Raw genomic sequence first — 55,389 nt, forward strand, 5'->3', positions numbered from 1 at the left:
GTGCCGGTCACCGCCGCGGCCACGAGGACCAGACCGGCCGCGGCGAGCGCCCACCGGCGGGCAGGCCGCGGACGCGCGACGGTGGGCGGGGTGGCGACTTCAGTGCTCATGGTTTCCTCCAGCAGACGGGCCGTACGGTCCGGGGACAGCGGCGCGAGCCGTGCCGCCGGGTCCGCGTCCCGCAGCCGGGCGCGCAGGTCGTCGTCGGTCACGGCCGTCTCCCCTCTTCCGGTACGTCATGTCCGGCACCCTCGCCGAGCTTTCGCAGCTCCGCCCGCAGCCTGCCGCGCGTGCGGTGCAGCCGGATGCTGACGGCGTTCGGGGTGAGGCCGAGGACGGCGGCGATCTGCGCGGGGCCCAGATCCTCCCAGGCCCACAGCCGGACGATCTCGGCGTCCAGCGGGGCCAGCCGGCCGAGCGCGGTGTGCAGATGCTCGTCCGGGAGCTCGACGGGCTCGGCCACGACGGCCGCGGGCGGATCGAGAGCGACGATCCGGGCCGCCAGGCGGCCCTGGCGGCGGCGGGCCCGTTCGGCGTTGGCGAGGCAGTGCCGGGCGACACCGTACGCCCACGGCAGGTGGTCGTCCGGCACCTCGTCGAGCCGACGCCAGCAGACCAGCAGCGTCTCCGAGAGCACGTCCTGGGCGGTGTCCGGATCCGTACGGCGGGCCAGGAACCGGCGCAGCGGCTCCATCAGCAGGACCGCGAGCTCCTCGAAGCGGGCCCGCGCCTGCGTGTTCACCACGTTCACCCTGGCACATGTCCGGCACGCGGCCCGTTCTTTCACCGGCGCGCCGCGGACAGCACAGCGTCCCGGCGCGCGATGCTCACGCCGGGACGCTGTGCGTCGGGTGCCCTAGATCCGGAAGCCGCCCACCAGGGCCTGCAGCTTGCGGCTCACCTCGTCGAGCTCGTCGGCGGCGCGGCGGGACTCCTCGACCGAGGCGGTGGTGGTGCGGGCCACGTCGGCCACGTTGTTGATGTTGGCGGCGATCTGGCCCGAGGCGGACGCGGCGTCGTTGACACTGCGATTCATCTCGTTGGTCGTCGCGGTCTGCTCCTCGACGGCCGAGGCGATCGTGGTCTGGTAGTCGCTGATCTGGGTGATCACAGCGGTGACCTCGGCGATCGCGGCGACCGCGCTGGTGGTGTCGGCCTGGATGGCCTCGACCCGGCGGGAGATGTCCTCGGTGGCCCGGGCGGTCTCCTGGGACAGCTCCTTGACCTCGCCGGCCACCACCGCGAAGCCCTTGCCGGCCTCGCCGGCCCGGGCGGCCTCGATGGTCGCGTTGAGGGCCAGCAGGTTGGTCTGCTGGGCGATGGTGGTGATGGCCTTGACCACGTCGCCGATCATGCGGCTGGAGTCGCCGAGCCGGGACACGGTGTCGGTGGTGACCCGGACGGTGTCGACCGCCCGGGCCGCGACGGTGGCGGCCTCGTTGGCGTTGTGCGAGATCTCGCGGATCGAGGAGCCCATCTCCTCCGAGCCGGCCGCGACGGTCTGCACGTTGCGGGAGACCTCCTGGGCCGCGTCGGCCACGACGTTGGCCTGCGCCGAGGACTCCTCCGCGCCCTTGGCGATCTGGCCGGACAACGCGCCGATGCGGTGGCTGGTCTGCGCCAGGCCCTGGGCGCTGCGGCCGAACTCGGTGATGACGGTGCTGATCGCGTCCAGCGCCGTGTTCACCGAGCGGCCCATCTGGCCGACCTCGTCGGCCGAGCGCACGTCCACCCGCCGGGTCAGGTCGCCGTCGGCCACCGCGACGAGCACGTCCGCGGCCTGGGCCAGGGGACGGGTGATGCCGCGGGTGATCCGCCAGGCGACCAGCGCCGCGATCAGCGCGGCCAGCAGCAGGCCGATCACCATGATGGTCATGAAACCGTCGGCGATCTGCCGGGCCTGGGCCGTCTCGGCCTTGTTCATCGCCTCCTCGAGGTCGATGAACACATTGATGGCCGCGAGCCACTCGATGAAGGCCGGCCTGGCCTGCGTGGTGAGCACGACGTAGGCCTGCTCGTTGTTTCCGGCCCGGCGCAGGTCGACGACCTGGCTGATCAGCGGCAGCGTCCTGGCCTGGATGCGGTTGATCTCGGCGAGCGCCTGCTTCTCCTCGGCGCTGACGCGGGCCCCGTCGGCGAACATGGCGGCCATCTTGACCGCGGACTCGTCGTACTTGGTGGTCAGCTTGGCGATGATGTCGACCTCGGTCTGCACCTCGGCCCCGGTACGGGCGAGCACCACGTCCCGGACGGCGATCGCGCGGTCGTGCACGCTGCCCCGGAAGTTGATGGCATACCGCTGCTTCACCCCGTTGAGATCGTTGACGACGGTCAGCCGATCGTTGATCTTGTTGACCTCGTTGACGCCGATGACCGTCAGCACCACCATGCCGATGATCACCACGAGGAAGCCGGCGCCGAGCCGGAGCCCGACCCTGAGGTTCGACATCTTCAACCGAATCACCTGTCCGCCGTGGAAGCCCCCGGATGGGCTCGGCTGACTGTTCGACTGACGTGTGCCGAATGTGAGGATTTTCCAGGCCCCTGACGGCATCGCGGAAGATTGACACCGATCGTTGCACCAGTGAGGATGGGAGCGCTCCCAAAACTCGCTGTCCTCCGATCGGAGAGCCATGCCGTCCGCGATCTTCCACCGGGTCGCGCGGGGCGCGCTGCTGCTCGGCGCCGGTGCGCTGTGCGGTCTCGCCGCGCCCACCGCCTCCACCGCAGCGCCCGCCGCCGCGCCCGCTCCCGTCGCCGTGACCGTGAACGCCCAGGCGGGCCTGGCCACCGTTCCGGACACAGCCCTGGGCGTCAACGACGCCATCTGGGACACCAACCTGGGCACCGCCGGGACCACCGGCCTGCTCAAGTCCGCCGGCGTGCAGATGCTGCGCTACCCCGGCGGCTCGTACGCCGACATCTACCACTGGCGCGACCACACCGCGCCCGGCGGCTACGTCGCCCCGGACACCGACTTCGACACGTTCATGGCCTCGGCCGGGCGGATCGGTGCCGAGCCGATGATCATCGCGAACTACGGCACCGGGACGGCACAGGAGGCCGCGGACTGGGTGCGCTACGCCAAGGACAAGGGCTACCGGGCCAGATACTGGACGATCGGGAACGAGAACTACGGCAACGGCCACTACGGCGAGCCGTGGGAGGCCGACAACCACGCCGACAAGAGCCCGGCCGCGTACGCGGCGGGGGTGGTCGCGTTCGCCGAGGCGATGCGGGCCGTCGACCCGGACGTCAAGATCGGCGCGGTGCTCACGACGCCGGGCAACTGGCCCGACGGTCTGGTCGGCGCGGGCGACGCCGGCACCTGGAACCAGGAGGTGCTCACCCGCGCCGGTGCGCACATCGACTTCGTGGACGTGCACTGGTATCCCGGCGGGGGCACGGCGGCCGAGGCGCTCACCAGGACGAGCCACGTCGACGACGCCATGTACCTGCTGCGCCGGCAGATCGACCAGTACGCCGGCAGCAACGCCGGCCGGATCCGGGTCAGCCTGACCGAGATGAACGTCGGCGTGGGACAGAACACCCAGCCCGGCGCCCTGTTCCTCGCCGACGCGTACAGCGACCTGCTGGAGAACGGCGTCTTCACGGTGCAGTGGTGGAACGTCCACAACGGCATCGGCAATGTGACGACCGTCGCCGGGCAGCGCGACTACGGCGACTTCGGCCTGCTCTCCTCCGGCAACTGCGCGTCCGACGGGTCGGTGTGCGAGCCGGCGCTGAACACGCCGTTCGCGCCGTACCACGCGCTGAAACTGATGAGTTCCTTCGTGCACCCGGGCGACCAGCTCGTCCGGGCCGGCTCCGACGATCCGCTCGTCGCCGCGCACGCCGCCCGCCGGCCCAACGGCGACCTGCAGGTGCTGCTGGTCAACCGGGACCCCGACCACGAGCGGACGGCCACCCTGGACTACCGGGGCTACAGCCCGGGTACCGGCACCGCGCCGACCGTCATCTCGCTCGGCAACGGCGCCGGGGCGCTCGAGACCGCCGAGCGGGGAAGTGCGACTGAGCAGACGCTGCCGCCGTACTCGCTCACGCTGGTGACCCTGCACCCGGCCCGGACCGCCGCCGGGGCCCCCGGAGCACCCGGCGCGCCCGTCGCCGGGGCCGTCACCGACCGCACCGCGACGATCTCCTGGCCCGCGGCGCAGCCGGGCCGCGACCCGATCGCCAAGTACGAGGTGTACCGGGCCAACGGCGCCGTCAGCGAGCAGCTCGGCGAGACCTCGGGCACGTCCTTCACCGCCCGCAACCTCACGCCCGGCACCCGCTACACCGTCAACGTGCTGGCCCGGGACACCGCGGGCCGCGTGTCGTGGTCGTCCCTGCCGCTGACCGTCACCACCACCGCACCGGCGAGCAGCAGCTGCACGGTCAAGTTCAGCGACACCAACGACTGGGGCAACGGCTTCGTCGGCGCTGTCGAGGTCACCAACAACGGGCCCGCCCCGGTCACCGGCTGGACGCTGACCTTCACCTGGCCCACCGGCTGGCAGAGTGTGCAGAGCGGCTGGAGCGCCACCTGGACCCAGACCGGCCGCGACGTCCGGGTCACCAGCGACGCGGGCGCCACGCTAGCCGCCGGCGCCACGGCCACCGCCGGGTTCGTCGGTGCCTACAGCGGACCGAACGTGCTGCCGGGGGTGTTCGCCCTCAACGGCACGGTGTGCAGCACCGGCTGAGCCACTCCCGGCGGTCAGCGCCGCCGGGCGGTCGACTTCTCGCGGTACATCGCCGCGTCGGCCTCCCGGAGCAGGTGGTCGGGGTCGGCCGAGCCGTCGGTGGACAGCGCGACGCCGATGCTCAGGCCGACCTCGACCGGGCACCCGTCGATGAGGAACGGCTCGGTGATCGCGGCCGTGATCGCGTCGCGGACCCGCTCGTGGCCGTCGCGGGTGGCGAAGCCGTCGAGCAGCACGACGAACTCGTCACCGCCGAGCCGGGCGACGGTGTCGGACTGGCGCACCAGCCCGGTCAGGCGGCGGGCGACCTCCACCAGCAGGACGTCGCCCGCCGCGTGACCGAGGGAGTCGTTGACGGCCTTGAACCCGTCCAGGTCGAGCAGCAGGACTGCGAAGCGGTGGCCGGGCTGCCGGGCGGCGCGCAGGCCGGCCTGCTGGAGGCGGTCGGCCAGCAGCACCCGGTTGGGCAGGCCGGTGAGGTGGTCGTGCAGGGCGGCGTTGCGCAGCCGCTCCTCCTGGTCCCGCAGGGATGCCACCATCGCGTCCCGGTCGAGGGCGGCGGCCAGCAGGGCACCGGCCTGGTTCATCATCTCGCGGCCCGGCGGCGTGCTGGCCTGGATCCGGCCGACCGCCGCCAGCGCGCCCCAGTCCCGCGACGCGCTGCGCACCGGCACGACGAACACGATGTCGCCGGCCGGGCCGTCCGCCAGCGTGAACAACCCGGGCGGCGGGAACGCGCTCACCGGCCCGGATCGTGGACCGCCACCTGCCCGGAACTCCCCCACGATCTCCAGGAGCGGGTCGTCACCGCGCGGCTCGCCGTCGCCGCGCCACAGACCGAGGCATCCGCCGACCGCCGGGGTGCTCTCCATCCAGGCCAGGCCGCGCGGGTCCTTCTCGTGCGCGCCCAGCAGCTCGATGCCGAGCTCGTACTGCACGTTCAGCGTGGCCTGCAGGTAGCGGACGTCGGCGAAGAGCTCCCGGGTCCGCGACTCCGACACCGGCAGCCCGCGGCTCGGACAGCCGCACGAGTCCCGCTGCACGAAGGTGGTGGGCACGAGCCGTACGGCGGCCGGCAGCCGCGGATCCGCCGCCAGCTCGCGGGCCAGGGCGTGCACGGCCGCGCCCAGCGCGTCCAGCGGCTGGCGCACTGTGGACAGGCTAGGCCGCAGGTAGGTCGCGTCGGCGATGTCGTCGAAGCCCACGACGGCCAGGTCGCCGGGGACCGCGTAGCCGGCCTGGGCCAGCCGGCGGATGAGGCCGATGGCGTTGCGGTCGGTACCCGTCACGACGGCTGTCGCCGGCATGCCGGCCCGGATCAGGGCGTCGGCGACGAACTCGCCGCCGGTCTCGTGATTGTCGTTGAGCGCGAACACCAGCTCAGGCCGCGGCGTGAGCTGGTGGGCCAGCAGTTCCTCGCGGTAGCCCTCGTACCGTTCCCGGACGTCGAAGTGGGTCAGGTTGCCGGCGAAGGCGATGCGTTCGTGGCCGTGCCCGGCCAGGTGCGCGACGGCCTCGCGGACCCCGCTGCGGCTGTCGGCCAGCACGGACGAGCAGTCGCTGTCCGACACCTCGTGCCCGACCAGGACCACCGGCTTGCCGGCCGCCCGCGCGGCCCGGGCGTAGGCCGCGTCCACCGCGCCGGGCAGCACGATGAGGCCGGCCAGGTGCTGCCACGCCACCGGCCGGCGGAAGTCCGGCAGGCCGCTGCGGTCGGCGCTGTAGGAACCCGGATCCAGCGTCTGGACAGCCATGACCCGGTCGCCGGCGGCCACGGCGGCGCTGTTGACGCCGGCGATGATCGCGCCGTAGTAATCGCCGCCCACGAACGGCGAGAGGATGCCGAAGGTACGGTTCGTCACGACAACGGCACGCCCTGTACTGCTCGCATGTCGCCATCGTCTCCCGAGTACGCCCGCCGGGAGGCGACATCCGGTGATTCTTCCCCCGGGCACACCGGGCTGATGGAATAGAAGGGCGTCTCTAGACGAGGACAGCAGCGCGACGTATCGTGCAGAGCGCGATGGGAGCGCTCCCACGTTCCCGCATCCCCGATCAGCAGGAGGTTCCCCGATGCGCCAGGCCGTGCAGGCGATCTTTCTAAGCGGCGTGCTGCTCTCCGCGGCTGCCTGCGGCACCGCCACCAATCCCGCGCCCGGCGAGGCCGGCGTGGGCATCGGTACGGCCTCGGCGCCGCCCGCGGCCCAGCGCAGTGCGGAAGCCTCGACGAGGTCCGGGTGCGAAGCTCTCGGCCGGGTCTACAGCCGGCACATGGCGCCGTTCGCCCAGGCCCTCACCGAGCTGGCCGACGCCCGCAAGACCGCCGGCGACGACAAGAAGAACGAGCAGGAAGTCAAGCAGGCGCTGACCGCGTTCGCGACAGCCATCAGCAGCGCCACCGCGGAGAGCACCGATCCGGAGCTGCGCACCGCCGGTAAGCAGACCGCGGACAAGCTGAAGGCCAAGGCCGCCGACGCCAAGAGCTTCAGCGCGGTCAAGACCACCCAGGACGTCAACACGACGCTCGGCTCCACGCTCAAGGACTGGCTCTCCCCGCTCGACCAGCAGTGCTCCTGACCGCGGCCGGGCGCCGTGACGGCGCCCGGCCCGGCCCTGGTCATCAGGTCGCGGAGCAGGTCACAGCCGGTACGCCGTTGGTGCCGGCCCACGAGCCGAGGAAGCCGAAGGTCGTGGAGGCACCGGCGGCCAGGCTCCCGTTGTAGGACGCGTTGCGAGCGGTCACGGTGGAGCCGCTGCTGGTCACGGTCGCGCTCCACGCCTGGGTGACCGTCTGGCCGTCAGGGAACGCGAGGGTGACGGTCCAGCCCCGCACCGCGGCGGTCCCGGCGGTCACCTTGACCTCACCCTGGAAGCCGCCGGTCCACTGCCCGGTCACGGCGTACGCCGCCGCGCAACCGGCCGGGGCCGGCGGGGCACTCGTCGGCGGGTTGCTGCTCGGCGGGGTGCTGGCCGGCGGCGTACTGGCCGGCGGGGTCGTCGTTCCGCCGCCGAAGATCGCGGCCTCCTTGGCGGTGGCCTTGATGCCGTTGGGCCCGTTGAAGACGCGCTCGCCGAAGGTGGTCAGCTGGTCCGGGTCGAACCCGACGGTCATGTCGAGGACCGGGTCGTTGTTGCCGGCCCACGACCAGCCCAGGTAGCCGAGGTTCCGCTTGACCGCCTCGGCCATCAGGGTCTGGTCGTCCACCTCGCCCGGGGCGAACTGCCAGCCGAACTCGCCGATGACCAGCGGCCAGCCCTTGGCCTGGAAGGTGTCCAGGTAGGAGGTGATGGACGCGGCTGTGTTGAAGACGGCGTACATGTGGATGGAGAGCACGGTGTTGTGCTGGGTGTCGGCGTCCAGCACGGTCTGCGCGTTGTCCCGCATGGTGTAGGTCCAGTCCTGACCCCAGTTCGGCGCGTCGACCATCAGCAGGTGCTGGAAGCCGTTGCTGCGCATCTTCCGGACGGCCGCGCCCGTCGCGCTGGTCCACTGGCCGGGGTCGGTGTTGCCGATCGGCTCGTTGCCGATGTTGATGGCGATGTAGTCCTCCTGGCCGGCCAGCACGCTCTTGAGGCCGATCCAGTAGTCGGCCGCCTGATCCAGCGTGTACGCGGCAGCGTCCTCGCCGTAGCCGGTGGTGTCGTGGTCCTCCAGGACGCAGATGAGCCGGTTCTGCTTGCAGAGCGAGATCACCTTGGCCACGTCAGCGGCGCTGTTGGCCGTCCAGCGGCCGCCGCTGAGCACGACCCGTACGGTGTTGGCGCCCTTGGCCTTGATGTCGGCGAACGAGCCGGTCTCGTCGGTGAACCAGGTGTGCTCGTGGTTGACGCCGCGCATGACGAACGGCTGCCCGCCCGCCTCGACGATGGTGCGGCCGCTGATGTGCAGGCCGGTGGCCGCGTACGCGGGGTCGACGGAGAACAGGACGGAGGCGGCGGCGGCGAGCACCGCGGCGCCGAGGGTGGCGAGTCGTCTTCTCATGACCTACCTCAGATCGGGGGCCCTCGTCGGCACAACGCGTCCACCCAGGACGCCACGGCACGGCGGGCACGGGGAAAGGTGCCGGCCGTCCGGGCCAAACGCTGTGACGAGGTGTCAACACGCTACGACGCGCTCTCCCCCGACCACAATGGGAGCGCTCCCATATATTGAGTTTTATCCATATGACGAGCACAACCGAGCCGCGGCCACCACCGTCGTAGCCGCGGCTCGGGCCGGTCAGCTCCCGGCCGCGGCCCGGCGGCGCGTCGAGGGCAGAGCGAGCGAGGCGACGACCGCCAGCACCGCCACGCCCGCGCAGACCCAGAAGCCGTAGGTGAACGCGTCGTCCGTGGGCAGGCCCTGCGGCGTGCTGTGCGACGAGATGACGGCCGCGACGACCGCCGTGCCGATGCTGCTGCCGATGGTCCGGGCGATCGTGTTGACGCCGGTGGCCTCACCGGTCTGGGCGGCCGGCACACTCTCGATGATGGCGTTGGACATCGCCGCGAACGCGAAACCGATGCCCGCGCCGGTGAGCACCCCGGAGGCCAGCACCTGCCAGATCGCGCCGTGGCCGAGGGCGGGCAGCGTGAACGCGGTGACCACCAGGACGGCGCCGAGGAACATCGGCACCTTGGGGCCGTAGCGGCGGTCCAGCAGGCCGGCCAGCGGACCGAAGACGACCATCATCAGCACGGTCGGCAGCAGGAACAGCCCGGCCTGCGAGACCGACTTGCCGAAGCCGTAGCCGGTCGCCGCGGGCAGCTGGAGCAGCGTTGGGACCAGCAGGAACGTGCCGAACATGGCGAAGCCGAGGATGAGCGCGACCAGGTCGGTGGCCCACACGCCGCGTACCCGCATCAGGCGCATGTCGATGAGCGGCTCCCGGACCCGCAGCTCGACCAGGACGAAGGCGACCAGGGCGACCACGCCGAGGACCAGCAGGCCGACGGTCCTGGCCTCGCCCCAGCCCCAGGCCTGGCCCTTGCTGATCGCCAGCAGCAGCGACACCAGCGCCACCGACAGGATGCCGGCGCCGAGCACGTCGAGACGCCCGGGGGTGCGCACCGGCGACTCCTTGATGCCGAAGATCGACCCGAGCAGCGCGATGACGACCAGGACCAGCGGCAGCCAGAACAGCCAGTGCCAGGACAGGTGCTCGACGATCGGGCCCGCGGCCACGATGCCGACCCCGGCGCCGACCCCGAAGATCGCCGACAGCAGACCGACCGTGACGCCGACCCTCTCCCGCGGCAACTCGTCGCGGACGATGCCGATCGACAGCGGCAGGATCGCACCCGCCGCGCCCTGCAGGGCGCGGGCGACGATCAGCACGATCAGGTTGGGCGCGAGCGCGGCCAGCAAGGTGCCGCCGGCCAGGATGGCGAGCACGGCGATCAGGACGCGGCGCTTGCCGACCATGTCGCCGAGGCGGCCGAGGATCGGCGTCAGCACCGACGCGGAGAGCAGGTACGCCGTGATCACCCAGCTGGCGTCCCCGGTGGCGACATCCAGCTCGCGCCCGATCGTCGACAACGCCGGCGCCACCAGCGACTGGAGCACCGCGAAGGCCAGGCCGCCGAGCGACAGGTAGAGCACCAGCAGGGTGTTGCCGGCACTGCGGCCTGCACCCGCGGTGGAACCCGCGCGGCGCGGCTGCTCGATGGTCTGCGTCATGAGAACCCCGGAACCTAGATGTAAACAGTTGCTGACTTAACCCAGTATCGACGGCGGGACGGCAAAGTCAACGGATGTTTACGTCACACCCCGGCGGCCGTTACGCTGGTGACGCCACGGAAGGAAGCCATGACGACACGTACGCCCGTACCCCGCCGCCGCGACGCCGCGGGCACCCGGCAGCTCCTGCTCGACGCCGCCCGGCGCCGCTTCGCGGCCGATGGCTATGCCGCCACCACCGTGCGCGAGATCGCCGACGAGGCCGGGGTCAACGTCGCCCTGATCAACCGCTACTTCTCGTCCAAGGAGGGCCTGTTCGAGGCCTGCCTGACCGGCGCCGTCGATGAGCTCGGCCGTACGGTCGCGGCGGACGTGACCCTCGACGAGGTGCCGCACGCCATCGCCCGCCAGCTCGCCGGCCCGCACGTCGGCAAGCACCCCAGCCTGCTGGTGCTGCTTTTGCGCTCCTCCGGCGACGAACGCGCCGACGACATCCGGCGGGGCATCCTGCGCTCCTTCGCCGAGAGCCTCGCCACGGCCGCCGGGCGGCCACCGGGCGACGACAAGCTGCTGCTGCGCGCGCAGATCGCCCTGGCGGCCGCGCTGGGCATCGCCCTGCTGCGGTCCACGGCGACGATGGAACCGCTGGCCTCGGCGGGTGAGCAGGAGCTCCTCGAGCCCCTGCAGGATCTGATCTCCGGGCTGCTGACGCAGCGCTGACCGCGGGCCGGTCAGCGCTGGACGCGGGCGCCTCCGCCGGCCGCCAGGGCCAGCACCTCCGCCTTGCCGGCCATCGACGTGTCCCCCGGCGTCGTCATCGCCAGGGCGCCGTGCGCGGCACCGTACTCGACCGCTTCCGCCAGCGACGCGCCCTCCAGGATGCCGTAGATCAGGCCGGCCGCGAAGGAGTCGCCGCCGCCGACGCGGTCCAGGACCTCGAGGTCCGGGCGGTGCGTCGACTCGATCACGCCGGTCGGCCCGGACCAGGCCAGCGCACCCCAGTCGTTACGGGTGGCCGTGCGGACGCCGCGCAGGGTCGTCGCGATGACGCGCAGGCGGGGGTACTCGGCCGCCACCTTGCTGATCATCTGGGCGAACGACGCCGTACGCAGGTCTCGCAGATTATCGTCGACGCCTTCGACCGCGAAGCCGAGGCAGGCGGTGAAGTCCTCCTCGTTGCCGATCATCACGTCGACGTGCGGGGCGATGCCGGCGTTGACCTCGCGGGCCCGGGCGGTGCCGCCGACCGCTCTCCACAGGCTCGGGCGGTAGTTGAGATCGTAGGAGACCACGGTGCCGTGGCGGCGGGCTGCGTGCACCGCGGCCAGGGTGGTCTCGGCGGCGGTGTCGGACAGGGCGGCGAAGATGCCGCCGGTGTGCAGCCAGCGGACGCCGGCCTCGCCGAACAGGTGATCCCAGTCGACGTCCTGCGCCCGCAGCTGCGACGCGGCAGTGTGCCCCCGGTCCGAGACCCCGACAGCTCCGCGTACGCCGAAACCCCGCTCGGTGAAGTTGAGCCCGTTGCGCACCGCCCGGCCCACCCCGTCGTACGGGATCCATCGCACGAAGCTGGTGTCGACCCCGCCGGTGAGCATGCAGTCCTCGACGAGCCGGCCCACCTCGTTGTCGGCCAGCGCGGTGACGATCGCGGTGCGCAGCCCGAAGACGCGCCGCAGCCCCCGGGCGACGTTGTACTCACCGCCGCCTTCCGAGGCGCGGAAGGAGCGGGCCGTGCGCACGCGTCCCTCCCCCGGGTCGAGGCGCAGCATCACCTCGCCGAGGCTGACGGCGTCGAAGCGGCAGGAGTCGGCGGGCCTGAGCGGCAGAACCGGCATGGTGGACCTCTCTCAACGTCCGCGGGTGGCGGCGACGGCCTGACTGGTCAGCTCACGGACCCGGGCGAAGTCACCGGCGCGGATCGCGGCGCGCGGCACCATCCAGGAGCCGCCGACGGCCAGCACGGCGGGCAGCGCGAGGTAGTCGGCGACGTTGCCGGCGTCGATGCCGCCGGTGGGCACGAACCGCATGTCCGCGAAGGGCGCGGCCAGTGCGGCCACGGCAGCCGGGCCGCCCGAGGTGGCGGCCGGGAAGAACTTGACGACCTCCAGGCCGAGCTCGATGGCCGCCTGGACCTCGGTCGCGGTCACCGCACCGGGCAGCACCGGTACGCCGATCGCCTGGCAGCGCTCGACCACGGCCCGGGACAGCCCGGGCGAGACGACGTACCGGGCGCCGGCCTCGACGGCCAGGTCCACCTGCTGCGGGGTCAGCACCGTGCCGGCGCCGACGAGCAGCCCGCCGTGCCCGGCCAGCTCCTGGATGCCCTTGAGGGCCTCGGGAGTGCGCAGCGTGACCTCGGCGACGGGCAGCCCGCCGTCGACCAGCGCCTGGCCCAGCGGCCGGGCGGCGGCCGGGTCGTCGAGCACCACCACCGGTACGAGCGCGTGGTCGGCCAGCTGTTGCCAGGTCTCGTGCACGGTCATCACTCCTGGTCGGACACGGGTGTGGGAGTCAGCAGTTCGGTCAGGACCTGCGCGGGGCCACCGGCGACGAGCGCCCGCAGCGGTACGGCGGTCTCGGCGGCCAGCCGCGTCACCTGCGCCTGGTCGAGTGTTGCGCGCCAGCCGAGCGCCGGGAGGAGCTCGGCCAGCCAGGGCTCCGGATCGCCGGCCGGGAAGCTGTCCCGGATCCGGGACAGCACCGCCTGGTCGTCGTCGCGGACCGGCAGGTCGCCCAGCACCCCGGCGTAGCCGGCCAGCAGGCAGGCCAGCGCGAAGACGCTGAGCGGGGCCTCGCGCCCGGCGCGCCAGGCGTCGAGGACCACGGGCAGATTCCGGGTCCGCCACTTGGCGACCGCGTTGAGCGCGATGTCGGCCAGCTCGTGCCGCAGCACGGGATTGCGGAACCGGTCGAGGATCGCGGCGGCGAACCGGGTCAGCTCGGCCCGGTCGCCGGGCAGGGTCGGCAGCACCTCGCACTCGACCAGCTGCCGGACGTACGCGCCGGCGAGCGGGTGCGCGGTGGCCTCCAGGACCGTGCGGCAACCCAGCAGCGGGCCCACCGCCGCCATCGCGGTGTGCGCGCCGTTGAGCACGCGGACCTTCTTCTCCCGGTACGGCCGGATGTCGGTGAGGAACTCGACGGGCTGGCCGGCCCGGTCCAGCGGGAACTCCTCGCGGATGGCGGGGTCGCCGGCGATCGCCCAGTGCCCGTAGGACTCGCCGCGGACGATGAGCCGGTCGTCGTACCCCAGGCTCTGCCGGAGCTCGGCCGCCTCGGCCGCGGGCAGTCCCGGCACGATCCGGTCGACGATGGTGTCGTAGAACCGGCAGTGCTCGGCGACCCACCGGGCGAAGCCGGGATCGGTGCTCGCCCGGGCGGCGTGCCGGAGCACCATCGCCCGCAGGGTGCTGCCGTTGTCCTCGTTGAGCTCGCAGGGCAGGAACGAGAGCCCCCGGGCGGGGTCGCCGCCGAAGTGACGCCACCGCTCGTGCAGCAGCGCGGTCATCTTCGCCGGGAACGACGCCGGTGGCGACGCGGTGAGATCGTCGCCGTCGATGAACGCGATGCCCGCCTCGGTGGTGTTGGAGACGACGAACCGCAGCTCCTCGCCGCGGGCCAGCACGCGGCAGCGGTCCCAGTCGGTGTAGGCGTGGACGACCTCGCGGACCGCGGTGACCAGCGTGGTCTCCGTGCTTCCGGAGCCCTCGAGGACGACGTGGAACAGGCCGTCCTGCTCGGCCAGGCGCGGGGTCACCTGCTCGGGCCGGGGCGTCACCTTCAGCACCGCGATCCCGTGGTGGAGCACGCCGGCCTCGTTCGCCCGGTGCACCATCAGGTCGACGAACGCGCGGATGAAGTTGCCGGCCCCGATCTGCAGGATCCGCACGGGCAGCTCCGCGCGGGCCACGCCGGCGCTGCTCAGGGGGCGCAGGTCTGGCCTCGCCTGGGTCACGTGGCTCCTCTCCGGGGACCGGCACCGACGTCGCCGCCCGTGGACGACACATCGACTGCGTGCGATGATACAGAGTGAAAACGTTCCCGCAACTTTCCATTCGCGGCGAGGATGCACCTCATGGCTGACCCGGAACCCGCCCCCCTCACCGAGCACGCCCTGCTGCTGGGCCCCGACGACGACGTGGCGGTGGCGTTGCGCGACCTCCCGCCCGGCCTGGTGCTGCGCCACGGTGAGCGGCGGCTGACTGTCGCGGCGGCGGTGCCGCAGGGGCACAAGGTCGCGCTGCGGGAGCTGCCGCCGGGCACCCGGGTGCACAAGTACGGCCAGACCATCGGCCGCACCACCGGCGAGGTCCGCGCCGGCGACCACGTGCACGCCCACAATCTGGCGATGGACTCGGTGGACCACACCTACGAGTTCGGCACCGGCCGTGTGGCGATCCCGCCGGCCACCGAGCGGCTCACCTTCGAAGGGTTCGTCCGGGCGGACGGCTCGGTCGGCACCCGCAACTACGTCGGCATCGTGACCTCGGTCAACTGTGCCGCCTCGACGGCCCGGATGATCGCCGACCAGTTCCGCGGCCTCGCGATGGACGCGTTCCCCGGGGTCGACGGCGTGGTCGCGCTCACCCACGATTCAGGCTGCGGCCTGGTGCCCGCCAGCGACGGCGGCCGGCTGCTCCAGCGCACCCTGCGCGGGTACGCCGGGCACCCGAACATCGGCGCGATCCTGGTGCTGGGCCTGGGCTGCGAGATGATCGGCGTCGACAGCGTCACCGACGGCGCGCTCCCCGCCGACACCCTGATCGAGCAGCTGGTCATCCAGGACCAGGGCGGTATCCGGGCCACGGTCCGGGCCGGGGTCACCGCGGTACGGGGCCTGCTGGAGCAGGTGGCGCAACGGCGGCGGCAGACCGTGCCGGCGTCGAAGCTGGTGCTCGGGCTCAACTGCGGCGGCTCGGACGGGTATTCGGGGATCACCGCGAACCCGGCGCTGGGCCGTACCTCCGATCTGCTGGTCGCTCAGGGAGCGACCACCGTCCTGGCCGAGACCCCCGAGGTCTTCGGCGCCGAGCACCTGCTGACCCGGCGGGCGGTCAGCCGGGAGGTCGGGCAGCGGCTGCTCGACCGGATCGCCTGGTGGCACGGGTACGTGCAGGCCGGCGGGGGCACGCTGGACAACAACCCGTCACCGGGCAACAAGGCCGGCGGCCTCACCACGATCCTGGAGAAGTCGCTGGGCGCGGTGGCCAAGGGCGGCACCGCCGAGCTCGTGGCGGTCTACGAGTACGCCGAGCGGGTGACCGCCTCCGGCTTCACCTTCATGGACACCCCGGGCTACGACCCGGTCTCGGTCACCGGCCTGGTCGCCGGGGGCGCGAACGTCGTCTGCTTCACCACCGGGCGGGGCTCGGTGCTCGGCACCAAGCCGGTGCCGTGCATCAAGATCGCGACGAACACGACGATGTTCGAGCGGATGCGCGACGACATGGACCTCGACGCGGGCGGCATCGCCGACGGCACCGCGACCATCGAGGGCCTCGGCGACGAGATCCTGCGGACCGTTCTCGCGGTGGCGTCCGGCCGGCCCACGGTCAGCGAGGAGCTGGACCTGGGCCGCGACGAGTTCGTGCCGTGGCAGCTCGGCGCCGTGACCTGACCTGACCGGGCCGTCAGGCCGGGACCACCCCGGAGGAGTCACGCACGGCCAGGCTGGTGGCCAGGGTGATCTCCGGCTCGCGGGCGGAGCCGGCCGGCCGGCCCGACCCGTCGGCGCCGCCGATGCGGCGCAGCAGCAGCTCCAGGGCGGCCACCCCGGCCCGGCCCTTGGGCACGGTCACCGTGGTCAGCGGCGGGTGGCTCATCATGGCCATGCTGATGTCGTCGTAGCCGACCACGCTCATCCGTTGCGGCACCGCGACCCCGCGGGCGGCGAGGCGGTGCAACAGGCCCATGGCGACCAGGTCGTTGTAGGCCAGCACCGCGGTGGCCGGACCGGCCAGCACGAGGTCACCGGCGAGCACCCCGCCCTGGAACGTGGGCGCCACCGAACCGACCCGCAGGATCTCGGTGTCGTCACCGGCGGTGATCCCGGCCAGCGCCGACAGCCGCTGCTGCCCGGCCCACGAGTCCTCCGGGCCGGCGACGAAGGCGATGCACCGGTGCCCGAGGGCCCGCAGATGCCCGATGGCCTGCCGGGTGCCATCGGCGATGTCGGCCACCACGGACAGCATGCCGGGCACCCGGCGGTGCACCAGCACCGTCGACGCCGGGTCGGCCACCTCCAGCAGCTCGGCGTCGCCGGCCCGCGGGGAGCAGAGCAGGACCCCGTCGGTGTTGCGGCCCAGCGTGGCGATCGCCTCCAGCTCGGCCGCGACGTCCTCGTCGGTGTCGCTGATGAACACGCCGCAGTTGACCGACCGGGCCCGGGCCGTCACGCCCTTGGCCACGTCGGCGAAGAACGGGTTGCGCAGGTCGGGCACGATCAGGCCGAGGTTGCCGGTGCGGCCGGTGATGAGCCCCTGGGCCGCGCGGTTGGGCCGGTAGCCGAGGCGTTCGGCCGCCGCCAGCACCGCCTCGCGGGTCGCGGGGCTGACCCGGCCGCCGGTGAGCGCCCGCGACACCGTGGAGACCGAGACCCCGGCCGCGCGCGCGACGTCATGCACGGTGGTGCGCACGCGTGCCTCTCCCTCGCTGCCGGCCATTGCTGGCGCCAGCATAGCGAGAGGCCGGCGCGCGGCAGCCGTTACGGCGGCGGCAGGTACATGGCCTGCACGGCCACCGGCGCACTGGACGCGGACTCGGAGCCGGCGGCGTCCACCGCCACGACCGTGTAGGTGTGCCGGGTGCCCGCGCCGACCGTCAGGGCCAGCTGAGTGCCGGTGGCCGTACCGGCGAGGGTCGCGCCCTCGTAGATCCGGTAGCCGGTGGCCGGCTCCCCGCCGGGGGACGCGGTCCAGCTGAGCGTGATCGCGGTGTTGTCCACCCCCAGAGGTGCGTTGCCCGTGACAGCCAGCTCGGCGGGCGGGGCGGGCCGGCCGGCCGGGCCGGGCGGCGTGGTCACCGCGACGGCGGTGCTGCGCGGGGTCTCGCCGCAGGAGTCCGGCAGCGTGGCGGTCACCCGGAAGCTGTGCCGGGAGCCGGACGCCAGCCCGGTGACCATGGCCTCCGGACCGGCGGGCGTGGTGGCCGGGCGATCGCCGTCGTAGACCGTGTAGGAGATGGCCGCGGATCGGAGGACCCAGCTCAGCCGGACCGAGGACGGGGACACCGCGGTGGCGGTGAGGCCGCTCGGCCGGGGCGGGTTGCTCTGGCACGGCTCGGTGTTCGCGGGCATCGGACGGGTGTGGGCCGACTCGTCGCCGGCGGCGTTCAGGGCCGCGACGGTGAAGGTGTGCCACGAGGCGTGGTAGAGGCGGCCGACCGTCACGGCGGTGCTGCTGGTGCGGGCGACGAGGGTGTCGCCGTCGTACACCGCGTACCGGGCCGGAGCGGGACCCTCGGGCGCTGTCCAGGAGAGCCGGATGGTGGTGTCGGTGCGGCCGGTCACGGTCAGCGCGGAGGGCGCGGCCGGGCGTTCGGTGCTGCCGGCGGCGGTCGTCAGGGAGCCCCAGGCCACCGGCACGGTCTGCTGCAGACAACCGTTGTAGCGGTAGAGGCCGACGCTGTAGGTCGTGGCCGGGGCCAGCCCGCCGATCCGGGCGCTGGTCCGCGTCGTCCAGCCCACGCTGACGCCGCCGACCCGCAGCTCCAGGTCCTGCCACAGGGGATGCCGCGGCCACGACAGCGAGGCGGCCGAGGCGGTGATCGCGCCGGCCGTGACCGTCAGCGGCGCCGGGCTCAGGCACTCCGGGTTCAGGCCGGACGCCCAGGCGTGCCCGCTGACCGGGGCGGTCGGGGCCGACTCGTCGCCCTGGTCGTCGACGGCGGTGACCGTGTACGTGTGGTGGGAGTTGAAGGCCACCGCCAGGGCCGCGGAGGTGGTGGTGGCGCGGGCGACCACCTGGCTGCCCTCGTACACCTGGAACCAGCGGGCCCGGGGACCCGTGCGCGGCTGCTCCCAGGACAGGCTCATCGAGGTCGTGCCGGCCCCCAGCGCCAGCCGCTGCGGGGTGGCGGGTGCGGCGCTGTCGGCCCGGGCGGGTGCCCCCGGCGTCAAAACGGCGATCACGAGCGGGAGCACGAGCCAGCGGCGCATGGGAACCTCTCCGGCGCGGGACAGACCATCCGTGGCCGTCGATGCGTTCAGCAAAGGGCCTGCCCCGCGCGGTGTCAAGGACCGCTCACCCCTCAGGACTTCGGGGCGATCACCATGACTCCGAGGCACATCTCGTCGCTGGTGCCCTCGCCCCAGACCACGTACCGCGGGGGGAGGGACTTGAGCTGCGGCAACTGCTTGCGCAGGGTCGCGTCGTGGTTGCAGGTGACGCGCAGCGTGTCCCCGCGGTCGACGGCGATGGGCTCCGGCAGCGGGACCAGGGCCTGATTGTCGAAGTCGTACGAAGCGCTTGGCGACATCCGCGACAGCGGTGTCGCGATCGCACAGCGGGCCGATGGCACCCGGCTCGCAGGGCAACTCGATCGGCGCCGCCACCAGGGTGGTTTCCAGGCCCCGCAACGGCGTCCGGCCGTCCGCGATCCGCATCCGGATGCCGGACCGGTCGGACGCCCTGCTCTGATCCGTGACGCCGAGCAGGTTGTAGTGCACCTGCATGACCAGCTTGCTGCCCGGCGGCATCTCGAAGCCGAAACCGGCCGGCATGAGCGTCTCACCGGCGCCCGGAGCCCAGTGCGCGACCCAGGCCGTGTCCCCCGGCACACCGGCGTCACCGAAGCAGGTCCAGCCCTCGCCCGGCGCCTTCGCGTCGACGTCGGCGGCGGCCTCGGCCTGCTCGGCGCTGAGCCGGTAGAAGATCGCGTGGTGCACGATGCCGGCGTTCTGCGGCAGGAAGCGGCTGCCGGTCAGGTACGCGGGCTCGGTCAGCTTCGGATCGACGACGAAGCACCGGTATTCGTCGGTGCCGCCGTTCGGGGCCGCGGGGGTGTAGGGCCGCGGCAGGGCCAGGTCGACGAACCGCTCCCCCTGACGCAGCGCGGCTGGGGCGCCGGGGACGACGCGCAACAGGGGCCGGAGTCCCATCCGGGATGACCCGGGAACAGTCCCACTTTCGATCATGGTCGCATTACATATAACGTCGTCGATATGAAACGACTGGCCGTGCTGCTCGTCCTGACCACGGGGGCCGTCCTCGCGCCCGCGTCCGCCGCTTCGGCGGACGGCGCCGCGGTGGCCTCGCCCGTCGCGAGCTTCACTCGCCTGGGTCAGTGGCCGGCGGGCTATGTCGGCAGCATCACGATTCGCAACGACAGCGCCGCCGTCGTCGACGGCTGGCGGGTCGAGTTCGACCTCCCCGGCACCAGGGTGGCCAGTTCCTACAGCGGAGTGTTCACCCGCAGCGGTGAGCACTACACCGTCACCAACGAGACCTGGAACGCGAAGCTGCCGCCGGGATCGTCCACGACGTTCGGCTGGGTGGCGAGCGGCCAGGGCGACCCGGCGAACTGCACCCTCAACGGCGCCGGCTGTGCGGGGACAGCGGCGGACCACACGGCACCGAGCCGTCCCGGCCCCCTCGCCTTCGACATCAGCTCCGGCCTCACGATCACCTGGGCCGCGTCCACCGACGATCAGGGACCGGTCAAGTACGAGGTGTACGAGAGCGGCGAGCCACGGGCGACGGTCACCGATACCCGCTACGTCTACTCGACCGGCGGCACGTTGCCCCCTCGGGTGTACGTCTTCTCCGTACGCGCTGTGGACGCGGCCGGCAACGTGTCGCCGTGGGCGTTCAAGTCCCTCGGGCAGATCTGGCGCGGCGACGAGATCCCCGCCCCGCCCAGCGCCCCGCGGGTGGACACTCCGGCGGCCGGGCTGGTGCGCCTGTCGTGGACGGCTCCGCCGGCGCAGTCACCGTTCGTCACAGCGCCGGTCGCGGGATACGAGGTCCTGCTGGACGGGGTGCCGGTGGGACAGGTCGGCAGCACGTCGATCGTCATCGCGGCGCCGCCGCCGGGCCCGCACACTCTCGGCGTGCGCACACTGAACGCCGTCGACAACTACTCGCCCGTGGTGGAAGTCAGCTACCCGTAGGGCTACGCGGCACCGGCCAGATCCTCGGGGGCGCGCATCCGCCAGGCGTCGGTCACCAGCTCACCGAGGCGGTCGACGGTGACCTCCGGGAGGCGGAGCATCACCAGCGGAAGGCCGTCGTAGCCGGGCGTGGTGAAGAAGAGCTCCGGCTCGCCGAGCAACAGGGCCTGCTTCTCGGCCTCGTCACCCACGTAGAGAACCGCGACGTCGGTGCGGATCGTGCGCGGCCTGCCCGGCAGGCGCTCGGGGTAGGACCAGACGAAGCCTTTGCCCGCCACCCGGAAGTCGAAGCCGTCGCTGTCGATCTCCTCGGTCCGCGGGAGAGCCAGCGCCAGGCGACGGACGTCCTCAGCATCAGCCATGTGCCGAGGATACGCGCCGGCGGCGGGCCCTCCTCCGGCCCACGATGGACCGGAAGTTTCGGCGATCACGCGAGAAAAGCGACCGGCCGTCGTCCTCCTGCCGCCCAGTTCGATTGACATTCATCAATGCCACCTCCAACACTGGTGCAGTCCACCATGGGAGCGCTTCCACGCTTGCGCGACCGGAACTTCCGGTACTCGGCGCCCCCGCATCCCCCCTCGGAAGGAGGGCCCCGTGACCACCAGCCCGGGCCGCTCTGACATCCGCTCGACACTGGTCGCGTTGCTGACCGCGGCCGTGACCATCGCCGGAGTGGCGACCCTGGTCACCACGATCCCCTCCGCGGAGGCCGCCGTCCTGGCCGCCGCGGTGGAGGACGAAGGTGCCGGCTGCGCCGTACCCGCCCTGCCGGACGCCGGCTCGCTGCCGGCCGTCGCCAAGCTCCCCGACCCCTTCACCCGGCTCAACGGCACCCGCATCACCAGCACGTCCGACTGGCGGTGCCGGCGGGCGGAGATCAAGAAACTGGCCGAGAAATTCGTGTACGGCGAGAAGCCCGCGAAACCGGCCACCGTCACGGGAACGGTGTCGAGCACGTCCATCACCGTGAACGTGAGCCACAACGGCAAGAGCTCCAGCTTCTCGGCCAAGGTCGAGCTGCCCAGCGGCTCCGGCCCCTTCCCCGCCGTTGTCGTGCTGGGCGGCTTCGGTGCCGACACGGCCGGCATCAAGGCGGCCGGTGCGGCTGTCATCAACTACGACCCGTACGCGGTCGGCAAGGAAGGCACCCCGCGTACCAACAAGCAAGGCGCGTTCTACAGCATCTACGGCTCGTCCAGCAGCACGGGCCTGCTGGTCGCCTGGGCCTGGGGCGTCAGCCGGATCATCGACGTCATCGAGCAGTCGAACGGCAGCATCCTGCGGGCCGACGCCACCGGTGTCACCGGCTGCTCCCGCTTCGGCAAGGGCGCCATCGTCACGGGGGCGTTCGACCAGCGCATCGCGCTGACCATGCCGATCGAGTCGGGCAGCGCGGGCGTACCGATCTTCCGGGGCATCCCGGGCGAGGGCGCACAGAGCCTGAGCAGCGCGTACGGCGAACAGCCCTGGCTGGGCGACGCGTTCGGCTCCTTCACCGGCAGCCCGACCAGGCTCCCGGTGGACACCCACGAACTCGTGGCGATGGTGGCCCCGCGCGGCTTGTTCATCATGGACAACCCGCACATCGCCAACCTGGGCCCGAAGTCGGCCAGCGTGGCGGCCCTGGGCGGCGCGGAGGTCTACAAGGCGCTGGGTGCGGGCGCGAACCTCACGTACTGGTCGGACGTCCAGGACGGCACGCATTGCGCGAACCGGCCGGAGTGGCGTACGCCTCTGCAGCAGCACATCCAGAAGTTCCTCCTGGGGACCGGCTCGGCCCCCGGCGCGATCCGCATCTCCAGCCGCGCGGCCGGCAATCTGGCCGAGTGGCGTGACTGGACGACACCGGCCCTCACCTCGACGCCGCCGTCGTCGGGCTCCCCGTCGCCCAGTGCCCCGTCACCCAGTGCCCCGTCTTCGGGCTCGCCCTCCCCGAGCGCGCCGTCCTCGGGCCCGCCGTCACCCAGCGACCCGGTGCCCGGTGCCGGCTGCACCGCGACGGTGTCGGTCAACGCCTGGACCGGCGGTTTCGTGGCCACGGTCAAGGTGACGGCGGGTTCAGCGGGAACCAACGGCTGGACCGTCGCGATGACAGTGCCGGCCGGTGCCACGGTCACCAGCAGCTGGAACGCGAACCGGACCGGGACCAGCGGCGCGGTCCAGTTCTCCAACGTGGCCTACAACGGCAGGATCGGCGCCGGTCAGGCCACGGAATTCGGCTTCCAGGCCGGCGGTACGGCGGGCGCGATGACGCCCACCTGCAGCGCGAGCTGATTCCTGAGCCCGAGGGGTGCGGCGGCGTACCGGCCGCACCCCTCGTGCGACCGCCGGCGAAGTGGTGTTGGCTGGAGATGTCCGCGACACAGGAAGGACCCATCGGATGCCCGTGCAGACCTGGTTGATCACCGGTTGTTCGACCGGCCTCGGCCGCGCCCTCGCCGAGGCGGTCCTCGCCCGCGGTGACAACGCCGTCGTGACCGCCCGCGACGCCGCCACGGTGCAGGACCTGGAGAAGGCCCATCCGGGCACCGCCCGCGCCCTCGCCCTCGACGTGACCGATCCCGCCCAGGTCTCGGCCGCCGTGCAGCAGGCCGAGGCCCACTTCGGCCGGGTCGACGTCCTGGTCAACAACGCCGGCTACGGCTACCGGGCCGCGGTCGAGGAAGGTGACGACGCCGACGTACGCCGGCTCTTCGACACCAACTTCTTCGGCGCCGTGGCGATGATCAAGGCGGTGCTGCCGGGCATGCGGGCCCGCCGGGCCGGCGCGGTCGTCAACGTCTCCTCGATCGGCGCGCGGATCACTCCGGCCGGTTCGGGCTACTACTCCGCCACCAAGGCCGCCCTGGAAGGCATGTCGGGCTCGCTGCGCAAGGAGTTGCGGCCATTGGGGATCTCGGTGGTCGCGGTGGAGCCGGGCGCGTTCCGGACCGACTTCGCGGGCCGCTCCCTGACGCAGTCGGCCGAGCCGATCGACGACTACGCCGACACGGCGGGCCGGCGCCGCAAGGAGAACGACACCGCCCATGGCACCCAGCCGGGTGACCCGGCGAAGGCCGCACAAGCGATCATCAGCGCGGTGGACTCCCCGGAACCACCGGCGCTGTTACTGCTCGGCGAGGACGCCCTCAACGCGTTCACCGGTGTCCTGGACGCGGAGCGCGCCGAGCTGGAGCAGTGGCGGGACCTGACCGTGAGCACAGGCTTCGACGGGTAGGTGTGGGTCGGGAGAGCGGACGACGGGATTCGAACCCGCGACCCTCACCTTGGCAAGGTGATGCGCTACCAGCTGCGCTACGTCCGCTTGTCACTCCGGCACGTTGCCCCGGCGACGCAGGGAACACTAGCAAATCCCCCACCGGCCGAGCACCCGGGTAGGGTCACCCGCCAGTACGAGATCACCTTCACGTCCTCAGCTCGGCCACCACCTACCCGTAGCCGGACACGCCCGTGACCCCCGGCGGTGATCGCGGAGACGGAGACCGGCGACGCGTCCGAGCCGCTCGACACGACGCCCTGCCGGCGGCCCTCGGCCAGCTCCACAAGGGCACCTCGGCAATTGCTATCGTGCGCCGGCATGTGGGCAGCGGAGATCGTGAGCGGGCGGCCGGCCTGGCGGCACACCGCGTCGGGGGTCGTTTTCCGGGAGGTGCCGGGCGGGACGTTCCTGATCGCGCGCCATCCGCTCACGGTCGAGCAGGTACGCCACTGGCTGCCCGCCTACGAGGACGACTACGCCGACACCGACACCACCGTCGCCCGGATCGAGGACGGCCTCGACGAGCTGCTCGCGGCCCTGCCGTTCCGGTTGCCCAGTGAGGCCGAGTGGGAGTATTCGGCCCACGCCGGCACCAGCACGCTGACGTTCCGCGGCGATGCCCGGCCGGGCGAGGAGCAGCTCCTCGACGACTTCGGCGACGAGCAGCGGACCGCCGCCGCGGAGAATCCGTTCGGTCTGGCCGGGATCGGCTCGGCGACCGAGCTCTGCGCCGATGCCTGGTTCCCGGACTCCGCGCACGCTCCGGCGGACGCCCGGCCGCGCACCGGCGACGGGCCGCGGACCGTGCGCGGTGGCGCCGCGGACGTGCACCCGTGGCAGGGCTGCGACGAGTGGCTGCTGCTGCTGAGCTCCAGCCGTTACGCGCAAGGGGACTTCTTGGCGATCAGGCCCGTGGCCGGCGTGCCGCCGCGCTGACGCGTACCGGTCAGGGGCGGTGCAGGCCGAGCCGGCGCAGCACGCCGGCCACCCGGGCGCTCTCCCCGGCCATGAAGGCGCCGAAGGCGTCGCCGGTCAGATGGGCCGGCGTCCAGCCGAAGCGGCTGCGGGCCGCGGCCCACGACGCCGAGGAGTCGAGCCGCGCGACGGTCGCCCGCAGCGAAGCCGCGTCGGCCGTGGCCAGGCCCGGCGGTGCGACGATGCCACGCCAGTTGTTGAAGACGACGTCGAGGCCGGCGGCCCGGACCGTCGGCGCCGGCACCTGGTCGACGGTCTGCTCGCTGGTCACCGCGAGGGCCCGCAGCTGTCCCGAGGTGATCTGGTCGGCGTACTCGCTCAGGCCGGACAGAGCGAACGCCACCTCGCGGCCGAGGACGGCGGCGAGCAGGTCGCCGCCGCCGTCGTTGCGCCGGTAGGCGACCCGGGCCGGCGCCAGGCCGGCCGCCTCGGCCAGCAGCATGGTGGCCAGGTGGTCCGGTCCGCCGATCGAGGAGCCACCCCCGGCGGGCACCCCGGCCGGGTCGGCCCGCCAGGCCTCGATCAGCTCGTCGAGCGAGCCGTACGGCGAATCGCGGCGCACCACCACGATCGACGGCTCCTGCACCAGCCGGGCGATCGGCGTGGCATCCGCCAGGGTCACCTCGGCGTCGGCCGCGATCTCGGCCCCGATCAGTCCCAGCCCCATGAGCATGACCAGCCGGGCGTTGCCGCGCTCGTAGGCCAGGCGGCGCAGCCCGACCACTCCCCCGGCGCCGGGCAGGTTGAACACCTCGACGCCGCGGGCGATGCCGGCGTCACCGAACGCGGTGGCCAGCACCCGGGCCGTGATGTCGTAGCCGCTGCCGGGCGGGTTCGGCACCATGATCCGCAGGTCGTCGCCCGGCCCGGCCGGCGCGGTGCACCCCGCCAGGGCGGCCGCCAGCGCGCCGCCGAGCAGGGACCGTCTTCGCATGCCGACAGTCTGGCGCAGCGCGGCGGATCGGCGCAGGATGCTGTTCCATGAGACACCGGCTCTCCCTGGCCGGTCAGTTGCTCGCTCTGCAACTGGCCATCGTCCTGCTCGTCGTCGGGGCGGTCGCCGCTGTCTCGATCGCCGAGGCCGATGCCGCGTTCCGCCGGGTCGAGGGTGAGCGGCTGCGGTCGGTCGGCGAGAACGCGGCGATCAACCGGACCGTGCGGCTGGGGCTGGGCAATCCCCTGGGCCGCGACGCCCTGGAGACGGTGGCCGAGAGTGCGCGTGCGGTGTCCGGCGCCTCGTACGTGGTGGTCGCCGACGCGGCCGGCACCGTCGTCACCGGCCCGGACGCCGGGCGGCCCGCACCGATGGCCGGCAGCCCGGCCCTGAGCGGCCGGTCCTGGGTCGGTGTCATCGAGACCGGCAGCAAGGCGCTGGTCGCGCACGTTCCCGTGCTGGACGAGCGGGACGGTCACTTCATCGGGCTGATCATCGTGGGCCGGGCCTATCCCACCCTGGCCGACCAGCTCGGCAGCGCGCTGACGAATCTGCTGACCTACCTGGTGCTGGGCGCGGCGCTCGGCGTGGGCGGCTCGCTGCTGCTCGCGCGGCGGGTGAAGCGGCAGACCCTGGGTTTGGAGCCGCGCGAGATCACCGGCCTGGTCGAGCACCGGGAGGCGATGCTGCACGGCATCAAGGAGGGCGTGATCGGCACCGACGCCGCGCACCGGGTGACCCTGGTCAACGACGAGGCGATCCGGCTGCTCGGGCTGCGCCCGGACGCGGTCGGCCGGTCGCTGCTGGAGCAGGGTTTCGAGCCGGCACTGCTGGACGTCCTCACCGGCCGGTCGGAGGGGGTCGACCAGGTGGTGCTCAGCGACGACCGGGTGGTGGTGCTGAACCGCCAGCCGGTCGTCATGCGGGGCCGCGCCGCGGGCTCGGTGACGACCCTGCGGGACCGCACCGAGCTGACCGCGCTGCGCCGGGAGCTCGACGTCAGCCGGCACACGACCGACACCCTGCGGGCCCAGGCGCACGAGTTCGTGAACCGGCTGCACACCATCTCGGGCCTGGTCGAGCTGGGCGAGCACGAGGAGGTGGTCCGCTACATCAACCGGACCAGCGAGCTGCACGAGACCCTGGACCGCGAGGTGACCCGGGTGATCCGGGACCCGGCGCTGGCCGCGTTGCTGATCGCCAAGGCCAGCCTGGCGGCGGAGCAGGGGGTCACGCTGACCATCGCCGAGGGCGCGGACCTGGAAGCGGCCGACGACCGGCTGTCGGCCGATCTGGTCACGGTGGTCGGCAACCTGGTGGACAACGCGCTCGACGCGGTGGGACCCGGCGGGTCCATCACGGTACGGGCGACGACGCTGCCGGCGGGCGAGGTGGTGGTGACGGTGACCGACTCGGGGCCCGGGGTCGAGCCGGAGCTGGCCGACCGGGTGTTCCAGCAGGGCTGGAGCACCAAGGACCAGGTGGACGGTCACCACGGGCTGGGCCTGGCGATGATCCGGCTGATCTGCGTGCACCGGGGCGGCGGCGTCGAGGTGCACGGCTCGACCTTCACCGCCCGGCTGCCCCCGGCCCGGGAGGTGGTGGCGTGATCCGGGTGCTGGTGGTGGACGACGACTTCATGGTGGCGAAGGTGCACCGCGGTTTCGTCGACCGGGTGCCCGGCTTCACCACGGTCGGGGTCGCGCACACCGGCGCCGACGCGCTGGCCCAGGTCGGTACGGTGCGCCCGGACCTGGTGCTGCTGGACATCTACCTGCCCGACATCACCGGGCTGGACGTGCTGCGGCGGCTGCGGGACAGCGGCGACGGCGGGCCGGACGTGCTCGCGGTGACGGCGGCACGGGATGTGTCGACCGTACGCTCGGCGCTGCGCGGGGGCGTCGTGCACTACGTGCTCAAGCCGTTCGGTTTCGACGTGCTGCGCGACCGGCTGGAGCGCTACGCCGCCGTGCACGACCGGCTCGCGCTCAGCGCCGACGTGGGGCAGCCCGACGTGGATCAGCTGTTCGTCACGTTGCGGACGGCCGGCGCGCCGATGCCGAAGGGGCTGACCGCGGACACCTCCCGGCTGATCGCGGACGCGATGCGGGACTGCCCGGGCGACCTGTCGGCCGAGGAGTGTGCCGAGCGGATCGGCCTTTCCCGGGTGAGCACCCGTCGCTATCTCGAGCACTTCGTCACCGCGGGAAAGGCCGAGGTCCGGCTGCGCTACGGCTCAGCGGGCCGGCCGCAACGCCGCTACCGCTGGATCGCCTAGGAAAGGCCCTGCGCCGGCTACCCGAAGTTCACGTCCGCGCACCAGTAGTAGACCTGGTCGGCGTGCCCGGCCTCCCACACCGTGTACACGATGTGCCGGCCGGTCAGCCCCGGTGCGCTCACCGGGATCCTCACCGACACGCCACCCAGAGCCGGGTCGGTGGTGGTCTCGCCGGCGCCGGGCGCGATCGGCCCGGTGTCCTTGAGCAGGGTCAGGTCACTCCAGGACAGACGCTGGGTCAGCGGGTTGTAGCCCTGCCGGCTGACGTAGACGCGGTAGTACTTGGCGCCGTGCCGGGCCTGGTCGTGGGCCACCACGGTGAACGCCGACGGACTGGGGATCCGGGTGGCGGTCCAGTTGCCCGGCGTGTCCAGCGCCGAGTAGCGGGTGCCGCCGGTGTTGCCCGCGCTGCACAGCGTGCCGTTCGGGACGGCGGCCTGGTGGTTGCCCTGGACGTTCTCGCGGTAGAGACCGTTCCAGTTCCACATCGCGGTCGTGTCGGCCTGCCAGGCCTGCCAGCACATGGGGTCCACGGTGGCCATGGTGGGGTTCTGGAAGTCGCTGCCCCAGCGCTTCCAGCAGCCGTAGTTGCGCGAGGCGGGGTCGATGGTCGAACCGTGGGCGGACGCGCCGCCGGCCAGCGCGGTGGTGAGCAGCAGGACGGCGGTCACCAGCACGGTGCAGGTGCGGGTCACGGGTCGGGACAGTCGGATGGTCGAGGACATGGTGCCTCCAGCACTCGATGAGGGATCGAGATGCCCGGGCACGGTCGCCGGGGGGACGGATCGCACGACGCGCGCGGGCATCGGTGGACGGTGGGCCGGGAGTTCGCCCTCTCCCGACCGGCCACCTGCTCCCGCGGCGGTCCCGCACCGAGAGTCCCAGAAGCCATCCACGCGTGTCAATGTCTTGGTGGTCCGGTGGTGCCCCGGACGACCAGCCGGGGCGGGACGACGACCTCGCGCCGGGCCACCGCGGTCCCCTCGATCCGGTCGATCGCCCGCCGTACGGCGAGCCTGGTCATCGTGCCGGTGTCCTGCGCGATCGTGGTGAGGTCGACGTGGGCGAGCCGGGCCGGCCGACTGTCGTCGTAGCCGACCACACTGAGGTCGCCGGGCACCTTCCGTCCGTGCCGGGCGAGGACGTCGAGGACCCCGGTGGCGCAGCGGTCGTTGAACACCGTGACGGCGGTCGGCGGGTCGTCGAGGAGCACCCGGGCCGCCGCCGCACCGTCCTCCTCGGTGAGGCCACCCGGAACGACCCGGGCGTACCGGCCGAGGCCGTGGCCCCGCAGGGCGTCGTGGTATCCGCGGCGGCGCTCGGCGGCGCCCGGGGCGCGCCCGCCGTCGATGTGCGCGATCCTGCGGTGGCCGAGCTGGACCAGGTGATCGACGGCCTGGTGCAGCCCTTCGGCGTCGGCGGTGCGGACGACGTCCACGGCCGCGTGCCGGACGCCCCGGGCCAGCACGATCACCGGCATCCGGGCGGCCAGCCGGACCAGGCTCGCGGCGGGCTCCTGGGGCCCGAGCAGGATCAGCGCCTCGCAGCGGTCCTGAAGCAGGCCGGCCGTCGCCTCCCGCTCGTCGCGGGCGGGCGTGACGGCGCTCAGCGCCACCTCGTAACCGGTCTCCCGGGCGGCGGTGTAGAGGCCGGCGACCAGGTCGCCGTGGAAGTCGTGCTCGATGCCGAACACGACACCCAGCAACCGGCTGCGGCCACTGCGCAGCAACCGCGCCCGGCTGTCCGGGTGGTAGCCGAGCTCGTCGGCGGCCTCGAGGACGCGCCGCCGCGTCTCGACGCCGGCTCCCGGCTCGTCGCGCATCACCAGGGACACCAGCGACTTGGACACGCCGGCCCGCGCCGCCACGTCGGCCAGGGTCGCTCTTCGTTCCGCACCACGCACCGGATCAGCGTAGTCGCACAGTCTGGAACGTTCCAGGGTCCCTCTTGACGCCGGCCGATGCGGCGGACCACTCTCGTGCCATGGAACGTTCCAGTAAAGAGGTGGGGATCGCGCTGATCGGCTCGGGCCGGATGGGCTCGTTCCACGGCGAGACCGTGAGCCGGCGCCTGCGGAGCACCCGGCTGGTGGCGGTGGCCGACCCCGCGCCGGGCGCGGCCGCGACCCTGGCCGATGCCCTCGACGCCGACCGGGCCTACACCGACGCGGCGCAGGTGTGGGCCGACCCGGAGGTCGACGCGGTGGTGATCGCCGCACCCGCCCGGTTCCACGCCGGCCTGGTCGTCGCGGCGGCCGAGGCGGGCAAGCACGTGTTCTGCGAGAAGCCGATGGCCCTCGACCTGCCCGGGGCTGACCGGGCCGTCGACGCCGCCCGCGCCGCCGGGGTGGTGCTGCAGGTCGGCTTCAACCGGCGGTTCGCCCCGGACTGGCAGGCGGCGCGGGCCCTGCTGGACACCGGCACCATCGGGACGCCGCGGCTGCTGCGGTCGCTGACCCGGGATCCGGGCGGTTTCGACCCGGCGCGCGTACCCCCGGGCACGATCTTCCTGGAGACGCTGATCCACGACTTCGACACGCTGCGGTTCCTCAATCCCGGCGCCGAGGCCGTCGAGGTCTACGCGGTCGCCGATGCACTGGTCGAGCCGGGCTGGCGGGACCGGGGGCTGCTCGACACGGCCGTGGTCACGGTGCGGTTCGACAACGGCGCGGTCGGCACGGCGGAGGCCTGCTTCGAGGCCGCCTACGGCTACGACGTCCGCGGCGAGGTGTTCGGGCCGGGCGGCACGGCTGTGCTGGGCGACGGCCGCCGTACCACCATGGTCTTCTCCGGCGCCCCGGGCCGGACCGCCGAGACCGTCCGCAGCGACCAGGAGCTGTTCACCGGTGCCTACACCGCCGAGCTCGCCGCGTTCGCCGACGCTGTCCGCTCCGGCACGCCGGCGCCGGTGACCGGCGAGGACGCCCGGGCCGCCCTGGCCATCGCGCTCGCCGCCGCCGCGTCGGTGGCCGGCCGGCGCCCGGTACGCCTGGACGAGGTGGCCGGGTGAGCGGCTACCGGCTGGCGGTCTGCGCCGAGATGGTCTTCCTCGACCTGCCCTTCGCCGACCGGGTCCGGCGCATCGCCGAGCGCGGCTTCGAGGTGGAGATGTGGAACTGGGCCGGCAAGGACCTCGACGCGCTGGCCGCGACCGGCGCGACGATCTCCTCGATGACCGGCTATCTGCGCGGCACCCTGGCCGACCCGGCCGGCGCCGACGAGCTGCTGGCGACCGCCCGGCTCTCCCTGGAGGTCGCCGAGCGGCTCGGCTGCCCGCGGCTGAACCTGCACGGCACCGGCCTGGACGACCGGGGACTTCCGGTGGTGCCGGCCGCCGTGGTGACGCCGGCGATGTGGCTCACCGCCGTCCGGACCCTGAGCCGGCTGGCGGAGCTCGGTGAGCGGGCCGGACGGGTGTTCACCCTGGAGAACCTCAACACCGCGGTCGACCACCCCGGCGTACCCTTCGCCCGGGCGGCCGACACGATGGCCCTGGTCGAAGCGGTCGGCCACCCGAACTTGCGGATGAACCTGGACCTCTACCACGCGCAGATCGGCGAGGGGAACCTCGTCCAGCTCGTCGAGCGGGCCCTGCCCTGGGTCGGCGAGATCCAGGTCGCCGACGTGCCGGGCCGGCGCGAGCCGGGCACCGGCGAGATCCACTATCCCGCCGTCGCCGCGGCCCTGCACCGGCTCGGCTACCGGGGCGTCGTCGCCCTGGAGGGTTGGGCCGCGGGCGACCCCGAGGTGGCGCTGGAGCGCTTCCGCCGCGCGTTCACATAGGCGGTGTTCCGGCGCACCTATGCTCGGCCCATGGGCAGAGCCGAGCCGGACGCGTACGCAGCCGTTGTGCCGGTCCTGAGGCAGCTGGCCGGGACGCTGGAGTCCCTCGGAGCGGTGCCGCTGCCGTTGACCCGATACCGCCGCCCGCCCGGCCGGGTCGCGCGCCTGCTGCACAGGGCGATCGGCAAGCCGCCTCCGGGTGACGGCCCGCGCTACCGGGTCACCGGTGACCGGGCCTGGCCGCTGACCGACGGTGGCGACCATCGCCCCGACCTCGCCCTCGACACCAACGGCGAGATACTGCTGGCCCACCTGCGTACGCAGTTCCTGGAACACCCCTACTCGGCGATGAGCCGGGCGTACTGCAGCGTGCTCCCTGACGGGTCGGTGCGGGTCATCGTGGAGATCGCCTCCTGGGGCGGCCCGGACCGCGGCGAGTATCCCCTGGACGACGTCGTAGCGGCGACGGTGCGCGCGTACACGTCGAATCCCGTCTGGTATCGCTAGTCGTCCTCGGCGAACACCAGCTTTCCGGGCTCGTCGCGCGGATCGCGGCCGCGCAGCCGGGCCACGATCCGCGGCAGGTACGGCACCACGAACGCCAGCACCGCACAGGCGAGCAGCACCGCGGTCAGCGGCCGGGTCACGAACGTGCTCAGATCATCGTTGGCCACCAGCAGCGCCCGGCGGAACTGCACCTCCATCATCGGGCCCAGGATCAGGCCCAGGATCACCGGCGCGATCGGGAAGTCGAAGTGCCGCATCCCGAAGCCGATCACCCCGACGGCGTAGGCGATGAACACCTGGTTGACGCTGCCCGTGGCGGCGTAGACCCCGAGCGTGGCGAAGACCAGGATGCCGGCGTACAGGATGGGCCGGGGGATCTGCAGCACTTTGACCCAGACCCGGATCAGCGGCAGGTTGAGCAGCAACAGCAGCACATTGCCGACGTAGAGCGAGGCGATCAACGCCCAGACCAGCTCGGGCGAGGTGTCGAACAGCTGCGGGCCGGGCTGGAGGTTGAAGATCTGGAAAGCGGCCAGCATGACCGCGGCGGTCGCGGAGGTGGGGATGCCGAGGGTCAGCAACGGTACGAGCACACCCGAGAACGCCGCGTTGTTGGCCGCCTCCGGACCGGCCACCCCCTCGATCGCCCCGGCACCGAACTCGGCCCGGTCCCGCGCCCGGTGCTTCTCGTAGGTGTACGACAGGAACGTCGGCACGTCCGCCCCGCCCGACGGCAGCGCCCCGAACGGGAAGCCGACCGCCGTCCCGCGCAACCACGGCCCCCACGAGCGCCGCCAGTCGTCGCGGGTGAGCCAGCCGTGCCGCGCCGAGCCCGGCTCCAGCGGTTGCACGTGCTCGGGCAGGTGCCGCAGCCGGCTCGCGACGTACAGGGTCTCGCCGATCGCGAACAGGCCGACGATCACCACCACGATGTCCACGCCCTCCAGCAGCTCCATCGTGCCGAAGGTGAACCGGGCCTGACCGGTCAGCGCGTCGATCCCGACCAGGCCCAGGAACAGGCCGAAGACCAGCGACATCAGTCCACGGACGACGGAGCGCCCGACGAGCGCGGTGACCGCGACCATCGCCAGCAACGCCAGCGCGAAGTAGTCGGCTGCCCGGAACGTGGTCGCCAGCCTGGCCACCGGCTGGGCCAGCAGGCTCAGCAGCAGGGTGGAGATGGTGCCGGCCACGAACGACCCGATCGCGGCCGTGGCCAGGGCGGCTTTCGCTCTCCCCCGGCGAGCCATCTGGTAGCCCTCGATCGCGGTGGCCACCGAGGCCGACTCGCCCGGGGTGTTGAGCAGGATCGAGGTGGTGGAGCCGCCGTACATGGCGCCGTAGTAGATGCCGGCGAACATGATGAACGTGCCGATCGGGTCGTCCAGGCTGAAGGTGACCGGCAGCAGCAGCGCGATGGTCAGGGCCGGGCCGATGCCGGGCAGCACGCCGACGAACGTGCCCAGGGTGACGCCGATCGCCGCGTACAGCAGGTACTCCGGGCTCAGGACGGTGCCGAAGCCGGAGAGCAGATCACCGAAGACGTTCACAGCGGAAACACCCCCGCGGGCAGGAAGATGTCGAGCAGCCGGGTGAAGGCCAGGTAGACCGCCGTCGGCAGCAGCACCGCCACGATGACGTCGCGGACCAGGTGCCGGCTGCCGAGCACCCGGGACACCACGACGACGAAGGCCGCGGCGGAGACGACGAAGCCGGCGTACTCCAGGGCGACGGCGAAACCGACCAGGCTCGCGACCACCCCGGCCGGGCTCCACCAGCCGGGCTCCTCCTCCGGCGGCGCCTCCCGGGTGCGCAGCTGCGCCACGAGGTAGGCCAGCGCGACGACAACCCAGGCCGCGGAGATCACCACCGGGGCCAGGCGCGGGCTCTGCAGGCCGACGTCACCATCGGCGGCCGACACCGCCGACCAGAGCAGACCCACGCCGGCGAGCACCAGCCCGCCGGCCAGGACCACCCCACCGGTACGGCGGGCCGGCGCCACGTCGGTTGTCATCTAGCCGAGTCCGATGTCGGTGAGCACCGTGGTGATGCGCTGGTTCTCGCTGGTGAAGAACGTCGACGCGGCGTCACCGCTCTTGTAGAAGTCCTCCCACCCCTGCTTCTGCAGCGCGGACTTCCACGACTCCGAGGAGTGCAGCCGGTCCACGAGGGCGGTCACGGCTTGCTTGGTGGGGGCGTCGATCCCGGGCGGGGCCACGACTCCGCGCCAGTTCATCAGCTCGACGTCGTACCCCTGCTCCTTGACGGTGGGTGCCGGCGACCCGCCGCCGACGTCGACGCCGGTCGCGCCGGAGACCGCGAGCGCGCGGACCTTGCCCGACGCGACCAGGTCCTTGAACTCGCTCTGGCCCGAGACGGCGGCGGTCAGGTCGCCGGAGAGCAGCGCGGCCTTGGCCTCGCCGCCGCCGGAGTACGCGACGTACTTCATCGCCTTGGGGTCGGCGCCGGCCGCCTTGGCGAGCAGTCCGACCAGGATCTGGTCGGTGCCGCCGGCCGAGCCGCCACCCCAGTTGACCGAGGCCGGTGCGGCCTTGGCGTCGTCCATGAGCTGCTTGAGGTTCTGATACTTGGAGGCGGCCGGGACGACGATGACCTCCTGCTCGGCGGTGAGCGTGGCGATCGGGGTGACCTGGTCCAGCTTCACCGGCGACTTGTTGGCCACCACGCCGCCGACCATCACCAGGCCCATGACCATCAGGTGGTGGGCGTCGCCGCGGTTCTTGGAGACCAGCTGGGCCAGGCCGATGGTGCCGGCCGCGCCGGTGACGTTGTAGACCTCGACGGGCTGCTCGACGAGCTTGCCGTCGGTCATCGCCTTCTGCATGGTGCGGGCGGTGAGATCCCAGCCGCCGCCGGGCGCGGCGGGCACCATGAGCTGCACTGTCTTGGTCGGATAGCGCACCTCGCCGGTGCCCGTCGACCCGCCGGCGGTGTCCTTCTCGCACCCGGCCGCGGTGGCGGCCAGCAGCGCCGCGGCCATCCCCGCGGCGACGACGCGACCCGGGCGCCGCACAACTGTGTCCTTCACGACCGCTCCTCTGTGTTGCCCACGTGTTTCAGAGATGCTGCATCGCGGGACCATCGGCGGTCATCGTTACGGACACGGTGGTCGTTGTGGTCTTTGTGGTCGCGGCGATTCAGCCGCCCACGGACAGCACCGCTTCGACGCCGTAGTGATCGGACAGATAACCGGCCCGGCCACCCGGCAGTGTCACCGCGTCCCGCAGGACGATCCGCGCCTGGGCGGCGAGCGGCCGCCGCGGCGCCGGGCGGATCAGCACGTGGTCGAAGGCGGGCGGCGCCGGCCAGCGCGGGGTGGGCCGGTACGTCGGTTCGGGGTCACCGGCCAGCACGTCGGTGAGCCCGGTCCGGGTCAGGAAGCCGGTGAGCGTGGCGGCGTCGCGGGGAACGTTGAAGTCGCCGACCGCCACGACCGGTAGCGCGGGGTCGAGTGCGGCCAGCTCACCGGCGAGGTGATCCAGCTCGGCGCGGGCGACGCGGGTGTAGCGGTTCGCCGCCGACCAGTCGCCGTCGCGGTTGGCGGACAGGTGGGTGTTCGTGATCGCGAGCGGGCCGGCCGGCGTCTCCACGACCGCGAGCTGGACGCCCTTGCGCATGAGGTATTCGGCCCGGGCCGGACCGGTGCGCGGATACCGCTCGAAGCGGGCGGTGCGGATCGGCCACCGCGAGAGCAGCACGAGGCCGCCCTCCAGGAGCACGGAGCCGGACCAGGCACGGTGGCCGTAGTGCCGGGCGAGGCGGCGCACCAGGGACGCATGGCCGCGCAGCAGCACCTCCTGCAGGCAGACCACGTCGTAGGAGGACTGCGCCAGGACCGCGCCCAAGGCCCGCAGCCGCGCCCGGACGTCACCGCGCATGAGCGCGTTGAAGGTCAGCAGCCGCACCTCGGTCGTCCGGGTCACGGCAGCAGACGCTACCGGGTGGATCGATCAGGCGAACTCCGCTGTGCACACGGTGAGCCGGGACTCGACACCGGCGGCCCCGAGTTCCTGGGTCGTCGTCGGCGGTTCCACCTCCGGATGCTATATCGTCATTTCGTGCATATCGGGCAAATGCCAGCGGGTACGCACGACGTCTTCGTCGCGCTCGGACTGGCGGTCGCCGGGCTGGTCTTCGCGGCCGAGGTACGCCGGCGCGGACGGCGAGACGAGCGGCTCTGGTACCTGGTGGCCGGGGTGCTCGTCGGTGGCGCCCTGTTCGGCCGGCTCGGCACCTGGCTCCAGCACCTCGACCTGCGGCAGAACGCGACCCTGGCCGAGCAGTGGGCGTACGGCAACCGCAGCATCCTCTCCGGCCTGGCCGGCGCCTACCTCGGTGTGCTGGTCGCCAAGCGGCTCTGCGGCTACCGGGAACGCAGCGGCGACCTGTTCGCGCCCGCGATCGCCGCCGGCATGGCGGTCGGCCGGATCGGGTGCCTGCTCACCGAACGGCCCGGCACGCCGACCGGCGGGAGCTGGGGCATCACCGTGGACGGCGTGCCCCGGCATCCCTCTTTCGCGTACGAGATCGCTTTTCATGTCCTCGCCCTGGCCGTGCTGGTCGCGGCCCGCGACCGGGTCACCCAGCCGGACGCGTTGTTCACCGGCTACCTGGCGGGTTATGCGGTGTTCCGGTTCGGGGTCGAGTTCGTCCGCGGCAACGAGGTGGTGGCGGCCGGGCTCACCCGCCCGCAGTTGTTCCTGCTGGCCTGCGCTCCCCTGCTGGCCTGGCGGCTCGTCGTCCTCGCCCGGGGGCACCGGGCCACGCCGGTGCACGAGGTGCCGGCGTGAGGCCGCCGCCGCAGCCGATCCGCACCGGCGCGGTCTGGGCCGGGATCGGGCTCGCCCTGCTCGGGCACCTGATGTGCGCCGGTCTGGTCGCCGCTGCCATCTGGAGCGCGGGTGACGCGGCCGACCAGGCGCTGATCGGTGGCAGCCTGCTCGGTCAGCTGGTGCTGTTCGCCGCCGTCGTCGCGGCCGGCACCGTCCTGATCGTCAGAGGTGACCGTGGCCTGGGGATCGGGCTGTTCATCGGGTGGGCCGCCGGCCTGATCGTGCTGCCGCTCGTCGGGTTCGGGCTGTGCGTGGCCCTGATCTCGGCCTCATGACCACATCCCCGGAGGGACACCTGATGGGCACCGGCATGCCGCTGCGCGGCGACCGCATCCACCGCTACGTCAACGCGTTCTGCCCGCACTGCCACGACGAGGACCCGCAGCGCCCGCTGGCCGAGGTCGCCCGGCTCTCGGGCCGCCTCGTGGTCCGCGAGGAGCAGGTCTGGCTCGAGCGCGGCTGCCCGCGGCACGGCCTCGTGCGCACCCTCTACGACGAGCACCCCGAGATCCTGACCTACCTGGAGCAGTGGACCGCACCGACCAAACAGCACGAGCCCGACCTGGCCGGCAACTTCGCCCCGGTCCCGGCCGCCTACCTCGACGGGCTCCCGGAGATGCAGACCCAGCACACCTGCATCCTGCTGACCGACCTCACCGACTCGTGCAACCTGCGCTGCCCCACGTGTTTCGCCGACTCGTCGCCGGCCCTGGACACCGTCGTCCCGCTGGCCGACGTGCTGGCCAACCTCGACGCCCGGCTGGCCCGTGAGCGGCAGCGCATCGACGTGCTGATGCTCTCCGGCGGCGAGCCGACGCTGTACCCGTACCTGGCCGAGCTGCTCGACGCGGTCGCCGCCCGGGACGTCGTGCGGATCCTGCTCAACACCAACGGGTTGCGGATCGCCCGCGACGACGCCCTGCTGGACCTGCTCGCCGCCCATCGCGGACGGGTCGAGGTCTACCTGCAGTACGACGGGGTCAGCGAGCGCGCGCACCGGCAGCACCGCGGCGCCGACCTGCGGCGGGCCAAGGAACAGGCCATCGACCGGCTGGCCGGGCGCGGCATCTTCACGACGCTCACCATGACGGCCGCGCTGGACGTCAACGACGACGAGATCGGCGCTGTCGTCAAGCGGGCGCTCGACACGCCGTACGTGGGCGGGGTGTCGATCCAGCCGCAGTTCGGTTCCGGCCGGTCCGCGGCGATCGACAGCGGCCGCCGGCTCACCCACACCGGGGTGCTGGCCCGGCTCGGCCCGCAGACCGGCGACCTGGTCACCTGGCGGGACCTGACCGCGCTGCCCTGCTCGCACCCGCACTGCTGCTCGGTCGGCTACCTGCTGCGCGACGACACCGGCGAGTGGCGCTCCCTGACCGCCCTGGTCGGCCACGACCGGCTGCTGTCCTGGCTGGAGCTGGCGCCTGAAGCCGTCGCCAACCGGATCGCCGACACCGAGCTGCCCGCGCAGCTGCGCCGGGCGGTCCGCGACTCGCTGCTCGGCCTGCTGTCGGAGCAGTCGTCGCTGTCGCATCCCCGGGTCGGCGACCTGTGGCGCGACATCTGCGCCAACTGCGACCTGGGAATCGGCACGCTGGCCGCGATGGCGTCGTCGAGCCTGCCCGGGGGCCGGGACCGGCTGCGCCGGATGCTGGCCGAACGGGTCAAGCGGATCACCGTCAAGCCGTTCATGGACATGGCGACGATGGTGGAGGAACGACTGCTGCAGTGCTGCGTGCACGTGGGCACCCGCAAGGACGACCGGGACCAGTGCGCGCCGTTCTGCGCCGTGCAGGCCTGGCCGCAACTGGCCGCCCAGCGCCTCCCGCAAGCAGTGGTGCGGCGGTGAGCGGCGCTCCGGCCGACCCGCTGCGCCTGTGCGTCTACGCCACCGTGGCCGCGCTGGCCTGGCTGGCCGGGCCCCTGGCGGTGACCGCGTTCGCCGCGCTGGGTCTGGCCGGCTACGTGCGGGCCCGGCGGGCGGGGCTGCGCCGGTCGAAGTGTGTGCTGCGGGATGTCCGGCTGGTGGTGGCGTACCTGACGGCGCTGACCGCGGCCGGGCTGGCCGGGATCGGCTGGCAGTGCTGGAGCTGGCTGACCTGACAGGGGGCGCCGCCGGTGGCGGCGCCCCCGCGGACCGGGTCAGCAGCGACCGAGGTCCTGCCACTGCTGGGTCCAGCCGGGCTCCGAACCCTGCGTCCAGTACCGGGCCTTCCACAGGTGCTTGCCGTCACCGGAAGGCGGGCCGCTCGGGTCGCCGTTGCGGCTCTTCTCGTGCTTGACGGTCTGCCCGCCCTGGTACACCGTCCCGAAACCCCACTCGGGCGCCGACGTGCAGTCCCCTTGAGAAGGAGGCGGGGTGGTCGGCGGGGTCGTCGGTGGCGTGGTCGGCGGGTTGGTCGGCGGGGTGCAGCCGCCGGTGGTGTCCACCGTGTCCGCGAACGTGCTGCCGGCCGAGCGGTAGCCCGCCGTCCGCGCGGTCACCTCGGCCGGCGACAGCGCCTGGTTCTTGGCGAACAGCACCCAGTCCACCTGCTGGACGTACGTGCTGCGCCCGCCGGTGTGCGCCGCCGTGTCGATGAACCACAGGTTCCAGTTGATCGTCATGGTCTGCCGCGGGTAGAACTTGCCCGAGTGGTCGCCGACCAGCACACCGTCGATGTAGTACTTGACGTGCCCGCCGGCCACCGTGGCCACCAGGTCGTGCCAGCCGTTGAGGCTGGACCGCTGCTCGGAGTGCACGTTGTCGGCGAACCACGGCTCGGCCCGGTACGTGTACCAGGTCGTCTGGTAGTTGATCGGGCCCGTCTCGCCCCACCCGCCGTTGGGCAGGTACTCCGAGATGTCCAGCTCGCTGTACGTCGGGTCCAGGTCGCCGTTGAGCGGGCTGATGGTGAAGAACGTCTCGTTGATGTGGTCGCCGTCGTTGCCGGCCGTCGGGGTGTCGGTGAAGCGGACCCGGCTGGCGTACGTGCCTTCCAGGTAACGCTTCTGAGAGCTGTAGAGCTCGGCGTGGCTGGTGCCGGCGCCGGTGCCGTCGGTGGAGGCGGTGAGCTGCATGACCTTCTGCCCGCCCTCGGTGGGGAAGGTGATGCTGCTCGGTGACCAGGTCGCTCCCGGCACGCCCGGCCCGCCGGCGTAGCTGCGCGGGGTCCAGCCGTGCGCGGTCAGCGAACTGTCACCGGCCGAGCTGTAGGAGAAGTCGTCGAACAGGTAGCCGCAGTCGGCGGCGGAGGCGCCGGCGGCGTGGGTGAAGACGGCCAGGGAGCTCAGCAGCGTCGTCACACCCAGCAGCTTGAGGGTTCTGGACATGGGGGTCCTCCGGAATGGGGGTGAGGGGACCTACTTGACCGCGCCGGCGGTCATTCCGGCGCGGATGTGGCGTTGGAACGCGACGTAGGCGATCAGCACCGGCAGCATGGCGATGGTCAGGCCGGCGAACAGACCGCTCCAGTCACTGCGGTAGCCCTGGCTGACCGACAGGGCGGCCAGACCCTGCGCCAGGACGTACCGGTCCGGGTCGGGGTTGAGGACCAGCGGAAGCAGGTACTGGTTCCAGAGCCCGAGGAAATTGAAGATGCCGACGGCGACCAGGCCCGGCCGGGCCATGGGCAGCATGACGCGGAAGAAAACCGCGCCGTGCGAACAGCCGTCGATGAACGCCGCCTCGGCCACCTCGCCGGGCAGGGTGCGGAAGAACGAGTGCAGGAAGAAGACCGTGAAAGGCACGGCATACGCCGCATAGACCAGGATCAGACCCTGGTACGTGCCCAGCAGCCCGAGCCGTTGCACCACGAAGAACAGCGGCACCAGGGCCAGGAAGACCGGGAAGAACATGGCCGCGACGAAGGTGTAGTAGATGAGCCGGTTGCCCCGGAACTCGTAGCGGGCCAGGGCGTAGGCGACCAGCGAGCCGAGCAGCATGGTCAGCAGCAGGGCCCCGCCGACCACGATGAGGCTGTTGAGGAAGTAGCGGCCGATGCTGGCCTCGGTCCAGGCCCGGGCCCAGTTGCCCGGCTGCGGGGACGCCGGCAGCGACCACGGCTCGTTCAGGATCTCGGTGTCGGTCTTGAAGGAGCTGATCACCGCCCAGAGCAGCGGCAGCGCGGTGACCACGGCCCAGGCCAGCATGGCCAGGTGCACCGGGAAAACGGCGTAGGACCGCCGAGCCCGGCGCGCGGGCACCGGTGGTACGGACACCGCCGGCCGTTCATCCACGAGCGTCATGCTGAGCCTCCTCCGGCATGCCTGCCCGGCCCTTGCTTCGCTGCGGTGCAGGCACTCATGCCAGCTCCAGCCTCTCCTTGCGACCGGCCCGCAACGCCAGCACGGCCAGCGTCAGGGTGGCGAAGAACAGGGCGACGCCCATGGCCGAGGCGTAGCCGAACTTGCCGTAGGTGAACGCGTTGCGGTACAGCGACAGCCCGATGACCTCGGTGGCGCCGTCCGGACCGCCCGGACCGACCGTCATCACCTGCACGACCGCGAAGGCGTCCAGCGCGGCGATGCCGAGATAGACGAAGGCCACCTGCACGGTCTCGCGGACCAGTGGCAACGTCACCTTGCGGAACGTCGCCCAGGCCCCGGCCCCGTCCAGCAGCGCCGCCTCGAACAGATCCCGCGGGATGCCGTCGATCGCCGCGCTGAACAGCACCACGTAGAAGCCGACCGAGGACCAGACCAGCACCGCCATCACGGCGATCAGGGCCAGCGACGGCGACGCCAGCCAGCTCTGCGCGAGCCCGTCGAGCCCGATCGCCCGCAGTCCCCCGTTCAGCAGGCCGGTGTTGGGGTTGTAGACGAAACCCCACAGGACCGCGATGACCACGAGCGAGAGCAACTGCGGGAAGAAGTACACGATCTGGTACGCCCCGGAGCCCGCGATGCCGCGCCGCCCGCCCCGCCCGCCGAGGTGCATCATGCTGGCCAGGAACAGCCCGATGCCGATGGTGACCAGCGGGACCACCACCAGCATCACCGCGTTGTTGCGGACCGCGTCGAGGAACAGCGAGTCCCCGCCGAGGCGGGCGTAGTTGCCCGCCCCGACGAAGTGGGCCTCGCCGGCCACGCCGGTCCAGTCGGTCAGCGACAGGTAGAAGGCCTGCGCGTACGGCGACAGCACGAAGACCACGTGCAGCACCAGCGCGGGCACCAGCGCGCCGGCCAGGAACCGCCACCGACCGTGCCGCATCAGCGGGTGTACTTCTGGACCGAGGAGTCCTTGGCGATCGCGTCCGCCGCCTTCTGCACCCGCTGCGCCCACCCGGCCGCGGTGATGCGCTTGTTCACCAGCTCCCCGGTGGCGTCGTCGAGGGCCTTGGCCAGCGGGGCGTACCAGGTGCGGAAGCGGTAGGTGAAGGTCTCGGCCCCGGCCGCGGTGACCGCGTCGCGGACCGAGCCCAGCCCGCTGCTCAACGTCAGGCCGTCGGTCGCCCCGGCCACCGCGGGCAGCGTGCCGGCCGTGGACGCGAACGCCTTCGCCGACTGCTTGGAGAACAGGATCCGCAGATACTCCAGGCCGCCGGCCGGGTTCTTCGCCTTGGCCGGCACCAGGAACGACTCGCTGCTGGCGGCCTGCACCGCGGCCGGCTTGAGCTGGTCGCCCGCCGTCCGTGACGGCACCGCGCCCATCACCATGTCGAAGCCCGGCGGGGTGACGTCCTTCTGCTCGCTCTCCAGCCACGAGCCGCACGGGATGAACGCGGCCTTGCCGTTGGACCAGGCCGCCTGGGCCTCCGTGTGGGTCAGCGCCTCGGAGCCGGCCATCAGGTAGCCCTTGCCGGCCAGCTCCGCGAACGCCTCGGCGGCGCCGATCAGCCCCGGCGCCTTCCACGCGTCGGGCTCCAGGTTGTCCACGGCCTTGACCAGCGCGAGCCCGCCGGTCTTGGCGGCCATGCTGAGCAGCGGATCGTTGATGTACTCGGGATACTTGCCCTGGTAGGTCCAGGGCGCGATGCCGGCTGCCTTGATGGTCGCGCACAGCGCCAGCATCTCGTCCCAGGTCTTCGGGTACGCCCAGCCCTTCGCGGCGAACAGCGACTTGGAATACCAGAGCCCCCAGACCGTGTAGGTGAAGTTCAGGGTCATCGGCGTCTTGCCGAACGTGCCGTCCTCGACCACCCCGGGCAGCAGGGTGTCGCGCACGGTCACCGCCGGGTCGTCGAAGGACGGCGCGTCCAGCAGCGCGCTCAGATCGCTGACCTGCTTGGCCGCCACCAGCGTGGCGATGTCGAGCCGGCTCGCGCCGGTGTTGTCGACCACGTCCGGGGGCGTGTTGGCCACGAACCGGGGCTGCAGGGCCTCACCGATCTTCTGCAGGCCCTGGTGGTCGATCTTCGCGCCCGGGTACTTGCGGGTGTAGAGCGTGCCGGCGTGCTTGGCGTACTCGTCGCCGTACCCGCCCTTGAAGATCACCACCTCGAGCGGGGTCTCGGCCTTGACCCCCAGCGGGTTGTCGGCGCTCTTGGCGCCGGTGTTGCCGGCGGCCGGGTCGTTGTCGTCGCTGCCGCCGGTCACGCAGGCACTGAGCAGCGGGGCCGCGACGCCGGCGGTCAGCGCGGTGCGCAGCAGGGTGCGTCTCGTGGGGTACGGTTCGGAAAGGGGTGGGCGGTTCATCAGCTGGGCCTTCTTCCCTAAGCGGTACGCCGGATGCGCCCGGCGTACCGCGCTTCGAGCTCCTTGTTGTGCTCCCGCCCGCCCGGCACGTTGTCGGAGAGGTAGACCGGCGGGGTGATGCCGAGCGCCAGCAGCCGGGCCACGACCTCGGTGACCATCTGCTGGGCCAGCAGGGCGGCGGTGATCGAGGAGACGGCACCCACCGCCCCGGCGGTTCCGGCGCCGGCGCTGTAGGACAGCGCGGCGTCGCCGTAGGGGGCGCCGTTGTCGAGCACGACGTCGGCGAGGTCGGCGAGCTTGCGGCCGCTGTCGTGCCGCGAGTCGACCCGGGCCGAGTGCTCCCGCGAGGTGATCGCGATCAACGCGTGCCCGCGTTGCTTGACCAGCTGCGCCATCTCCACCACCGCGCCGTTGACGCCGGAGTTGCTGGCGATGACGAAGGTGTCGTCGGGCTTGATCGGGGCCAGGTCGTAGAGCCGGTGGGCGACGCTGGGCGTGCGCTCCAGCTGCGGATCGGTGAGCACCGCGGCGGGCTCGCCGCCGTACAGGACGATGTCGCGCAGCGCGATCTTGTTGGTCGGCACCAGGCCACCGGCCCGGCCGGCGATCTCCATGGCGAGCGCCTCGGAGTGCCCGCAGCCGAAGGCCTGGATCACCCCGCCGGCGCGCAGGGTCGCGGTCAGCAGGTCGGCGGCCCGGGCCACCGCGTCGCGCTGGCTGTTCCCGACCCGGGTGATGGCCTCGGCGATGACCTCGGCGTAGGCGGCGCTTGTGATCGTCACAGCGGCTTGTCCCTCCGTGCTCGCTTGCGGTTGGCGTGGGGCTCGGGCACCCGGTGGGCGTCGACCGCCCGCACGGTCAGCTCGAGGGCCTCGGCGGTGCGCTCGTAGGTGCGCTGGGCCACGGCGACGTAGATGAGGTCGAGGATCAGCAGCTGCGAGTGCAGGGCGGACAGCGCCGCCAGCCGGAAGGTGGTCTCGTGCACCGCGGTCACGAACGCGACGTCCGCGACCTCGGCCAGCGGCGACCGGGCGAACGAGGTCACCGCGACGGTCAGCGCCCCGTGGTCGGCCGCCTCGGCCAGGGTCTCGATGGCCTCGCGGGTGCGGCCGGAGTGTGACAGGGCGATCGCCACGTCACCGGGGCCCAGCAGCGCGGCGTTGGTCAGGGCGGTGTGGGTGTCGGCGCGGTACCGCACCGGGACGCGGATGCGCTCCAGCCGGAAGGCCATCTCGCTGCCCGCCGTACCGCTGCTGCCCAGCCCGAAGATCTCCACCCGCCCGGCGGTGGCGATGGCCGCCGCGACCCGCTCGATCGCCGCGGTGTCCAGTCCGGACGCCGTCGCCTGGATGGCCCGGGTGTCGGCGGCGGTGATCATGTCGAGCACCTTGTCGAGCTGGTCGCCGGGATTGATGTCGCCGCTGATGTCGGTCTCCCAGCGGGCCTGCTCGGCCCGGCCGGTCTCGGTGGCCACGGCGACCCGCAGATTCGCGTAGCCCTTGAAACCGAGGGCCCGGCTGAACCGGGTGACCGTGGCGGTCGAGGTGCCGGACCGCTCGGCCAGGTCCACGATGCTCGCGTGCGCGGCCGTCTCCGGATCGGCCAGGATGGTCTCGGCGATCTTCGCCAGCGCCTCCGGCATGCTCGGCCCCTCGATGCGCAGCCGCACCAGCAGACCGCCGCTCTCGCCCGTCACCCGATCCTCATTGTGCTGATCCTCGTTTTCATCGTTGTCCTGTGTCGATGAAAATTACGACCACTGTGGCTTCTGGTCAACAAAAACTTTCTATGTTTCGATCTGCTGCGTGAAGCTGGTGCTGGGAGTCGACGCCGGCGGGACGGCGTCGCGCGCCGTCGTCGCCACCACGCAGGGCGCGGTGCTGGGCCGCGGCTCGGCCGGCCCGGGCAACCCGGCGGCGGCCGGTCCGCAGGCCGCCCGGGCCATCGGTACGGCGGTCCGGGCCGCCCTGCGCGGCCACGATCCGGCCGCAGTGATCGCAGGTGCCGCGGGTGTCGCCGGGGTGAGCGCACTGGATGACCCCCGGGTGTCCGGGGCGTTCGACGACCAGTGGCGGGCGTGCGGCCTGAGCTGTCCGGTCTCCGTCGTCGGGGACGCGGTCACGGCGTTCGCAGCGGGCACGGCGGCACCCTCGGGCGCGGTGCTCATCGCGGGCACCGGCGCCGTCGCGGCCCGGCTGGAGCACCGGCGGATCACCGGCACGGCGGACGGGCTGGGCTGGCTGCTCGGCGACGAGGGTTCGGGCCTGTGGCTGGGCCTGCACGCCGTCCGCGCGGTGGCGCGCGACTGGGTCGCCTCGACACCGGCCGGGCTCGCCGCCGTCGTGGCCGCCCACGCCGGCGTGAGCTCGCGCGACGACCTGGTGCACTGGGCCGGACGGCAGCCGCCCCCGGCGTTCGCCCGGCTCGCTCCGCTGGTCTGCGCCGCGGCCCGGGCCGGTGACAGCCTCGCCGGGCGGCTGACCCGCGAGGCCGGCACCCGGCTCGTCGCCACCCTGGGCGAGCTGGGACCCCTGGACGGTCCGGTCGTGCTGGCGGGCGGTCTGCTCACCGGTGACACGCCCGTCCGGGAGGCCGTGCTCGCCGCTCTGCCCGGCCCGGTGGCCACCGCGTCCGACCCCGCCCTGGGCGCCGCCTGGCTGGCGCTGTGCGAGGTGTCCGGTGTGGACGACCGGGAAGCGGCCCAGCTCCACGGCCGTCTGCTGCAGGCGGTTAAATGACCACCACCGCGGCGAAGGACTCGCCGGCTCGCAGGCGGCGGATGAGGTCCAGCACGGCGCCGGCACCGCCGTGCGCGGCGACCCAGCGGTCCACCACGCAGGCACTGTCGCGGTAGAAGTCCGTCGAGGGCGCCGCGCCGGCCCGGACCGCCGCCAGCGCCCGGTCGTGGTCGATCGGGCAGCGTTCACCCGGCGGCTTCGCGGTCAGGTAGCGGGGGTCGTCCGAGACCAGCACCGCGAGGCCTTCGTGGAACCAGCGCGGCACCTGGTCGTAGCGGGAGCCGAGCCGCCGGTACAGCTCCGCGTGGGTGAGCTCGTGACTCGCGATCACCACGTCGGCGCCGTCCGGGGACAGCGCCAGCGCACGGTCCCGCAGAGCCTGTCCCTTCTCGCCGCCACCGCCGATGTGCTCGTAGCACTCCGTGCTGAGGCAGACCAGCACGCGGGGACTGCTGCGCGTCGCACCGAGGTAGTCGCCGACCCGCTGCCTGGCCTGGGCGATCAGGTCCACCACCTGACGCCGCTGCTCGGGCGTCGCGCCGTCGTCGACGTACACGTCCGGCCCGGCCCGGCGCAGCCCGTAGCAGCCGGGACAGGCGGCCGCGACGGCGATCGGGTAGAACACGACGAGCGCGGCCACGGCTGCCACCAGGACGGCGGCAAGCGCGGCGGCTACAAGCCGCTTTTTCGACACCATCGCCTCCTCAAGCGTCACGGCGAACGAAGACCAGCCAGGCGGCCACGACGCATCCGGCGGCCCAGGACGACAGGGCGAGCAGGCCGCCGGCCCGGCCCAGGGCGGACGGGCCTCCGGGCAGGCCCACGAGGCTGAGCGCCGCGTCGTGCGGCAGGTACTTCACCAGGTCCGGGACGACGCCGCGGAGCATCGGCGTGACCAGCAGGGCCGTCGCCGACAGCACGGCGAGCGGGGCCACGACGGTCCTGGCGATGACCGCGAAGCCGTAGCCCACCAGCGCGAGCAGCAGGTACGCGGTCACCAGCGCGGGAAGGCCGGTGCCCGCGGCGGCCCGCGGGAACGGCAGCACCACCAGGACGGCTCCGAGCAGGCTGACGAACGCGCACACCGTGGACTTGGCGGCGAACAGCCGGGTCCGGCCCGGCCCGGCGAGCAGGCTCACCCGAACCTGCCCGCCGCGGAACTCGCTGCCGGCCGCGAAGACGGCGATCGCGGCGAAGACGTAACCCGGGACCAGCAGCGGGGCGCCGAGCCGGGCGATCGGGACCGGGCCGTCCGGGCCGGCGACACGAACGGCATCCGTCGCGGCGAGCACGCCGAGCGCACCGTTGGCGGCCAACGCTCCGGTCAGGGCGATCCAGGTCGCCGGCAGCGTACGGATCTTGACCAGTTCGGCCGCGAGCAGGTCGCCGAACCTGATCGGCGCGGTCACCGGGCGTCCCGCCGAACGAGGGTGGCCCCGGCGAGCAGGGACGTCACCAGGACCCAGCCCACCAGCACCAGCACGGCCTGTAGCGGGCTCGACGTCAGGTCGCCGGTCGCCGGGTCGAGCAGCAGGTTCCGGCCGGCGCTGACCGGCAGGAGCGCGTCCAGGCCGGGTGCGCCGGCCAGCACCTGGGTCATCGTCACGGTGATCAGCGCGAGGCTGATGCCGATGGTCGCCAGGGTGCTGCGGGCGATGACGGCGATCGCGTACGTGCTCAAGCCCAGCAGCACCGCGTACAGGATGAACCTGGCCTGGCCCGCGAGCGCGTCGGCGCTGACCGGCAGCCCGGGATACCGGGCCTTGACGCCCAGGTAGCTGAACCCGGTGCTGATCGTGGCGATCAGCACCGCCGCCAGGGTGAGGTAGCCGGCTGCCGCCAGGAGCTTCGCCCCGAGCAACCGGCCGCGCCGGGGCACGGCGAGCACCGTCAGCCCGAGCTGCCCGCCGCGGAACTCCTGCCCGGCGATCACCGCGGCCAGCGCGGGCAGGAACACGCTCATCTGCAGCGACGACGCACGGATGCCCTCGAGCAGAGCCGCGCGGGCGGGCTCCCGCCGGCCGAGGAAGATCTCGATGGTCCCGTCCCGCGTGACCTGGGCGACCGCGTCGGCGGTGAGGCCCACCACCTGCACCTCCACCAGCAGTTGCAGGGCGAGGACGGCCCCCAGCACCAGCCAGCCGGTGCGCAGCGTGATGATCTTGGTGAGCTCCGCCCGGACGGCGGCCCTCACGCCGCGGTCCGTTCGCCGGTCAGGGCGAAGAACGCCGCCTCCAGCGACGGATGGCCCGCGGTGACCTCGGCGACCGGGCCCCGCCCGGCGATCCGGCCCCGGTGGATGACCACCAGGTCGTCGGCGGTCGCGGCCGTCTCGGCCATCAGGTGGCTGGAGAGCAGCACGGTACGCCCGGACGCCGCATAGTCCCGCAGCAGCTGCCGCACCCAGCGGATCCCCTCCGGGTCCAGCCCGTTCACCGGCTCGTCGAGCACCAGCACGTCCGGCTCACCGAGCAGCGCCGCGGCGATCCCGAGCCGCTGTCCCATCCCGAGCGAGTACCGCTTCACCCGCTGCCTCGCCACCCCGGCCAGGCCGACGAGCTCGAGGACCGCACCCACGCGGGCCCGGGGGATCCGGTTCGACCGGGCGATCCAGGTGAGGTGGTCGACGGCCCGGCGCTCCGGCACCGGCCCGGCCCCGTCGAGCAGCGCGCCGACCGTCCGCAGCGGCTGGTCGAGGTCGCGGTAGCGCCGGCCGTGGATCGTCGCGGTGCCGCCGCCGGCCGCGTCCAGGCCCAGCAGGATCCGCAGCGTGCTGGACTTGCCGGCGCCGTTCGGGCCGAGGAAGCCGGTGACCCGGCCGGGCCGGGCGGTGAAGCTGACGTCGTCGACGGCGGTCCGGCCGCCGTGGCGTTTGCTGAGGTGGGCGATGTCGATCACGGACACCAGCCTGCGGCCCGGGGTCGCCGGCCCGCGTCACCCGGAAGTAGACACCTAGCGCGGCTCGTGCAGCAGGCCCGCTTCGTAGGCCAGCACGGCGAGATGGGTACGGTCGTTCACGTCGAGCTTGGCGAACATCCGGCGCAGGTAGGTGCGGATCGTCTCCACGCTCAGGGTCAGCTCGTCGGCGATCTGCTGGCTGGAGTAGCCCCGGGCGACGTACCGGATGACCTCGGTCTCGCGGGCGGACAGCACCTGGCCGGCGAACGCGTGCCGCCGCTCGGGCCGGCGCGGCGCGAACTGCCGCATCAGCCGGGCGGTGATCTCCGGGGCCAGCATCGCGTGGCCGGCGTGGACGGTGCGTACGGCGTGCAGGACCTCGGGCGGGGACGCGTTCTTGAGCAGGAAACCCGACGCACCGAGGGTGAGGGCCTCGTGGACGTACTCGTCGAGGTCGAAGGTGGTCAGCATGATGACCTTGGTGGTCGTGGCCGGGAGCAGGCGCCGGGCGGCCTCCAGCCCGCTCGTTCCGGGCATCTGCACGTCGAGCAGCGCGACGGCCGGCTTCAGCGCGCTGACGAGCCGGGCGGCGGCCTCCCCGTCCGCGGCCTCCCCGGCAACCCGGAAGCCGGGCGTACGGTCGAACAGCTTGCGGTAGACGCCGCGGAAACGGGCGTCGTCATCGGCCAGGAACACGCTGATGGCCGCGGTCACCGGCCACCGCCTCCCCGGACGGGCAAGCGGGCGCTGACCTCGAAGCCACCGCCGGGGTGGTCGCCCCAGGTGACGGTGCCGCCGACGAGCTGGGCCCGTTCGCTCATCCCGCCGAGGCCGAAGCCCGCGTGCTCGCGTCCGGCGGCGCCCGGCCCGCTGTCCCGGACCCGGACGACGACCGCCCCGCCCGTCTCGTGGACGTCCACCGTGCAGGGCGCGCCCGCCGCGTGCCGCACGACGTTGCTCAGCGACTCCTGCACGATCCGCAGCACGACCGCCCCGACGGCGTCCTCCACCTGCTCGTCGACCGTGATGCGGGCCCGCACCTCGACGCCGGCGGCGCGCGTGGTGTCGACGACCGAGGACAGCCGGTCGACCGGCGAGGGCGCGGAACGCAGTCCCCGGACCAGCACCTGCACCTCTTCGAGCGCCCGCCGCGCGTGCAGCTCGATGCCGGCCAGCGAGTCGCGTAGCTCCTGCTCACCGGCGTCGGCCAGGCCCCGGGTCACACCGGCCTCGGCACTGATCACCCCGAGCGCGTGACCGACCACGTCGTGCACGTCGCGGGCGACCTCCAGCTGGACGCGGGCGCGCTCCGCCTCCCTGGTGGCGGCGATGCCCCGGCCCACCATGGTGCCGAGCAGCCAGGCCACGCTGACCGCGGCGACGGCCACGACGGCCCGCTGCCCGAGCCCGGTCATGTCACCGGAGGGGACGCCGGTCACCGCGGCGAGGCTGAGCGCGACGCAGGCCAGCACGAGGACGGGCAGCCTGGTGCGCGAGGCGCGCGCCACGGCGAGCGGGTACAGGCACCAGGCCACGGCCAGCATCGGGTCCTGGCAGACGCCCAGCGCATTGCCGGTGACGGTGGCGATCGCCGCGACCACGGTCGCCGCGCCGGGGAACCGCCGCCGCGAGACCATGGCCAGCCCGGTGATCGCCGCCAGAGCCCAGCCCGCGGTCAGGCGGGCCGGGCTCGCGGTGTCGAGCGTGGGCGGGGCCCAGAACACCAGGACCACGACGGCCGCCGCGAGGACGTCCGGCACCAGCCGCAGGCCACCGGAGGGGCCGGCGGAAGGGCTGCGACGCACGTTCGCACCCTACTGGGCTGACCCGCGGCGGAAAACCCGGGCAAAACCCCGATGGCCGGCCCGGTCCGGGCGCCCGTCAGCGGCGGGCCAGGCGGCGCTCCCCCGCGGCTCCCGGCTGGTAGGGCAGGTTGTAGTGGGCGAAGACGCCGGGCTCGTCGCCGGCGGCGAGCTCACCGTCGAGGTCGATGGTGGGCGCGTCGCCGACGACCTTCTTGTCGTAGCGCACCCGGACGGCGCTCGGGCTCACGGTGGCCCCGTCCAGCGGCACGAAGGTGAGCCGGTGGCGGCCGATCATGCCGGTCCGCACGGTCGCGAACGCGGGTTGGTCGGTGGACGTGTCGACGTAGACCGCCTCCAGCTCGCCGATCTTGGAGCCGTCGGGGTCGATGACTTTCTCGCCGCGCCAGTCGCGCAGATTCTCAGCGGGGAACATGCTGCTCTGGTTCCCTGCTGGTCAGGGGCGAAACAGCAGGCCCTCAGACGGCGTACGGCGAACGGAACAACCGGTCCGGGTCGGCGGCGGCGCGGACCCGGCGGAACCGCGCCAGGTTGGCACCGTGGTAGCGCGGCACCCGGGCCGGATCCGGTTCGAGGTAGTTGACGTAGCGGCCGGCGGACCAGCGGGCCATCGCCCGGTGACCGTCGTCGATCCACGCGTAGGCGTCGCGGACCGTGGCCGGATCACCGGCAGCGGGCTGGACCAGCCACTGCAGCATGGTGTGCACGCCACGCCAGGGGAAGGCGGTCGCGCCGGGAGCCACCCGGCCCTGGGCGCCGGTCATCCGTTTGAGCTTGGCGATGCCCGGCCGGCGGGCCCCGGACCGGCGTTCCACGCTCGCCAGCAGAGCGGCGACGGCATCGGGCGGCAGGATGCGGGGAAAGACATCGCTGCCGACCAGCTCGGTGGCGCGGGGGCCGCAGTCACCGGCGTCGTCGCAGCCGCCGCGGTTGTGCACGACGGTGCGGTGCGGGAGGCGCTCGACGCGTACCGTGGCCGGCTCCCGGCCGATCGCCCGGACGATCGCCGCCACCTCGGCGTCCGCGGTCCCGCCGAGCAGCACGCCGGAGATCCGTACGCTGCGGGCACCGCGCGCGTCGGAGGCGAACTGGCAGGACGACCAGGTCTCGTCGGGCGCCCGGGACAGCCGGGCCTGCCAGCCGGCCGCGACCCGGGCCGCCGCACTCCACGGATAGGTCAGCACGAAGGTGCCGGCCGGGGCCGCCGGATAGGTGCGCATCCGCCAGGTGGTGACGACCCCGATGCCGCTGCCGCCGCCGCGCAGCGCCCAGAACAGCTCCGGCTCCCGGCCGGCGTGCACGGTGCGGAGCCGCCCGTCGGCGGTGGCCAGCTCGGCGGCGATCACCGCGTCGCAGGTCATCCCGTACGCGGAAGCCGCCATCCCGATGCCGCCGCCCAGCGTGATCCCGCCGATGCCGACGGACCCGCACGATCCCGAGGGGATCGAGACGCCGTGGACGTCGAGCCCGTCGTAGACGTCGATGAGCCGGGCACCACCACCGATCGTGGCGGTGCGGCTGCCCGCGTCGTAGCCGATCGTGCGGATCCCGCGCAGGTCGAGGACCACGCCGGTCCGGCTGGTCGACGCGCCCACATAGGAATGACCACCCCCGCGCGGCACCACCGGTACGCCGAAGCGCCGTGCGAAGCGGATCACCTCGGTCACGTCCGCCGGGCCGGCGCACCGGGCGACCGCCGGCGGCCGGACCGCGTCGAAGCGGGGGTCGACCAGGCGGTGGGCCTCGGCGAAGGTCGCCGCGCCGGGCAGTTCCACCGCTCCCTCGAGGCCGGCGGCCAGCGCCTTCCAGTCCCCGGCCGTCGGGCCGCCGGTCGTTGAGCCGCCGGCCGTCGGGCCGCCGATCTTGGGGCCGCCGATCGTCGGGCCCGCGGCGGCGACAGCGGATCCGGCTCCGGTGGCCGGAGCCACGACGGCGGCGCGCAGCAGCGTGCGACGAGACAGCGGCATACCGACAATCTTCGCATACCGGACGCAGCACCCTGATGCTCAGCGCGCCGTCCGGCCGACCGCATAACGGAACGCGTTGACCAGGGTGTAACCGCCGCCCGGGGTGCGGAAGGGCCGGGCGGCGGCGATCACGGTCGGCGCCGTGCCCGCCATGGTCGCCGGGTCCTCACCCAGCAGGACGCCCTCGACGAGCGTGTCGTCGTCGGCCACCCGCCACGGAAGCTCGACGATGCCGGCCGCGACCAGGGTGAGACCACCGTCGTCCAGCAGCTCCTCGAGACCGCCCGGCAACCGCAGCTCCCCGTCGGGCAGGGGTTCCTCGTCGGCGGCCCGGGCCACGGCGTCCTCGATGACGGTCAGGTCGTTGCGGTCCCGCTCGGCCCAGTTGGCCACCGCGACGTGTCCACCGGGGACGGTGACCCGGATCAGCTCACCCAGTGCGGCCAGGGTGTCCTCGGCGAACTGCAGGGCGTTGACCGAGACCGCCAGGTCGAAGCCGGCGTCGGGCCAGGGCAGGTGGTCGGCGGTGCCGACGCGGAGGTCGGCGCCCGGCACGCGCCCGCGGGCGTACGCCACCATCCCGGCGGCCGGGTCGATGCCGGCGGCTGAGATCCCGCGGCGGGCGAGATGGGCGAGCAGGTCACCGGCGCCGCAGCCGACGTCGAGGACGCGAGCCCCGCGGTCCACCGCGGCGGCGGCGAGCACCGCGTCCCAGGCGGGCTCGGCGAATGCGCCCCACAGCCGTGACCAGCTTTCGGCGACGGCCGACCACCGGACGGGATCGGCACCGTTCATGTCTCGTTCTCCCGGGGATCGCCGGAACCATCCGCGTGCGGCCCGGCACACCAGGATATCGACCGCGGATTTCGGGAAAGGCACTGGCCGCTCCCCGTTCATCGGGTCCATTCCCGGGCCGCCACCGCGCAATCCGGGAATGACACCGCCCACCACGGGCCGGGGGACACCGCAGCGACCGGGAGCCGGCCGCCGGCCGGTACGCCTCAAGCCCGCTCCGGAAGTTGCGGAAGGTCTCTCCCCCTTCGGTGGATCGGCGACCCGTCCGAACGACCGACCCCCTGTCCGGATCGGTGGGCCACCGCAGGAAGATCCGCACTCCGGAAGTTTCGGAGCCCGGTCGGCCGGATCCTTTCCCCTTAAATGTGTCGAGTTCGGACAGGCGGCCCGGTGCTGCGGCCCATTCTGTGTCGTTTCCAGCGATTACCACGGCCCCGCCGGGCAACGCCTGCCCGACCCGGAAATCCTCGTATCACCGCCGTGTTGCCGGATTGTTATCCCGTGTTTCAAGATCGCCCGCCGACACCCTTGTGCAACCGGTCGTTATGGGAAAACGTTGCCGGGCACAACAAACTCGCTCCTGATCTTGAACACGTCCGGGAGTGACTCTCCCGCGCACTGGCACCATCGAAGCCGATCGAAGGCCCGGAACACCCGAGAGGACACAAGGTATGCGTAAAGGACTATTCGCCCTGGCCGCGGCCAGCCTGCTGGCCACCGGCAGCATGGCTGCGTGTGGTGACGACAGCGGCAGCGACTCCGGCAGCACCGGCGGTTCGTCCACCGGCAAGGTCGGCGTCATCCTGCCCGACACCAAGAGCTCGGCGCGGTGGGCCACTGCCGACCTCACGTACCTGAAGGCGGCGTTCGACGCGGCCGGGGTCCAGGCCGACATCCAGAACGCCCAGGGTGACAAGACCCAGTTCCAGACGATCGCCGACGGCATGATCTCCAGCGGCGTCAAGGTCCTGATGATCGTCAACCTGGACTCCGGCACCGGCAAGGCCGTGCTGGACAAGGCCAAGAACGCCGGCATCGCGACCATCGACTACGACCGGCTGACGCTCAACGGCGGCGCGAATTACTACGTGTCGTTCGACAACGTCAAGGTCGGCGAGCTGCAGGGTCAGGGCCTGGTGGACTGCCTGGCCGAGAAGAAGTACACCAAGCCGGTCGTCGCCGAGCTCAACGGCTCCCCGACCGACAACAACGCCACCCTGTTCAAGCAGGGCTACGACTCGGTCCTCAAGCCCAAGTACGACTCGCAGGAGTACGTGAAGGGCCCGGACCAGGCCGTCCCGGACTGGGACAACGCGCAGGCCGGCACCATCTTCGAGCAGATGCTCACCTCGAAGAAGGACATCAAGGGTGTGCTCGCCGCCAACGACGGCCTCGGCAACGCCGCCATCGCGGTGCTGAAGAAGAACAAGCTCAACGGCCAGGTCCCGGTCACCGGCCAGGACGCCACCGTGCAGGGCCTGCAGAA

General features: G+C 72.7%; 55 protein-coding genes and 1 tRNA gene (1 of these 56 only partly in view). 20 read left to right on the forward strand and 36 right to left on the reverse strand.

Annotated features, from left to right (window positions below; all coding sequences use genetic code 11):
- From ACWEOZ_RS37550 to ACWEOZ_RS37560, 3 genes are all read right to left on the reverse strand, one after another.
- Positions 1-212, reverse strand: a 212-nt coding sequence (locus ACWEOZ_RS37550) for a hypothetical protein (protein ID WP_451915430.1), incomplete at its 3' end; no start/stop codon positions are given.
- Positions 209-742: an RNA polymerase sigma factor gene (locus ACWEOZ_RS37555; RefSeq protein WP_451915431.1), complete on the reverse strand. Its 534-nt coding sequence runs from the start codon at positions 740-742 to the stop codon at positions 209-211. The genes ACWEOZ_RS37555 and ACWEOZ_RS37550, both read right to left, overlap by 4 nt.
- 114 nt (positions 743-856) lie before the next feature.
- A complete protein-coding gene (locus tag ACWEOZ_RS37560) occupies positions 857-2,449 on the reverse strand; it encodes a methyl-accepting chemotaxis protein (protein WP_451915432.1) in 1,593 nt (530 codons plus the stop codon).
- 184 nt (positions 2,450-2,633) lie between these two features.
- On the opposite strand from ACWEOZ_RS37560, the gene ACWEOZ_RS37565 reads away from it, so the two are divergent.
- Positions 2,634-4,709 carry a cellulose binding domain-containing protein gene (locus ACWEOZ_RS37565; RefSeq protein ID WP_451915433.1) on the forward strand — a complete coding sequence of 692 codons (2,076 nt, stop codon included), beginning with the start codon at positions 2,634-2,636 and terminating at the stop codon, positions 4,707-4,709.
- Between the two features lie 14 nt (positions 4,710-4,723).
- Here ACWEOZ_RS37565 and ACWEOZ_RS37570 read toward each other — a convergent pair whose 3' ends face one another.
- Entirely contained in the window at positions 4,724-6,571 is a 1,848-nt protein-coding gene (locus ACWEOZ_RS37570) for a diguanylate cyclase domain-containing protein (protein WP_451915434.1), read from the reverse strand.
- Positions 6,572-6,782: 211 nt separating this feature from the next.
- On the opposite strand from ACWEOZ_RS37570, the gene ACWEOZ_RS37575 reads away from it, so the two are divergent.
- Positions 6,783-7,286 carry a hypothetical protein gene (locus ACWEOZ_RS37575; protein WP_451915435.1) on the forward strand — a complete coding sequence of 168 codons (504 nt, stop codon included), beginning with the start codon at positions 6,783-6,785 and terminating at the stop codon, positions 7,284-7,286.
- A 43-nt stretch (positions 7,287-7,329) separates the two neighbouring features.
- Here the strand turns inward: ACWEOZ_RS37575 and ACWEOZ_RS37580 are convergent, their stop codons facing one another.
- Positions 7,330-8,691: a cellulase family glycosylhydrolase gene (locus ACWEOZ_RS37580; protein ID WP_451915436.1), complete on the reverse strand. Its 1,362-nt coding sequence runs from the start codon at positions 8,689-8,691 to the stop codon at positions 7,330-7,332.
- 237 nt (positions 8,692-8,928) lie between these two features.
- Positions 8,929-10,368, reverse strand: coding sequence for an MFS transporter (locus ACWEOZ_RS37585; protein ID WP_451915437.1), 1,440 nt, complete (start codon positions 10,366-10,368; stop codon positions 8,929-8,931).
- 129 nt (positions 10,369-10,497) lie between these two features.
- Between ACWEOZ_RS37585 and ACWEOZ_RS37590 the strand changes: the two genes are divergently transcribed.
- Positions 10,498-11,088 carry a TetR/AcrR family transcriptional regulator gene (locus ACWEOZ_RS37590; RefSeq protein WP_451915438.1) on the forward strand — a complete coding sequence of 197 codons (591 nt, stop codon included), beginning with the start codon at positions 10,498-10,500 and terminating at the stop codon, positions 11,086-11,088.
- 11 nt (positions 11,089-11,099) lie between these two features.
- On the opposite strand, the gene ACWEOZ_RS37595 is transcribed toward ACWEOZ_RS37590, so the two are convergent.
- From ACWEOZ_RS37595 to ACWEOZ_RS37605, 3 genes are read right to left on the reverse strand one after another with little or no spacing between them, the layout of a single operon-like run.
- A complete protein-coding gene (locus tag ACWEOZ_RS37595) occupies positions 11,100-12,203 on the reverse strand; it encodes a sugar kinase (RefSeq protein ID WP_451915439.1) in 1,104 nt (367 codons plus the stop codon).
- A gap of 12 nt (positions 12,204-12,215) precedes the next feature.
- A complete protein-coding gene (locus tag ACWEOZ_RS37600) occupies positions 12,216-12,851 on the reverse strand; it encodes a bifunctional 4-hydroxy-2-oxoglutarate aldolase/2-dehydro-3-deoxy-phosphogluconate aldolase (RefSeq protein ID WP_451915440.1) in 636 nt (211 codons plus the stop codon).
- Positions 12,851-14,323 carry a tagaturonate reductase gene (locus ACWEOZ_RS37605; protein WP_451915441.1) on the reverse strand — a complete coding sequence of 491 codons (1,473 nt, stop codon included), beginning with the start codon at positions 14,321-14,323 and terminating at the stop codon, positions 12,851-12,853. The genes ACWEOZ_RS37600 and ACWEOZ_RS37605 overlap by 1 nt, the downstream gene beginning before the upstream one ends.
- 120 nt (positions 14,324-14,443) lie before the next feature.
- Between ACWEOZ_RS37605 and ACWEOZ_RS37610 the strand changes: the two genes are divergently transcribed.
- Positions 14,444-15,985 carry a UxaA family hydrolase gene (locus ACWEOZ_RS37610; protein ID WP_451915442.1) on the forward strand — a complete coding sequence of 514 codons (1,542 nt, stop codon included), beginning with the start codon at positions 14,444-14,446 and terminating at the stop codon, positions 15,983-15,985.
- A gap of 13 nt (positions 15,986-15,998) precedes the next feature.
- Here the strand turns inward: ACWEOZ_RS37610 and ACWEOZ_RS37615 are convergent, their stop codons facing one another.
- The 3 genes from ACWEOZ_RS37615 to ACWEOZ_RS37625 all read right to left on the reverse strand — a co-directional run bounded on the left by ACWEOZ_RS37615 (position 15,999) and on the right by ACWEOZ_RS37625 (position 18,843).
- Positions 15,999-17,003, reverse strand: a complete 1,005-nt coding sequence (locus tag ACWEOZ_RS37615) for a LacI family DNA-binding transcriptional regulator (RefSeq protein WP_451915443.1) — start codon at positions 17,001-17,003, stop codon at positions 15,999-16,001.
- Positions 17,004-17,071: 68 nt separating this feature from the next.
- Positions 17,072-18,523, reverse strand: coding sequence for a fibronectin type III domain-containing protein (locus ACWEOZ_RS37620; protein ID WP_451915444.1), 1,452 nt, complete (start codon positions 18,521-18,523; stop codon positions 17,072-17,074).
- 92 nt (positions 18,524-18,615) lie between these two features.
- Entirely contained in the window at positions 18,616-18,843 is a 228-nt protein-coding gene (locus tag ACWEOZ_RS37625) for a hypothetical protein (protein ID WP_451915445.1), read from the reverse strand.
- Between ACWEOZ_RS37625 and ACWEOZ_RS37630 the strand changes: the two genes are divergently transcribed.
- Positions 18,812-19,474 (forward strand): hypothetical protein, encoded by a 663-nt coding sequence (locus ACWEOZ_RS37630; RefSeq protein ID WP_451915446.1) that lies wholly within the window; start codon positions 18,812-18,814, stop codon positions 19,472-19,474. The genes ACWEOZ_RS37625 and ACWEOZ_RS37630 overlap by 32 nt on opposite strands.
- Positions 19,475-19,528: 54 nt before the next feature.
- Positions 19,529-20,476 carry a cellulose binding domain-containing protein gene (locus ACWEOZ_RS37635; RefSeq protein WP_451915447.1) on the forward strand — a complete coding sequence of 316 codons (948 nt, stop codon included), beginning with the start codon at positions 19,529-19,531 and terminating at the stop codon, positions 20,474-20,476.
- A 2-nt stretch (positions 20,477-20,478) separates the two neighbouring features.
- Here the strand turns inward: ACWEOZ_RS37635 and ACWEOZ_RS37640 are convergent, their stop codons facing one another.
- Positions 20,479-20,838 (reverse strand): MmcQ/YjbR family DNA-binding protein, encoded by a 360-nt coding sequence (locus ACWEOZ_RS37640; RefSeq protein ID WP_451915448.1) that lies wholly within the window; start codon positions 20,836-20,838, stop codon positions 20,479-20,481.
- Positions 20,839-21,073: 235 nt separating this feature from the next.
- Here ACWEOZ_RS37640 and ACWEOZ_RS37645 point away from each other — a divergent pair, with 235 nt between their 5' ends.
- Both ACWEOZ_RS37645 and ACWEOZ_RS37650 read left to right on the forward strand, forming a co-directional pair.
- Positions 21,074-22,753, forward strand: a complete 1,680-nt coding sequence (locus ACWEOZ_RS37645; RefSeq protein ID WP_451915449.1) for a glucuronyl esterase domain-containing protein — start codon at positions 21,074-21,076, stop codon at positions 22,751-22,753.
- 106 nt (positions 22,754-22,859) lie between these two features.
- Positions 22,860-23,696: an oxidoreductase gene (locus ACWEOZ_RS37650; RefSeq protein WP_451915450.1), complete on the forward strand. Its 837-nt coding sequence runs from the start codon at positions 22,860-22,862 to the stop codon at positions 23,694-23,696.
- 14 nt (positions 23,697-23,710) lie between these two features.
- Here ACWEOZ_RS37650 and ACWEOZ_RS37655 read toward each other — a convergent pair.
- Positions 23,711-23,783 (reverse strand) — tRNA-Gly (locus ACWEOZ_RS37655).
- Between the two features lie 273 nt (positions 23,784-24,056).
- On the opposite strand from ACWEOZ_RS37655, the gene ACWEOZ_RS37660 reads away from it, so the two are divergent.
- A complete protein-coding gene (locus ACWEOZ_RS37660; RefSeq protein WP_451915451.1) occupies positions 24,057-24,674 on the forward strand; it encodes a formylglycine-generating enzyme family protein in 618 nt (205 codons plus the stop codon).
- 10 nt (positions 24,675-24,684) lie between these two features.
- Here ACWEOZ_RS37660 and ACWEOZ_RS37665 read toward each other — a convergent pair whose 3' ends face one another.
- The gene (locus tag ACWEOZ_RS37665; RefSeq protein ID WP_451915452.1) at positions 24,685-25,647 is read right to left on the reverse strand and encodes a Bug family tripartite tricarboxylate transporter substrate binding protein; all 963 of its coding nucleotides are present in this window, start codon (positions 25,645-25,647) and stop codon (positions 24,685-24,687) included.
- Between the two features lie 47 nt (positions 25,648-25,694).
- Here ACWEOZ_RS37665 and ACWEOZ_RS37670 point away from each other — a divergent pair, with 47 nt between their 5' ends.
- Positions 25,695-27,257 (forward strand): ATP-binding protein, encoded by a 1,563-nt coding sequence (locus ACWEOZ_RS37670; RefSeq protein ID WP_451915453.1) that lies wholly within the window; start codon positions 25,695-25,697, stop codon positions 27,255-27,257.
- Positions 27,254-27,925, forward strand: coding sequence for a response regulator (locus tag ACWEOZ_RS37675; RefSeq protein ID WP_451915454.1), 672 nt, complete (start codon positions 27,254-27,256; stop codon positions 27,923-27,925). Before ACWEOZ_RS37670 ends, ACWEOZ_RS37675 begins: the two co-directional genes overlap by 4 nt.
- Positions 27,926-27,942: 17 nt before the next feature.
- Here ACWEOZ_RS37675 and ACWEOZ_RS37680 read toward each other — a convergent pair whose 3' ends face one another.
- Positions 27,943-28,650, reverse strand: a complete 708-nt coding sequence (locus tag ACWEOZ_RS37680) for a lytic polysaccharide monooxygenase auxiliary activity family 9 protein (RefSeq protein ID WP_451915455.1) — start codon at positions 28,648-28,650, stop codon at positions 27,943-27,945.
- A 176-nt stretch (positions 28,651-28,826) separates the two neighbouring features.
- Positions 28,827-29,828, reverse strand: coding sequence for a LacI family DNA-binding transcriptional regulator (locus tag ACWEOZ_RS37685; RefSeq protein WP_451915456.1), 1,002 nt, complete (start codon positions 29,826-29,828; stop codon positions 28,827-28,829).
- A gap of 80 nt (positions 29,829-29,908) precedes the next feature.
- On the opposite strand from ACWEOZ_RS37685, the gene ACWEOZ_RS37690 reads away from it, so the two are divergent.
- Genes ACWEOZ_RS37690 through ACWEOZ_RS37700 form a run of 3 tightly spaced genes read left to right on the forward strand, consistent with a single transcriptional unit; the run spans position 29,909 to position 32,214 of the window.
- A complete protein-coding gene (locus tag ACWEOZ_RS37690) occupies positions 29,909-30,934 on the forward strand; it encodes a Gfo/Idh/MocA family oxidoreductase (protein WP_451915457.1) in 1,026 nt (341 codons plus the stop codon).
- Complete coding sequence (locus ACWEOZ_RS37695; RefSeq protein WP_451915458.1) at positions 30,931-31,707, forward strand: TIM barrel protein; 777 nt, start codon at positions 30,931-30,933, stop codon at positions 31,705-31,707. The genes ACWEOZ_RS37690 and ACWEOZ_RS37695 overlap by 4 nt, the downstream gene beginning before the upstream one ends.
- Before the next feature lie 30 nt (positions 31,708-31,737).
- Complete coding sequence (locus ACWEOZ_RS37700) at positions 31,738-32,214, forward strand: hypothetical protein (protein WP_451915459.1); 477 nt, start codon at positions 31,738-31,740, stop codon at positions 32,212-32,214.
- Here ACWEOZ_RS37700 and ACWEOZ_RS37705 read toward each other — a convergent pair.
- From ACWEOZ_RS37705 to ACWEOZ_RS37720, 4 genes are all read right to left on the reverse strand, one after another.
- Complete coding sequence (locus ACWEOZ_RS37705) at positions 32,211-33,764, reverse strand: tripartite tricarboxylate transporter permease (protein ID WP_451915460.1); 1,554 nt, start codon at positions 33,762-33,764, stop codon at positions 32,211-32,213. The genes ACWEOZ_RS37700 and ACWEOZ_RS37705 overlap by 4 nt on opposite strands.
- The gene (locus ACWEOZ_RS37710) at positions 33,761-34,228 is read right to left on the reverse strand and encodes a tripartite tricarboxylate transporter TctB family protein (RefSeq protein WP_451915461.1); all 468 of its coding nucleotides are present in this window, start codon (positions 34,226-34,228) and stop codon (positions 33,761-33,763) included. Before ACWEOZ_RS37710 ends, ACWEOZ_RS37705 begins: the two co-directional genes overlap by 4 nt.
- Positions 34,229-35,263, reverse strand: coding sequence for a Bug family tripartite tricarboxylate transporter substrate binding protein (locus tag ACWEOZ_RS37715; protein WP_451915462.1), 1,035 nt, complete (start codon positions 35,261-35,263; stop codon positions 34,229-34,231).
- A gap of 109 nt (positions 35,264-35,372) precedes the next feature.
- A complete protein-coding gene (locus ACWEOZ_RS37720) occupies positions 35,373-36,158 on the reverse strand; it encodes an endonuclease/exonuclease/phosphatase family protein (RefSeq protein WP_451915463.1) in 786 nt (261 codons plus the stop codon).
- A gap of 117 nt (positions 36,159-36,275) precedes the next feature.
- Here ACWEOZ_RS37720 and ACWEOZ_RS37725 point away from each other — a divergent pair, with 117 nt between their 5' ends.
- The 4 genes from ACWEOZ_RS37725 to ACWEOZ_RS37740 are packed head-to-tail and all read left to right on the forward strand — an operon-like array spanning position 36,276 to position 39,170.
- Positions 36,276-37,025, forward strand: a complete 750-nt coding sequence (locus ACWEOZ_RS37725) for a prolipoprotein diacylglyceryl transferase (RefSeq protein WP_451915464.1) — start codon at positions 36,276-36,278, stop codon at positions 37,023-37,025.
- Complete coding sequence (locus ACWEOZ_RS37730; RefSeq protein WP_451915465.1) at positions 37,022-37,342, forward strand: hypothetical protein; 321 nt, start codon at positions 37,022-37,024, stop codon at positions 37,340-37,342. Before ACWEOZ_RS37725 ends, ACWEOZ_RS37730 begins: the two co-directional genes overlap by 4 nt.
- Positions 37,339-38,916 carry a radical SAM protein gene (locus tag ACWEOZ_RS37735; RefSeq protein ID WP_451915466.1) on the forward strand — a complete coding sequence of 526 codons (1,578 nt, stop codon included), beginning with the start codon at positions 37,339-37,341 and terminating at the stop codon, positions 38,914-38,916. Before ACWEOZ_RS37730 ends, ACWEOZ_RS37735 begins: the two co-directional genes overlap by 4 nt.
- On the forward strand, positions 38,913-39,170 hold the full coding sequence (locus ACWEOZ_RS37740; protein ID WP_451915467.1) for a hypothetical protein: 258 nt from the start codon (positions 38,913-38,915) through the stop codon (positions 39,168-39,170). Before ACWEOZ_RS37735 ends, ACWEOZ_RS37740 begins: the two co-directional genes overlap by 4 nt.
- Before the next feature lie 39 nt (positions 39,171-39,209).
- Here ACWEOZ_RS37740 and ACWEOZ_RS37745 read toward each other — a convergent pair whose 3' ends face one another.
- From ACWEOZ_RS37745 to ACWEOZ_RS37770, 6 genes are read right to left on the reverse strand one after another with little or no spacing between them, the layout of a single operon-like run.
- A complete protein-coding gene (locus ACWEOZ_RS37745) occupies positions 39,210-40,379 on the reverse strand; it encodes a glycosyl hydrolase (RefSeq protein WP_451915468.1) in 1,170 nt (389 codons plus the stop codon).
- 30 nt (positions 40,380-40,409) lie between these two features.
- A complete protein-coding gene (locus tag ACWEOZ_RS37750; protein WP_451915469.1) occupies positions 40,410-41,294 on the reverse strand; it encodes a carbohydrate ABC transporter permease in 885 nt (294 codons plus the stop codon).
- 55 nt (positions 41,295-41,349) lie between these two features.
- Positions 41,350-42,258, reverse strand: coding sequence for a carbohydrate ABC transporter permease (locus ACWEOZ_RS37755; RefSeq protein WP_451915470.1), 909 nt, complete (start codon positions 42,256-42,258; stop codon positions 41,350-41,352).
- Positions 42,258-43,682: an N-acetylglucosamine/diacetylchitobiose ABC transporter substrate-binding protein gene (gene ngcE, locus ACWEOZ_RS37760; RefSeq protein WP_451915471.1), complete on the reverse strand. Its 1,425-nt coding sequence runs from the start codon at positions 43,680-43,682 to the stop codon at positions 42,258-42,260. Before ngcE ends, ACWEOZ_RS37755 begins: the two co-directional genes overlap by 1 nt.
- Positions 43,683-43,699: 17 nt before the next feature.
- A complete protein-coding gene (locus ACWEOZ_RS37765; RefSeq protein ID WP_451915472.1) occupies positions 43,700-44,464 on the reverse strand; it encodes a sugar isomerase domain-containing protein in 765 nt (254 codons plus the stop codon).
- Positions 44,461-45,378, reverse strand: a complete 918-nt coding sequence (locus ACWEOZ_RS37770; RefSeq protein WP_451915473.1) for a MurR/RpiR family transcriptional regulator — start codon at positions 45,376-45,378, stop codon at positions 44,461-44,463. The genes ACWEOZ_RS37765 and ACWEOZ_RS37770 overlap by 4 nt, the downstream gene beginning before the upstream one ends.
- 109 nt (positions 45,379-45,487) lie before the next feature.
- On the opposite strand from ACWEOZ_RS37770, the gene ACWEOZ_RS37775 reads away from it, so the two are divergent.
- On the forward strand, positions 45,488-46,420 hold the full coding sequence (locus ACWEOZ_RS37775) for an N-acetylglucosamine kinase (protein WP_451915474.1): 933 nt from the start codon (positions 45,488-45,490) through the stop codon (positions 46,418-46,420).
- Here the strand turns inward: ACWEOZ_RS37775 and ACWEOZ_RS37780 are convergent.
- From ACWEOZ_RS37780 to ACWEOZ_RS37820, 9 genes are all read right to left on the reverse strand, one after another.
- Positions 46,413-47,114, reverse strand: a complete 702-nt coding sequence (locus tag ACWEOZ_RS37780) for a hypothetical protein (RefSeq protein ID WP_451915475.1) — start codon at positions 47,112-47,114, stop codon at positions 46,413-46,415. The two genes, ACWEOZ_RS37775 and ACWEOZ_RS37780, sit on opposite strands and share 8 nt — an antisense overlap.
- A gap of 10 nt (positions 47,115-47,124) precedes the next feature.
- Positions 47,125-47,829 carry a hypothetical protein gene (locus ACWEOZ_RS37785; protein WP_451915476.1) on the reverse strand — a complete coding sequence of 235 codons (705 nt, stop codon included), beginning with the start codon at positions 47,827-47,829 and terminating at the stop codon, positions 47,125-47,127.
- Entirely contained in the window at positions 47,826-48,614 is a 789-nt protein-coding gene (locus ACWEOZ_RS37790; RefSeq protein ID WP_451915477.1) for a hypothetical protein, read from the reverse strand. The genes ACWEOZ_RS37785 and ACWEOZ_RS37790 overlap by 4 nt, the downstream gene beginning before the upstream one ends.
- A complete protein-coding gene (locus tag ACWEOZ_RS37795) occupies positions 48,611-49,318 on the reverse strand; it encodes an ABC transporter ATP-binding protein (protein WP_451915478.1) in 708 nt (235 codons plus the stop codon). The genes ACWEOZ_RS37790 and ACWEOZ_RS37795 overlap by 4 nt, the downstream gene beginning before the upstream one ends.
- Positions 49,319-49,372: 54 nt before the next feature.
- Entirely contained in the window at positions 49,373-50,032 is a 660-nt protein-coding gene (locus tag ACWEOZ_RS37800; protein ID WP_451915479.1) for a response regulator, read from the reverse strand.
- On the reverse strand, positions 50,029-51,123 hold the full coding sequence (locus ACWEOZ_RS37805) for a sensor histidine kinase (protein WP_451915480.1): 1,095 nt from the start codon (positions 51,121-51,123) through the stop codon (positions 50,029-50,031). Before ACWEOZ_RS37805 ends, ACWEOZ_RS37800 begins: the two co-directional genes overlap by 4 nt.
- A gap of 76 nt (positions 51,124-51,199) precedes the next feature.
- Entirely contained in the window at positions 51,200-51,556 is a 357-nt protein-coding gene (locus ACWEOZ_RS37810) for a PRC-barrel domain-containing protein (protein ID WP_451915481.1), read from the reverse strand.
- A gap of 43 nt (positions 51,557-51,599) precedes the next feature.
- Complete coding sequence (locus ACWEOZ_RS37815; RefSeq protein WP_451915482.1) at positions 51,600-53,108, reverse strand: FAD-binding oxidoreductase; 1,509 nt, start codon at positions 53,106-53,108, stop codon at positions 51,600-51,602.
- A 39-nt stretch (positions 53,109-53,147) separates the two neighbouring features.
- Positions 53,148-53,903, reverse strand: a complete 756-nt coding sequence (locus ACWEOZ_RS37820) for a class I SAM-dependent methyltransferase (RefSeq protein ID WP_451915483.1) — start codon at positions 53,901-53,903, stop codon at positions 53,148-53,150.
- Positions 53,904-54,574: 671 nt separating this feature from the next.
- Between ACWEOZ_RS37820 and ACWEOZ_RS37825 the strand changes: the two genes are divergently transcribed.
- Positions 54,575-55,389, forward strand: the 5' portion of a protein-coding gene (locus ACWEOZ_RS37825; protein ID WP_451915484.1) for a sugar ABC transporter substrate-binding protein. Its footprint extends 286 nt past the window's final position; the window shows 815 of its 1,101 coding nt (coding positions 1-815); the start codon lies at positions 54,575-54,577; its stop codon lies off the right edge, out of view.

Source organism: Actinoplanes sp. NPDC004185 (assembly GCF_053603475.1).

Coding starts and splice junctions, on each gene's coding strand:
- ACWEOZ_RS37560 (WP_451915432.1), bottom strand. CDS start 2,449: ATGTCGAACCTCAGGGTCGGGCTCCGGCTCGGCGCCGGCTTCCTCGTG.
- ACWEOZ_RS37565 (WP_451915433.1), top strand. CDS start 2,634: ATGCCGTCCGCGATCTTCCACCGGGTCGCGCGGGGCGCGCTGCTGCTC.
- ACWEOZ_RS37575 (WP_451915435.1), top strand. CDS start 6,783: ATGCGCCAGGCCGTGCAGGCGATCTTTCTAAGCGGCGTGCTGCTCTCC.
- ACWEOZ_RS37580 (WP_451915436.1), bottom strand. CDS start 8,691: ATGAGAAGACGACTCGCCACCCTCGGCGCCGCGGTGCTCGCCGCCGCC.
- ACWEOZ_RS37585 (WP_451915437.1), bottom strand. CDS start 10,368: ATGACGCAGACCATCGAGCAGCCGCGCCGCGCGGGTTCCACCGCGGGT.
- ACWEOZ_RS37590 (WP_451915438.1), top strand. CDS start 10,498: ATGACGACACGTACGCCCGTACCCCGCCGCCGCGACGCCGCGGGCACC.
- ACWEOZ_RS37595 (WP_451915439.1), bottom strand. CDS start 12,203: ATGCCGGTTCTGCCGCTCAGGCCCGCCGACTCCTGCCGCTTCGACGCC.
- ACWEOZ_RS37600 (WP_451915440.1), bottom strand. CDS start 12,851: ATGACCGTGCACGAGACCTGGCAACAGCTGGCCGACCACGCGCTCGTA.
- ACWEOZ_RS37610 (WP_451915442.1), top strand. CDS start 14,444: ATGGCTGACCCGGAACCCGCCCCCCTCACCGAGCACGCCCTGCTGCTG.
- ACWEOZ_RS37620 (WP_451915444.1), bottom strand. CDS start 18,523: ATGCGCCGCTGGCTCGTGCTCCCGCTCGTGATCGCCGTTTTGACGCCG.
- ACWEOZ_RS37625 (WP_451915445.1), bottom strand. CDS start 18,843: ATGTCGCCAAGCGCTTCGTACGACTTCGACAATCAGGCCCTGGTCCCG.
- ACWEOZ_RS37635 (WP_451915447.1), top strand. CDS start 19,529: ATGAAACGACTGGCCGTGCTGCTCGTCCTGACCACGGGGGCCGTCCTC.
- ACWEOZ_RS37640 (WP_451915448.1), bottom strand. CDS start 20,838: ATGGCTGATGCTGAGGACGTCCGTCGCCTGGCGCTGGCTCTCCCGCGG.
- ACWEOZ_RS37650 (WP_451915450.1), top strand. CDS start 22,860: ATGCCCGTGCAGACCTGGTTGATCACCGGTTGTTCGACCGGCCTCGGC.
- ACWEOZ_RS37660 (WP_451915451.1), top strand. CDS start 24,057: ATGTGGGCAGCGGAGATCGTGAGCGGGCGGCCGGCCTGGCGGCACACC.
- ACWEOZ_RS37665 (WP_451915452.1), bottom strand. CDS start 25,647: ATGCGAAGACGGTCCCTGCTCGGCGGCGCGCTGGCGGCCGCCCTGGCG.
- ACWEOZ_RS37670 (WP_451915453.1), top strand. CDS start 25,695: ATGAGACACCGGCTCTCCCTGGCCGGTCAGTTGCTCGCTCTGCAACTG.
- ACWEOZ_RS37680 (WP_451915455.1), bottom strand. CDS start 28,650: ATGTCCTCGACCATCCGACTGTCCCGACCCGTGACCCGCACCTGCACC.
- ACWEOZ_RS37690 (WP_451915457.1), top strand. CDS start 29,909: ATGGAACGTTCCAGTAAAGAGGTGGGGATCGCGCTGATCGGCTCGGGC.
- ACWEOZ_RS37700 (WP_451915459.1), top strand. CDS start 31,738: ATGGGCAGAGCCGAGCCGGACGCGTACGCAGCCGTTGTGCCGGTCCTG.
- ACWEOZ_RS37710 (WP_451915461.1), bottom strand. CDS start 34,228: ATGACAACCGACGTGGCGCCGGCCCGCCGTACCGGTGGGGTGGTCCTG.
- ACWEOZ_RS37725 (WP_451915464.1), top strand. CDS start 36,276: ATGCTATATCGTCATTTCGTGCATATCGGGCAAATGCCAGCGGGTACG.
- ACWEOZ_RS37735 (WP_451915466.1), top strand. CDS start 37,339: ATGACCACATCCCCGGAGGGACACCTGATGGGCACCGGCATGCCGCTG.
- ACWEOZ_RS37745 (WP_451915468.1), bottom strand. CDS start 40,379: ATGTCCAGAACCCTCAAGCTGCTGGGTGTGACGACGCTGCTGAGCTCC.
- ACWEOZ_RS37750 (WP_451915469.1), bottom strand. CDS start 41,294: ATGACGCTCGTGGATGAACGGCCGGCGGTGTCCGTACCACCGGTGCCC.
- ACWEOZ_RS37755 (WP_451915470.1), bottom strand. CDS start 42,258: ATGCGGCACGGTCGGTGGCGGTTCCTGGCCGGCGCGCTGGTGCCCGCG.
- ngcE (WP_451915471.1), bottom strand. CDS start 43,682: ATGAACCGCCCACCCCTTTCCGAACCGTACCCCACGAGACGCACCCTG.
- ACWEOZ_RS37810 (WP_451915481.1), bottom strand. CDS start 51,556: ATGTTCCCCGCTGAGAATCTGCGCGACTGGCGCGGCGAGAAAGTCATC.
- ACWEOZ_RS37815 (WP_451915482.1), bottom strand. CDS start 53,108: ATGCCGCTGTCTCGTCGCACGCTGCTGCGCGCCGCCGTCGTGGCTCCG.
- ACWEOZ_RS37820 (WP_451915483.1), bottom strand. CDS start 53,903: ATGAACGGTGCCGATCCCGTCCGGTGGTCGGCCGTCGCCGAAAGCTGG.